Here is a 54042-nt window from a genome sequence, read left to right as displayed (position 1 = left end):
TATTTTTTGTGCGGATACGCACACTCCTGCGCTTTCATCTCGGTAATTGAATTGCCGAGGATTCCCGCTTATTATCCTAAAATAAAGCGATTATAAGCTATCCTTTTTCCTGTGTTTGTTTTAAAGTTTTCATCTATACACTTTTTTATCTTTTCCTGTTCTTTTTCTTTATCCATAACCGTTAAATTTTCAAGCAAATCAGCTTCCCATTGTATTTGAAAATCTAGTCCATCAATTTTAGATGGAGTATGATGGTTGCCTATTATAAAGCATATTCTATCAATATTTTTGTTATAGCCTACCTTTTTTAATATTTCTTTCGCTACTTCTGGTCCTTCCTTTTCTTGATAGGCACCATCAATAGAACCGTATTTTTTTTGTGCTTCAACCGCACCAATATCATGTAGTATAGCAATAATACTGATGAATTCTTTTTCTTCCTCTCCGATATTTTCTCCTTTCATTATATCTTCTGCATTTTTCAAAACTTTGAGAGTATGCTCTATGCCAAAAGGAATTTCTTTGAATACTTCTTTCATCTCTATAATAATTTTTTCTTTAAACATAAATTACCTCCATTTATACCTTATAGGAGTTTTAGTTCTATCTATCCACTTTTTTGTTCGCCGATACAATCAGCATCATGGGACGGCGCATTTCATCCCGCATCCCCGGAATATCCATCATGTTTTCCGGCGGCTGCGGCTCCACAATATGATTTATTATAAAACCATTTGAAAGCAGTGTATTTAGATATGTGGTCAGTGTTCTATGAAATTTTGTAACCTTTTCTCCCAAAAACACAGCTGTTCGTTTGCCCTCATAATAATAATTATCCACCGGAAAATGCAGTATTTCTCCTTTTTCGTTATAATACCAGTCTTGTGTTCCATAGGCAGTAAAAACAGGATGTTCAACCGTAAAAACTAGCTTACCACCAGACTTCAGTATTCTATATATCTTTTTTACTAAAATCTCATAATCTGCTACATAGTGAAACGCAAGTGAACTTAATATTACATCAAAACTCTCCTCTGGGAATTCCACATCTTCTATAGCACAGCATTTATATTCAACCTGTGGAAAATGTGTTTTTTCTTTGGCTACCTCGAGCATTTTATGAGAAATATCAACACCTACAACAGAAGACGCTCCGTGTTCCATCGCATAAATACAGTGCCATCCATAGCCGCATCCTAAATCAAGCACACGCTTATCTTTAAAATCCGGCAGCAGCTTTCTCAATGTTTCCCATTCTCCTGCACCGGCTAGTCCCTGCTGTGAGCGACTCATTTGACTGTATTTTTGAAAAAATATATCATCATCATATTTGTTTTCTTTTCCATATTCTACATAATTCAACATCTTTCACCTCGCTGTAAACTTCCGATTTTTCGTTCTCTGCAACTTCCCAATAAACGGGAATTTTCATTGCTTTCATCCATTAATGGATAATCAAAGCATATGATTGATTTCTCTGCCATTTTATCGTCAATTCAATTTTTCAGCAGAGTAACCGAAAACAATCCACTTCTATTGCAGTAAAAATAGATCTTTTTTACTCCGTTAATCTTAAAACGTGCCTGTGCATCTCCTTCCGGATACAGCTTTACCATCTGCATCCTGTCAGAAGAAACTGCTGCAATAAAAGAAATGTAATGATCTTTGGTCATCTCATGCCTTATCTGCACATAATATTCATCCTCTACATGTTCTATAAAAATCTTATGGTTTTCGTCTGTTTCTTCAGCTTCTTCCGGTTGCAGTAATACTCCATGACAGTGAATCACAGATTCTCCCATACCATGAATTACATTTCCACAAACCGGACACACATAAAATTGGGAACGCAACATATTTGCAGATATATTGGAATTATAAACTGTATTCCCAGAAATCAGCTCAGCAACAGACACCGAAAGGGCATTGGCAATCGGATCTAATAATGTAATATCCGGATATCCTTTTCCTGTCTCCCATTTAGAGATTGTCTTATCACTAACCCCTAATTTGTCTGCTAACTGTAATTGTGTGACATTGTTTTTTTCACGCAGTTCTTTAATCACTGCTCCAGTTACGTATTGATTCATTTTCTTACTACCTCCATAGCCACATTCTAAATCACAGTTTTTATTTCCGCTATCTACGAAAAGTAGAGTTTCCTTTTATACTTCTTCATAATAAACTATCTCCTACACAAATTCCTATTTCTCAGTTTCAAAAACTTTTGTTTATTTCGTTCTTAAGTTCATCTTTATTCTCGTATGTTCTCACTATCGGAATCGTACTCTGTCTGTTCTACATAATCTGCGGAACAGTCTCGTTTGTACGGATAAAAAAATAAACTGAGCCACGGCTGTTCCAACATGAAATCAGCCGTGGCCTTATTTATATCATTTCACTCTTTTTTGAAATAGAACAACACCACAGCAACAACTCAAATCGACTTAAAATTCCAGACTATTCGCATTCAGCAAGAAATACTTCATTCCCATGATGACAAAACCTTCATCATTTCTCCAAGGCTTTTTGCTGCCATTTACTATGACGATCTTCTTGAAAGAGTCCGGGATATTACGCAGAGAATTGAACTCCTGCGTCTGTTTTTCTTCCGAAGTCATGTCATATGCAACCTGGATATAGTATCTCTGGTTTCCTTGATTCACCACAAAGTCAACCTCCAACTGCTTGCGAACACGTTTGCCCTCTTTATCCTTACCGAAGATATCCACGACACCCACATCAACATTGTAGCCACGGATCAGCAGCTCGTTATAAACAATGTTCTCCATGATATGAGTAGGCTCCTGCTGTCTGAAATTCAGACGTGCATTTCTCAGTCCCAGATCAGTAAAGTAGTATTTCAGATTTGCACCGATATACTTTCTGCCCTTAATATCGTATCGGCTTGCCTTGGAAATCAAAAAGGCATCTGTCAAATGGTCGATATGCTTGGAGATGGTTTTATTAGCATAAGTCATCTGGTGCTCGCTGGCAAAGGTATTGGCAATCTTTGAAGGGTTGGTCGGTGCGCCGATTGCAGATGCAAGCACATCAACCAGAATCCCAATCTCATCCACGTTCTGAATCTTATTTCTTTCAATAACATCCTTCAGATAGACATTTGCAAAGATGTTCTTCAGATAGTCCGCTTTCTGTCGTTCGCTCTGGAAACTTACGATCTGCGGCAATCCTCCGTAGATCATGTAGTCATCCCAGGCATCATCATAATCGCCGTCATAGACAGAATAAAACTCTGCAAAGGAGAGAGGGTAGATTCTAATCTCATCACCTCTGCCACGGAATTCGGTCACAATGTCGCTGGACAGGAACTTGGAATTACTTCCGGTGACATACACATCAATATTGCTCATGCGGAGCAGGCTGTTCAGCACTTCCTCAAATCGTGGCATGAACTGCACTTCATCTAAAAGGAGATAATACTTCCCGTCGTCTTTCATGGTATCCTTGATGTACTTGAAGCATACCTTGGGATCTCTTAATTCTTCGTTCTCAATACCATCCAATGCAATTTCAATAATATGATCAACATCAACGCCGTTCTCCAGTAAGTATCTCTTAAAGATGGTAAACAGCAAAAAGGATTTGCCACATCTACGAATACCGGTAATCACCTTTATCATTCCATTATCTTTTCGCTCGATCAGCTGCTGTAGGTAAGCGTCTCTTTTAATCTCCACCGTTACATTCCCCATTTCCGTGCATCTGCACACTTTTTAGTAATAAGATTCTATCACAGAACGACCTGAGTTTCAATAAGTATTCCCATTTTATGTGCATCTACACACTTTTATGTAATGTTGATAAATATATTTTCAGATTTTTTGATTGCAGTGTCTATAATCGACTACTCCAATCGTTATTATAGGTAAACAACAAAAAGAAGATGGTTCCGATGTTTCATTAAATATGTTCGTTAGTCTTTTACGCAAAGGATTCTATCTCCTCTGCGCCCTAATGCTTTTCGGATTCAGTTCAACAAACTCGAATCTGTCTATTTCATCCTATCTATCATATTCTTTATTTTCAGTTCTATCTGATTAATTACTTTAATAAAATCCACATCATCTTTTCCTGTAGGGTCATCTAGTCCCCAGTTATCATCAAAAGGTCTGCCGATAAAAGGACATCCAACATTACATCCCATTGAAATTGCGATGTCTACGTCTGGGATATCTGTAATTAACTTGCTGTATTGACCATTTGTTTCCATATCAATTCCATAGAGTTTTTTCATTATGCGAACAGCATCCTGATTGATTTGTGGCTTTGTTTCTGTCCCGGCAGAATAGCTTTCAAACACATCAGATGCTAGATGTTTTCCAAGTGCCTCGGCAATCTGACTTCTACAGGAATTGTGAACACAGATAAATGCTACCTTTTTTCTTCCATCTATCATTTCTTAAACCATCCTCTTGTACTATTGGCCACCTTTACAAGCGCAAGCATAACAGGAACTTCTGTTAATACACCTACCGTTGTTGCAAGTGCAGCCGGACTCGTTGTACCAAATAATGCAATAGCTACGGCTACAGCTAACTCAAAGAAGTTTGATGCCCCTATCATTCCTGCCGGTGCTGCTATGTCATGTGACATTCCAAATATCTTTGACGCTGAATAAGCAATAAAGAAAATAAGAACAGTCTGAACCGTGAGCGGCACTGCTATCAACACTATGTGCAAAGGATTTGATAAGATAACTTCTGTTTGTGATGCAAATATTAAAACCAAAGTAAGAAGCAAGCCAACTGTAGTTGCGTTATCAAACTTATGAACAAAAGTGTTTTCAAAATACCCTATTCCTTTATTTTTAACTACAACTATTCTTGTTAATACACCCCCAACAAGCGGAATCACCACAAACAGAATCACACTGAAAAACAATGTTCCATAGGGGACTGATACATTTGATACTCCAAGCAAAAACTTTACAATTGGCACAAATGCAATCAGTATGATTAAATCGTTCGTTGCTACCTGTACACAGTATAAGCAGGATTTCCTTTTGTAAGAGTACTCCATACAAATACCATTGCTGTACATGGTGCTGCTCCAAGAAGCACTGCTCCTGCAAGATACTGAGTAGCAAGTTCTGGTGCAATAAATCCTTTAAATACTGTAAACAAGAACAATGATGCAATTCCATACATGGTAAATGGTTTTATTAGCCAATTTGTAATCCATGTAATGAAAAGCCCTTTGGGATTCTTTCCCACTTGTTTAATACTCTGAAAATCCACTTTTAGCATCATTGGATAAATCATAATCCAGATAAGTATTGCAATCGGAATAGAAATTCCAGATATTTCAAGATTACCGAGTGCGTTAGGTATGGCCGGTAATAACTTACCAATGATTACTCCGACTACCATACATATAAATACCCAGATTGTAAGATACTTTTGGAAAAAATTAATTCCTTCACTCTTTTTCTTTGCCATTAAAATCCCAACTTTCCAAGCAGCTTAATTACTTCAGTGCTGTTTAATACTTTCCCCATTGAAGCAACTGTTTCATTCACAACAATGGCAGGCATACTCATAACACCGTAAGCCATAACCTTTTCCATATCTGTGATATATTCTACTTTAATTCCTAACCCTAATTCTTCAATGGCCTTTTTAACATTTTCATACTGATCATGACAGCTTTTACACCCAGCACCAAGCACCTTAATGCTTGTAAGCTTATTATCTCCACCACAACAGTTATCTACCTGTTGACCGCCACAGCAACATGATGATGCTTCATAAGTAGCTACTTCTCCATTGCAAGCACAAGCTGGCTCTATCTTAACTTCTTCTTTTTTCTTTCCTAATCCAAATAATGACATAATCTTTTCCTCCTGTTAAATAAGCAAATATTGAAATGCATTAAATGCATAACCAACAATAATAATTCCTACGGTACAGATTCCAATGAACAAACCTAAGAGTTTTGGTTTGATTGCCTTTTTCAGCATAATCATGGATGGAAGAGACAGTGTGGTTACTCCCATCATAAATGACAACACAACGCCCAATCTTGCACCTTTAGCAAGCAGTGCTTATACATCAACAACTCATTCTGCCATGCACGTACATCTGCCACCGTAATCTCACTAAGAATCTTTTTCTCAAAATACGGTCTGATCTTCAAGTCAATGATGTAACGCTTTGTATACATGGTGTGTTCCCGAAGTCTGACATCCATATCCTTATAGTAGATTTCCAGAAAGTTCCCGAATTCGATATCCACACCCTGGCTCTGTTGCTGAAGGAAGTCTCGCTCCCACTCTTTTGCTTCACCCTTGGTTCGGAATCCTCGTTTTTGTTTTCTCTTTTGGTTGCCCTGCCAATCTTTATAATAGACCTGGACTTTCCAGTTCTTTCCTTCTTTGTAAACACCCATTGCTAATCCTCAACCTTCATTCCGTAAATTTTTTCTGCCAAAAATTTGGTAGAGATTTTTCCAGCTACTACAATATAGCCTTTTGCTTTCAACTCCTTGTTGTACTCTCGCATCAAATTGTAGGCATACGCTTTAGAAACACCAAGAATTGCACACACATCATCCACATCCATATACATTTTTTCCTGCACTATACTCATATCGCTTTATCCTCCTTCAAATATTGCTCAACATGTTCCAGACCATAGATCTTGTCCTCTACATAACGGGTTGGCACCCGTCCGAGAATAACATAATAGTTCTTGCTTTCCAGATCGGCATTCATTCTTTCCACCACCCGGTAAGCAAACGAAACTGATAATCCAAAGAGTTCTGCAATGTCTTCTACTGATAAATACATTTTTCTCTTACGCATGAAACCATTCCTTTCCCTCTTCCTGTGGAATCTCACAAGTATCTTCTACTCCGTAGAAACGCTTCACAAAATACTTTGTCGGAACTTTTCCTCTAAGCGTCAAATATCCCTGTTCTTCCAGCTCCTTATTCAGATTGCCAATGATCTCATAAGCCGATGTCTGTTTTACCTCCAGAAGTTCACATATATCGGCTGCCTTTAAAAATAATTTGTTCTGCATAATCAGTACCTCCTGTATTTTGAATATTTATCTCTTCATATACTCTGTACTGGCAGATGTAAAATCGAACATCATTTTCCGAAATTTAGCAAATTATTTTAATTTTACAGTTTCCATATGTGTTATCGCTGAACCATGGAGTTAATATCATTGAAAAAGGGTATAAAAAAACAGTCTGCCCTGACGGAAAATATTTCCATCAAAACAAACTGTTCTTCATATTCACACTAATTATATTTTCTGAGCATAGTTACTTTTGCGAAAATCTCAGATAACTCCGGAAAGAAAACAAAGAAAAAAAATATTTTTTAACTCCATTTGCACTCCACCGGAACATCCAGACAGCCCGCAAAACCTTTATTTATGGGCTTTTTCGCAATTTAGTCCGCTACTCGAACTCCTTTGCGGACTGCATTTCATGACACGCAAAGGCTGTTATTAGAGGCTTATAGTTCGAACATATGTTCTGATTCTGTGCTTTTCGCACCGCTTATGAAGAAATAAACTCCAAAATAACTCCATTTTACTCTTTATTATTTTGTTGTTCTTCTCTTGCGTACAGGAGATCCAATGCCTGACATACAACACCACTCATGCTCTGATAGTGTCTTTCTGCATACTCAACAAGTCTCTGTTTTTGCTCTGGAGTCACCCGTACTCGTATGTTTTCTTCTTTGCCATCTTTTGGTGTTTTTCTAGCCAAACATATCACTTCCCTTCCACAAGTACAGTTTACTACTAATTACTACAAAATGTCAATCTATTTTTGTTATTTATCTATATATTCTCTTGGACTAATCTTAGACTAATTTACTTCTCACTCCTGTAGATCTTTATCAACAATCTCCCAGTAACCATTCTTTGGAGATCCATGTCTTATAAGAATACCATACTCTTTTAACTTCTTAATATTGTTCTCAATATTTCGACTGGCAACCCCGATTTTTTCAGCTAACTTAACCGCTGATAATTGATGATCTTCTGAAAGCAACTTTATAATCTTTTGCTGTGTATCGTTGAGATCTGTTCTCCACTCTGCCTCCGATGCTTCTCCGATGCTTCTCCGATGCTTCTCCGATGCTTCTCCGATGCTTTCTTTTTCATTTGTCATCGGAAATGAATTACGGAACACCTCTACCCGAAACATATTATCAAATTCCTGAAATCTCGGTCTCGGAAGTCCATACTCTTCTGCAGCATTCAGGATTCTTTTTATTCCGCTTCCCCATGCTTCTACGAGTCCCATCTGACTGAATATATTGGCAATACCTTTATTCCGGATCTTAGAATGACCATTCATGACTTCCTCATAAGTCAATCCGTTATATAATCCGCCTGGAGAAGTCACCTCCAACCTGTCATCATAAACTGCGACCTGAATACAGGATTCATCCAATAGGTTACGGTGACAATGGGCGTTAATGATCATTTCCCTGATTGCTTCCGGTGGTAGCTCATACTTCTCTTTTCGCACCAATCCATCAATCGTTGCTCCGAGTCGAATATTTCTCAATACAAAGTCTACAGCTTCTTCGATTTGTGTATAGATTGGTCCTGTAAATTCTCTCTTATCCAGAAACACTGCACGATCTGTTCCCTTGAATACCGCACATTGTGTTTTGGCGAATGAAAAATAATCTGATGTCAGCAATGCATAGGCATTCGTTGCCAGAAGCTGTCCCTCGCTCTGCTTCAAGATTTTCCAGTTTATCAGCTGCTCTTTCTTTACAGAATGCTCTGCCATTCCTGCCTTCTTCCGGAACTTTTCGATATCCTGACAAAGTTTCTCTGTTGCTTCCTCTGAAACAGGATAACCCACACAAGTAAGCTCATCCCATGAGATTCTGGCTCCTTCCATTTCCAGCTCTTTTATCTTCTCCGGAAATGCCTGCCTTGATGTACCTGCAACACGGATATAAGTACCATTATCTTTTCCCTTTGATTTCAGATAATACGGTCTGTTCTTTCCAGCTTCTACTGATACAACAATGACCGTTTTCCCGTCTACTGTCTGCGGCTCAATATCAGGAATAATCTGTGGCACACAGGAATCAGAAACTGCATTGGCAATTCCGTCCATCAGCTGAAACAACACATCATTTTCCACACCAACAATCTGGTGTGTTTTATCATCTACTCCAACAATCAGCTTGCCGCCTTGTGTATTGGCAAAAGCTACAATCGTCTTCATGTATTTTTCACTTTTATCGGGTAAGGATACCTTGTACTCAATATTTTTCGACTCCCCGGAAAACATAGTTTCTTCTACCATTCTTTCACTCCTAATCTATACTCGCACCACCGGTACAAGTAATTCTATTTCCAGAGTAAATATCTCTGGATCATTAACACTATTATACGTTCTATTCTTCTTTTCTAGCAAGCAAGAAAACAAAACAGTTCATTTTTTCTTACCATTTTCTTCTGTTCTTTTTTTATTCCAGATAAAGTCTCGTTATCTCATCCATGAAAATAGTTTTGTCCTCATTGGTCATAGTTCCACTGGCAAATAAAGCAGCTGCCTGTTCAAGAATCTGCCTTGCCTGTTTAGCACCAGAATATTCACTTGGCTCATCATTACCCAAGCACACGGTTTCATTATCATTCATAAGATAAGAAACCTGACACTGAAATGCATCTGCCAGTTTTTGATATAAACTACTCTGCTTTGGATATCGTCCATCAATTTCCCAAGCTCGAATTGTTCTATAAGAAACGCCGACCATAGCACCCAGCTTTTGTTGAGTCATTTTTTTCTCTTTTCGCAACTTTCTAATTTTATCACCAAATGTTGTCATAAGTATACATCTTTCTCCTATGAGTTTTGTACGTGCTTTTTTAATCACAATAAAAGTATATCATTATGCAAACGAAAAGAGAACCCGACATCTCAAGCAAATTTGATGATGCAGGTTCCCTCTTTATAGATCAATACCTTTTATTTTTTCATCTTATGATCTGATGGCAGTCTCACTTCTTAATGACAACTGTGGCTTCCACATCCATGCTCGCCACATGTATGTCCTTCCCCGTGGTTGTGCTCGTGATGAGAACATTTCACATCCGGATTATACTCAAGTGTTTCATTGATAAAAGCTTCTACTGCTTCATCCGCATATCCGGAAACTCCGCCAAAAAGCTTAATGCCTGCTGCCGCTAATGCGGTCTGGGCACCTCCTCCGATTCCGCCGCAGATCAAGACATCGGCATTTAAGGCATTAAGAACTCCTGCCAACGCACCATGTCCGCTTCCATTCGTATCTACTACTTCTGAATGTACTACTTTTCCTTCCTCTACATCGTAAATCTTAAATGTCTCTGTGTGTCCAAAGTGCTGGAAAATCTGTCCATTTTCATATGTTACTGCTATTCTCATGATACCTTCTCCTTTTTCTGCTGCATATTTTTTGTAAATTTCCTGTTTGTAACATCCTCCAAAGCTGCAGTCGCTACTCTGACCGTCACAAATTCTGAAATCCCCGCCCTCGATTCTAAGCGGATGCCCATCAATGAGTGCATCTGCTATTTTCTTCCTAGCAATCTCGTAAATCCGTTGAACTGTTGTTCTTGCAATCTGCATAGATACTGCACACTGCTCCTGACTATAACCTTTCTTGTCCAAAAGACGGATTGTCTCGTACTCATCTACCGTCAGAACAATGGGTGTTTTTTTGTCAGTATCGTCTGCCGGAAGAAATTCTAAAACATTGGGGAAATGACAGACTTTTCTGCATTTTACTGGTCTCGGCATAAACTGCTCCTTTCTCGCTTTTCTTATATAATAGTCCTATAAAAGGCATATGTCAATAATGTTTTTGACATATGTCTTTTATAAATCGCCTTATAGTATTACTTCTTTTCATTATTTTTTAATTTACAGATACCCTGCGTCATTGTTCCCATTGGACAAAATGTACACCAGGTTCGTGGCTTATATAACACCATTACGATCAACCCTAACAACAAAGATGTAAGCATCAAACTATAAAGTCCAAAACTAAACTGTGCCACCCAATCAGCTACTGTTCCGGCAGTGTATGTCCATCCCCACGGAACACGGAAGGTCCAGAATAATTTGATGATTTCACGCAAGGATGATGCTCCGGCACCAACTAAATATGTCTGAAATACCATATTTCCAAACATTGTAAGGAAAAATATCAAAAAGCCGTATCGGAACCATTTTGAACTCATCCATCGTGGGGTTGGTTTATTTCTTGAGCATTTTAAATCTCCACCAAGCTTACTAAAAAGCTGGCCACGTCCACACAAATGATTACAGAAAAATTTATTTCCACCGAATATTGCTATTCCTAACGGCAACAGGAAATCAATCATCCCAAACCAAGCGAACAAAATACTAAAAAAACCGAGAGCAAAATAAAGGATTGCCCATATCCATAAATAATCATACCAATGTTTCTTTTTCTTCACATCGCTGTCCTCTCTTTCATTTCAATACAACCTGCCGGACAGGACTTTGCACATTTTCCACATCCTACACACACTGTTTCTTCTACCACAGCATAACATCCATGGTAAACCTTGGCCGCTGCCAGCGGACAAGTATTTTCACATACTCCGCAGGCAACACATCTTTTTTTATCGACACTTGCCACTCTTTTTGCCAATGCTTTGTTCCCCTTTCAAATTTTGTATCTCTATTGTACCTGAAAAAGGTAAATCCTTCTGTGATATTATTACATAAGAATTTACCTTGAACGCTAATCATTACAATGACATATTTTTATTATACATTACCTTTATATTTATATATGATGTTTAGAATTTCCTCAGTTGTTCGAATAATTTCTTTTTGTTTTTCTTTCATTGTTATAGATTTGCTTTCTTCTTCAGCTAACGAAGAGTAAAGGTGAATGGTATTAGCATGATTCCATATCTCATCGTAAATTTTCTCGATTTCATCAGCACTCCGAAATGCCTGGTCTGTTTGCATTTGCAAGTGTTCTCGTTGCTCTTCCAGATGATTCATCCGTTCTTGTAACTGATCCCTTTCTTTCTGCAATCGATCATGTTGTGCTTGCAGTTGATCTATTTGTATTTTAATTTCGCTCATCTTTTCTTTCTGTCTCCGCATAAGCATCATCAAATATACAACTACAACTACAAATACAAATAATAGTATTATGTACAGCATAAACTTCTCCTCACGACACATATATTTCGACGGTTTTCCGCAAATCAACTATTGATAATGGCATAGAAAGAACAGTTAGTTTTCCTGAATTCTTTTTAATTTCAACAGCATCAGGATTGCCTGTGATTAAAATTACAGGTGTTGTCCTGTCCGCACGCCATGGCTGATTCGGTTGGCTCGTCATATCTTCGGTAACAATCCAAAGATCCGGCTTATGTCTGCCTAATCTTGTTTTAGCACTTTCCGGTGTGTAAAACAGCATGATCTGATCTGAAATAAATTGCAATGTTTCTTTTAATCCTTTTGCATAACGTTCACTGCCACAGACCAGTGCAATAATAGAAGCAGCTTTCTTTTTTTGTGTTACCTGAATAAAATCCAAAACTGGTGTATTATAGAGACTAAAGTCTTTTTCCAAATGAACTTTATCATAATAATTCTTTGCTGCCTTGCACATCCTCAGACAAAACTGTTCTATGTCTATACGAATATCGTTTCCGTTCTCCTGTATGTTCATACTTTCCAACTGACAAACTGACATTCCACAGTTTAGTCCAAGATGAAAGCGTATATTATTTTCATCATTCAAAAATCCTTTATTTTGATGAAGATATTCACATCGAAGCTGCCAACAGCGTTCTCCGCAAATATATGGCTTTTCATCGGATTGAGATAGTTTAAAGTAGTCCCCTGCATATTCATCAAACCAGCGAATATACTGGGTTCCCACATCACGGGTCGGATTCTTTTGCCGATCCAGCATAACCCGGCCATCTCGATAATGTTTAACAATTTCCGGGAAAGCAATACCTCCGCAAATATCTGGCAAAGTCAATGCCAATGCCAGTGCAGACTGCCATCGTCTATCTACAATATTCAGTTCTACTTCTTCAATTCGGTCCAAAAATGTAAAACTGACATCTCCCTGCATTATTTATCCCTCCCTCATATTCACAACAGTCATGTACTATAGTCAGTATATTTTTATTTATGGCATATGTCAATTATGTAATTGACGCATCTAAAAAAAGTAAGTATACTATGTTCGTAAAGGAGATAACTGTTATGAGCTTCGAAAATTATTTTCCACTATGGAATGACTTAAATACAGCACAGAAAAAAGTAATTTCAGACAATTTGATTACACGGGATGTAAAAAAAGGAACGATCATTCACAACGGAAACCTGGATTGTACTGGATTATTACTGGTTAAATCCGGGCAGCTTCGAACTTACATACTTTCAGATGAAGGACGAGAAATTACACTTTACCGCCTGTTCGATATGGATATGTGTCTTTTATCCGCCTCATGTATCATGCAGTCCATTCAATTTGAAGTAACCATTGAAGCAGAAAAAGATACTGATCTTTGGATCATCCCTGCTGAAATCTATAAGGACATCATGAAGGAATCGGCTCCCGTCGCAAACTATACCAATGAATTAATGGCTAGCCGTTTTTCTGATGTCATGTGGCTGATTGAACAGATCATGTGGAAGAGTTTGGATAAGCGTGTTGCTTCATTTCTTTTAGAAGAGACCTCTATCGAAGGAACAAATGAACTGAAAATCACTCACGAAACTATCGCAAACCATCTTGGTTCCCACAGGGAAGTGATCACTCGAATGCTTCGATACTTTCAGGGCGAGGGTCTCGTCAAACTCTCACGCGGCAAAATCACCATCCTTGATTCGAAAAGACTGGAAACACTACAAAGATCATAAAACTGTTTTTCTATGACATCTAAAGAATCCTCCATTTATCAGAATTGTGAAAGTCATTCTAATAAATGGGGGATCTTTTTACGCTACAAGTAAATTATAAAATTATTGTGATTATTTTTTAATAATCCATACCACATGCATATGCCCTTTCAATCAGCGCACGGTCATTAACCACTGCATCATAGAAGCGGAATCCACCGGAGAAGTTGTATGTTTCATAACCGTTTCCTTCCAGAATACGGCTGGCAATGTAGCTGCGCAGACCACTTTGGCATATCAAGTAAACAGGCTTTCCCTTCTCAATTTCATTGATACGTTCCCTTAGTTCATCTACAGGAATATTTCTGAATCCATCCATATGCCCCCTGTTAAACTCACCTACAGTTCTCACATCCAGCAATACAACACTTTTATCTTTAGAAATCTTATCCATATCTTCCAGATGCCATTGTTTTAAGGTACCTTTTGCTATATTGTCTATCATGAATCCTGCCATATTTACAGGATCCTTGGCAGAGGAATACGGCGGTGCATATGCAAGATCCAGATCTTTCAGCTGGGTTGCCTTCAGCCCTGCATGAATTGCTGTTGCCAGCACATCAATACGTTTATCAACTCCTTCATATCCAATAATCTGAGCACCAAGCAAACGATAAGTCTCTTTTTCAAAAACCACCTTCATGGTCATCACTTTTCCACCAGGATAGTAACCGGCATGACTCATAGGAGAAAGAATTACTGTATCTACATCTAATCCTGACTTTTTGGCATTGGTTTCATTGATACCTGTAGTGGCTGCTGTCATATCAAATACTTTGATAACGGAGCTTCCCTGACTGCCCAGGTAACGGCTGTCACCACCACAAATATTATCAGCGATGATCCTGCCCTGCTTGTTGGCTGGTCCGGCCAAAGAGATCAGCGCATCATCACCCGTAACATAATGTTTTACCTGAACTGCATCACCTGCTGCATAAATATCCGGTACAGAAGTTTCCATTCTGTCATTCACTACGATACTTCCCTTGATGCCAAGTTCCAGACCAGCTTCTTTTGCTAATGCTGTGTCTGGTGTAACTCCGATTGCCAGCACCACCATATCAGCCTGAAGGGATGGATTATCTTTTAATAGAACCTCTACTCCATTGTCCTTTTCTTTAAATCCTTCTACTGTATAGCCCAGTACCAGTTTTATCCCATGCTTTCTCATTTCATTATGGATCATGGATGCCATATCCGGGTCAAATGGGTTCATCAGCTGCTTAGGCCGCTGGACAATTGTAACATCCATGCCAAGCTCCCTCAAATTTTCTGCCAGTTCCAGACCAATAAAACCGCCACCTGCCAATACAGCCGATTTTGGATGATTCTTATTTATATATTCCTTTATCCGAAAAGTGTCTTCTACAGTACGAAGTGTAAAAAGTTTATCCATACCTACTCCGGGAAGTCTCGGCTGTGTTGGCTTTGCACCTGGAGAGAGGATCAGCTTATCATAGTTTTCTTCAAATATCTCACCATTCTCTAAATTTTTCACTGAAACCGTTTTTCGTTCCGTATGTATGGAGATAACTTCATGATGAATTTTCATGTTAATACGGAATCGTTTAAAAAAACTCTCTGGTGTCTGTAGTGTAAGTTCTTCCGGGTCTGTGATCACGTCTCCGATATAATATGGAAGCCCACAATTCGCATAGGATATGTATCCGGATCTTTCAAACACAATAATTTCTGCATGTTCATCCAATCTTCGTATTCTTGCTGCAGCTGTAGCTCCTCCGGCTACACCGCCTACGATTATTACCTTCATCTTATTTTTCCACCTTTCCTGAATAAGCAGCAATGCCACCAATATTATTTACTTTAGAATATCCCATTCGTTGCAACATCCCAGTTGCTTGACGACTTCGGGCTCCGGAATAACAGTATACAAACAGCGGTATTTCTGTATTCTTCACTACCGAAACAACATTGTTAAGTTGTTGCAATGGCACATTTTTACTTTCTGGTATATGCCCTTCCTGATATTCCTGCGGCGTACGAACATCCAGCAGAACTGCACCAGCAGTCTTTTTATATTCCTCTATCCCTTGATTAATATTCGCCTGTTTTAAAAAATCAAAAAATCCCATTAACGCACCTCCTTAAAGCATCTCTAAGATTGCCTTCTTAGGTCTTGCCCCTGAAACTTTTGTTACAATCTTCCCATTCTTCATAACCACCAAAGTTGGAATACTCATAATACCAAATTTACTTGCCAGTTCTGGCTGCTCATCCACATTGATCTTTCCAACTTTGATATCAGGGCGTTCACTTGCTATCTCCTCTATGATAGGAGCCACCATACGACAAGGAGCACACCAAGGAGCCCAAAAGTCTAAAAGAACGGTTTTCTCGGAATCCATTATTTCATTCTGAAAATTATTTTTATTGATATTAATAGCAGACATTTTACAGTCCTCCTTGTTTTTTCTTTTGTGGCTTTATTATAATCTGAAATTCATTTGTTTTCTGTGATATCATCACATTATTATCATGATTAATTTTTAACTAATTTATTTTTTCATCTTATGATCTGATGGCAGTCTCACTTCTCCGGTCCTTTTCTTCATAATAGAATTCTGTGTTTCCATCTGTGTTGGAATATAATCGCTTTCCTGCAGAAATGCACCAGCCGCCTCAGCATATGATTCATATCCAGCTGCTTTCATCCTCTTTAACATTTTTGCCAAAGCACTTTTCTTGTCTCTACTTACCTGACGTGTGCTGATGCCCAGTTCCTCTGCTGTTTCCTTAACCTGTTTTCCCATGATAAAATAATCGCTCACGATTTTCTTTTCTTTCTCTGTCAGATCACTGAAGAGTTCTTTGAAGAAGATCTCAGTTGTGATATCCGATGCAATATCACGTCCACTATCTGCGATAAAGTCTGTCGCACAACCGTTCTCTGATTCTAATCCACAAAATAATACTGTATTATTTCTCTGATGCTGCTGATCGAACATATAATGTTCCTTATTATAAGAAATATTAAGAACTTCCAGCTCCTCTGCAGTAATATTAGCGTATTTCACCTTCTGGTATCTGTCGTAAAATGTGTATTTTCTTTTTTCCATGATTGTTCCTCCGATTTGTCGTTTTTGTTGATTTGTGACAAATCGAAAATCATGGATATCTGGCATAATGCCTGCCTCTTCCCTGCATCTTGATATGCTCTTCCTTTCCGGCATCTACCTGTTAAAAAGGAAGCTTTTTCAAATCTGCAACCTGTTTTTGGGTATAAAAAAAGGCCATGCCCTTCCGGGCACAGCCTGACGCCTTATAATTTGAGAAAAGAAAAACCTCCGCAAACATTACGTCTGCGAAGGTCTATTTCTCTCAGCATATCAATTCTAACATGCACGTATTTTCATTGTAATACCATTCACATGCCAGTTTACTGTCAGTTCACTGCCACTTTACTTCCACTTTTCTTCCAGTTTATTTCCTCCATCTTATTCTGTATCTTTTCCGGTCGTGTAAATGCCCAGAGCATTGTTGCATACAACCGGATTGCTTTCTTACGGTTTCGATAGTAAGTGGTGCTTGGCATATCATCCAGCATCAGCATCACATCTTCATTGGTATTTCCTGCTTCAAAATATCTATATTTCAAAAGCCGATAATACAGCTGTCCATTCTTTGGATAATCCCTCAAAGCTATCAGGGAATCTCTCATTATTTCCAGCAAACAGAGATTCATATCATTATTCAGAAGCTTTTCCTGAATTCTGCGTTTCTCTGCAGTCGCATCGAAATCTACCAGATCATATAACATTTCCTTCAGATGCTTCCCTTCTTCTGCATACATTTCATAATCTATATCCACAAGATTCTTCTCAATACGGAACATTACCTTGGTATACTGACTCAGCAATAATTCCGTATTCTTATAAGCATCCTCTGCCACTTCTTCCATATTGATAAACATATCCTGTATTCTCTGCATAATTGTCCTCCTTCCCGACCGCTTCCGCAGCCAGACCAATCATTGTATTGTTTGTTCCATTCACAGTCTGTCACTGTCCTAACATCTCTTCATGCAGATTCCGCAGAAATATCCGCTGTGGGATAGCTTCTATTTCTGGCTGACCGGCAACTGTATGATCTATTGAAAGCAATCGGTTCTCACGGGAAAGGATGTATCCCCGACTGCTGATGTTCTCATCGAATATCTATCTCTCCAAAGGGGGCCCTGATTCAGGGCTCCCTTTGGAGCACGTTACAATATTTTGTATTACAACTATTTTGTTCGTTTAAACATTGTAGCTTTATTGTATCTTGATTTCTTAACATTACCGTTTGCAATATAAACTCTTTCCACATTTTCAAATGGTTTTTTGCCAATAGACTGACCAAACAATCTACCAAGCTTTGCCCGATTAACATTAGGCTTCCCCTCTTTTGTCATCGGAATATTGCGAAATGTTTCAGATGCATCATATAACTCGAATTCATCATTGATATTTAATGTTGAAATATATTCTTCTATTTCTTTAAAAACAATATCTTTAAGTGCAATATAATCTAGTGTTTCGCTATTCTTTGTTTTATAATTTTTTTTCAATATTCTAATAATAATTTCTGATACATTAACACCTGCTTTTTTAGCATCATTTAACAACACCTCTTCCAGTTCCTTTGGAATGTAAACCTGACATCTCATATTATCTACCTCATTTTAAAGCTCACATCATCACTACCACATTTCCAATGATACCAAAAGTAAAGCTAGTGTCAATACTACTTTTTAAATCTATTTACGTTCCATAAACCATCTGTAATTTTCTTCATAAGTCAGATGACAGATTTTCCCGCCCACCTGACAGGTATAACGATATCCGGTTCCACCAGCTTTTCGACTGGCACAACGCTCCGGTTTTGAAACCTTATCAATCGCATACTTACGTCCATCTTCCCAGACAAACGCTGTAGGGATCAATTCTCCTTCCCGGCTAAATACCGCCAGGACATCTACATACACTTTAGCTGTCATTACAAAACACCTGCTCTCTCCTATCCATGAAAATATGCTTGTGGATGAACCGTATGTTCCTTAGCATTCAGCTGTGCCAGTATCTTATCCTGATACATAAATGCTCTCTGAATACTCTGATAGCCAAACCTTCCACGGATCTCATCTACCACCTGGTCCATCTTTTTGATTTTTTCTCTTTTTGTTTCATCCATAAATAAATCAAGCTGATAAGGCATCTCTTCTGATACCAGATCACATCCTCGAACACCAAGACTACGAATCGGATGTTCCCAGTTATAATTTTTCTGAAATAACTCAAATGCAGTTCTGGCAATTTCTTCTGTAAGATTACTTGCCCTGTCCAGCTTGCACTGTCTCGTGAAATGATACAGACCATTATCCCGAATCGAGATTTCTACTGTCCTGCATTGAAAACCATTTTCACGCAGCCTGGCTCCTACACTCTCTGAAAGAGCCATCAAAATAATCTTGACATCCAATTCACTAACAAGATCTCTTGGCGTTGTTGTGCTGTTCCCGATAGACTTGATTGGTGCTTTATATCCTTCTACCGAAACTGGAGTTTCATCCCATCCATTTGCAAAGGTATGAAGTACCAATCCCATCTTTCCAAGATATGTTTCTAATATAGAAGATTCTGCTCCTGCCAAATCTCCAATCGTACAAATGCCAAGTTTCTTCATCGTCCGTTCAGTACTTCGTCCGACCATAAGTAAATCTCCTACTGGAAGTTTCCATGCAATATCCTTGTAATTGTCTTTGGAAAACTCTGTAATGGCATCTGGCTTTTTATAATCAGAACCGAGCTTTGCAAATATCTTATTCCAGGAAACACCAATACTTACGGTAACACCTAGTTCATATTTAATCCGACTGCTGATCTCTTTTGCAATCTTCATTCCGTCTCCCTTGACAGAAGTGCTGGCAGTTACATCCAGCCAGCTTTCATCAATCCCAAATGGTTCTCTCTGATCTGTGTATTCACTGTAAATCTCCTGTGCCATTCTGGAAAACCTCAAATAAAGATCCATGCGAGGCGGTACAAAAATTATTTCCGGGCAAACCTGCCTTGCCTGCCACAATGCCATACCTGTTTTTACTCCGGCTCGCTTTGCAATATAATTCGCAGTCAGCACAATTCCATGTCTTGCTTCCGGATCGCCCCCAACTGCCATCGGCTTTCCGGCAAGTTCCGGATGATGCAACATCTCGACACTTGCGTAAAAGCAATTCATATCTGAATGAAGAATTGTCCTGCTCATAACATTCACCTACCAGTCTAAAAATCGTAATAAAACTTCTTTGCTTCATATTGACTTTGTGAAGTTTTTGAATTATAATTTCTACTAACTTCACGAACATTTGTTTGTATTTTATACGTGATAATGAACTCTGTCAATAGTTTTTATAAAGTTGATGAAGTTACGATTTCAAAAACTTGGAAAGGATCCCACTATGAATTTTTCAGACAAGATTAAATTTCAACGAGAACAGAATCATCTGACGCAGAAAGAACTTGCAGAACTGGTCGGCGTATCACAGCGTGCAATCGCAGCTTATGAAAGTTCCGGCACCATCGCACGAATCTCTACTATGAGAAAGCTCGCTCATGCATTAAATGTCTCTTATGATTATTTAAAACATGACGAGATTACAGATCCTTCTTATGGAATTGAAAAAATGGATTATATTGATGAAGTCAATGGACAGCTTGGTGAAAAAGGAGCCAAGGACATCAATGAGATTCTCGAAGCCAACCGTGCTCTTTTCGCTGGTGGCGAACTTGACGAAGAAGCAAAAGATGCTTTCTATCAAGCTGTAACCAAAGCATATCTTTCCTGTAAGATGGAAGCTAAAAAGACATTTGGACGGAAAAAGAAAAACACTGAAACGGAAAGTGATTCATAGGTGTCCGTATTTTCGTACAGCACTTTTGCTACTCTATACTTGTAGCAAACTATCTTATGAAATATCGAGGTGTTTTTATGAGTTCAAAATGTATAAGAGACACTGTTAATAAAGTAAAAACAAAATATCAGGAAAGTGATCCGTACCGCCTTGCAGCCGCTATGCATATTATTGTTAAGAAGCTTCCGCTTGGAACTGATCCAAACTGTTGTAAAGGCTTCTGTATGCGGGAATGTCGAAAGACCTGCATCGTCATTAACAGCGATCTGCCGGAAATCATACAGCAGATTATCCTGATCCACGAGATTGGGCACGCACTCCTTCATCAGAAAACCCTTCAGATCAAGTGTTTTCATGATTTTGAATTATTCGATGGAGTATCACAATGTGAATATGAAGCGAATTGCTTTGCCGCTGATTATCTTCTGGAGGATGAAGATGTCCTGGAGATGCTTAACGCTGATATGTCATTTTTCCAGGCTGCAGCTGAACTGAAAGTTCCACCGGAACTTCTTGATTTCAAATTCCGAATGATGAAACGTAGCGGTGTTCAGATTGTAGATTCTCCGATTACTTCCAACAGTGACTTTTTAAAAGATATCCCTACTTCGGGAATAATAGAAAATTACTAAATATGCTATTTTTGAAAAAGGAGATTTTTGAAAATGATCAACTTAAATAAACATAGAATAGACTTTGGAAAAGGGGATGTAGGCATTGGTGTCATCGGTAACACTACAGATTCCGCACAACTGGCATTTTATAATCAGAGTGCACGTCCCATCCATATACTCAAGAATCCAGATCAGAATCCTGGGTTCGAACCCATGGAATTTAAAGAAGAACCTTTTATCATGAGCTTCTCCAATCCTGAAAGCATTGATGCAGTTATTTCAATTTTACAACGTGCCAAATATATTAATTTCACTTCCAAAAACGAACCGCAAAAAACAGAATAGATGAATGATGTATCTTATAAAGAATGGCTGTCTTTTCTCCAATGAGCAGGCAGCCATTTCTCATGTAATTCTTTAATACAAGTCTCCCACATATCCATCTGCTTCCAGATGCATATAGCACTCGTCCACCTTCTCTGATTCCAGAATCCGCAAAACGTGTTCCATACCTGTAGCAAGTTCTTTTGTTTTTAACTCTTCCAGCGGAATCCAATAAACTCTTCCTTCCTCAGAACTCTTTAATTCTCCGGTAAACTTATCCGCTTTATACAAGGTAATAACATAGTGCACTCCGCTCTTATGCCAATGATATAATCCTCCAAGCTTCGGTGCTTCAACCGTAAGTCCTGTTTCTTCCCAGACTTCCCGAATCATAGATTTCTGAAAAATCTCATTTGCTTCTACGTGACCGCCTGGAAAAGTTGTACCGGTATAGCTATCATTTACTTTATCCAGAGCCAGTACATTCCCTTTATGATCCTGAATCATACACATATTCATAAAACAGACCTTCTCAATCTGACTCTCTTCTTTTTCATTCAGAGATTTTCTGACACGTTTGTTGATATCCGATCGTTTGGATTTATAATGCTTGAAGACCTCTCCATACGGAATCCAGATTTCTGCATCTTCAATTTTTTCATAAACAGAATCCACCACTTCTTCCAGATGTTTGTCACTCGGAAAAGTACATTTTTTCATATAATAATCTCTGGTTGCCTGAAACATCCATTCCGCAATCTTTTCTTTCTGCTTCATTTTTAACTGGGAATACTTCTTATTCGTTTGCAGTAATCTCCCATCTATCATCTTATGGTTTTTCCGTGACATCGGTTTGACCTCTTTTCTTCTTTTTCATTCAGATTTTACTATACCACAGAATCATGCTTGCGTCATACTTCTGAGCTTCGATGTCCTCTTTTTCTTCTCTCAGTACCTTATTTATAGAGGGTTCTTTTTTAAGACTCTCTTCCGGCGGCTGTGCCACCGGTAAATAGCAAGGACAGGAAGTGTATATACACTTCCGGAAAACCAGCAATTTAGGGAACCCTGCCCTAAATTAAAAACACAGAAGTCACTACTTCGAAGAACCAAAGAAAGGAGAATCTGCCTATGGCAAAGAGAAAAAGAAATATACAGATTTTGTTTTGTGTTTCCCCAGAAGAAAAAAAGCTTATTCGTAGAAAGATGATTGAATCAAAGACAAAAAATATGGGAGCTTATCTTCGTAAAATGGCAATCGACGGTTACATCGTCAACACCGATACCACTCCACTGAAGAAACAGTATGAGGAAATGCATAAGATCGGTGTGAATATTAATCAGATTGCCAAAAAAGTAAACAGCACCGGTGATCTGTATCCGGAAGAAAAGCAAGAATTAAAAGAGATGGTGAAAGAATTATGGCGTATCTTAAGATCTTCCCAATTAAAGTAACAGACAAGAAAGCTCTGGACTACATCACGAATCCAGATAAAACAGATGAAAAACTGTTAGTTTCCAGTTTTGGCTGTTCCCCGGAAACTGCAGATCTTGAATTTTCTATGACAAGAGAAATGGCAAAAAAGAATGGAATGGACAAAGGTGATAACCTGGCATTTCATCTGATCCAGTCATTTAAACCTGGAGAAGTTGATGCCGAAACTGCCCATCGCTTAGGGCAACAATTTGCAAACGAAGTACTGAAAGGAAAATATGAATATGTGATAAGCACCCATGTTGATAAAAATCATATCCATAACCACATCATCTTTAATGCAGCAAGTTTTGTTGATCATCACAAGTATGTTTCCAATAAGCGGAGCTACCATAAAATCTGCCGGATCAGTAATCGTATCTGCCATGAAAATGGACTTGCCACCAGTATGCCAACCGGAGAAAAAGGCAAAAGTTATAAGGAGAACATGGAATATCATCGTGGCACCAGCTGGAAAGCCAAGCTACGTGTTGCAGTTGATAAAGCAATCTGGACTTCCATCAACTATGAGGAATTTTTACAAAAAATGCAGTTAGCCGGATATGAAGTCCGACAGGGAAAACACCTGTCCTTCTGTGCACCGGAACAGAAAAACTTCACTTATATGAAATCTCTTGGAAGCTATTATTCAGAAGAAAATGTCCGCATCCGTTTGGCAAAAAACCGTAACAAAATAAAAGCTCCAAGGCATCTGTCCAGAGAAGCTCGCCTGTATATCAATATCTCCACTTATGTTACGACCGGCAATCGAGAAGGATTTGAACGATGGGCAAAACTAAATAACCTGAAAGAAGCGGCACGCACCTTCAACTATCTTTCCGAAAATAACCTGCTGAATTATGAAGATTTCCAACAGCATGTTTCTGATGTTGATGCTTCTGTTAAAGCGGCTGATCAAAGAATAACGCAAATCAACAGTGAGCTGAGCACACAGAAAATCATTCAAAAACACTGTGATTCTTACCGTCTCTGCCGAAAAGTGATTGAAGATTGCAAATCTGCTAAAAATCCAAAAGCATACCGAACCAAACATCAAGCAGAATACCAACTGCACGATTCACTAAAAAAAGAGCTTCAGGATCTCGGTGTTACCAAAATCCCAAGCTCTAATAAAATCCAGAAGAGGATAGAAAATCTTGAATCTGAACAAGCTGCTACTGTCCGGGAAAAACAAGAATTGCAGAAAAAGCAGAAGACACTGAATATCATTAGACAGAATTTCACAGCACTACTTAATGCTCCGGAGATGCAAATTCCCATATCAGAAAAAGAGCTAACTCTCTAAAAAGAAGGAGGTACCTACTTTAACGGTGCCTCTTGCTTTTCGTCTAATCTATTTATATCTTCCTCTTTATGCAATTTCCCATATTACAGTTGCCGTATCAATAACATTAATATCGTCTGCCTCAATATCTATATCATATGCTCCCGGTGCACTCATTTCACATTCCGTACACTCCATTAATCTCATTTCATTCAATGGCTTTGTTACAAAATCTATCTCTCCCCAAGAATAATCAATTGCCTGTATTTCACCCAATTTCACATTTGCTGCTGTTGTAAGCACCTGTGCCTTTTGAATGGAATCCTCGATTGCTTTATGTAACAGCTCATTTTTACATTTTTCTACATCTGCCACTGTATACTCAATAGAAAACTCTGGCCTTAATGAGCTATGAGCCAAAGCGTAAAGGACTTGCCCTAATCTTTTATTATCAGCTGCAAACTCTATTTTCATATGGTGATTATACTTATAACCTTTAAATCTTCGCTTCCAGCTCTTATCTCTGTCCTGATAGCTTTCATATTCTGTATCGACATTAAAATATACTGTTTTAAGGTCTTTTCTCTGAAAACCAAGTTTCTCAAACAAATCCTTGAGAAGCTCTGTATCTTCTGTTGACCTTCGGAGAGTATCTTCATATTCTTTGCAAAGTTCTTCCTTGTTGACATATAACCGGATTTTATCCGGCTTTACTGCTATTTTCCCTTTTCCTGTAACTTTAATTGTTCTCATCATCTTTGCTCTTCCTTTCATTCTCATTATATTCATACCCATTGATTAAAAGCTCTATCATCTTCTTTGTCATCTGAATATACTTACCAAACGGATTAATCACAATTCCATTCACCTGTTCCCAATTAAGTGCCAGACGAAGTATTGATTCAATAGACTGATTCATCTGCACATTTCCAGCAGAACCCTTATGCATCTCTTCAGAAGATGTAAATACTCCAATCCATTCTTTTTCATCAGAATCTTTTACAGTCTCTATTTTAAGTCTTACATCATGGTCAAGCGAAATCGTGTCACCAGCCTTTACTTTACTTATCTGTTCTTCCGACATAAAAGGATTTTCCGTGATATATGGAACAATAACTTCTCCTGCCTGCTGCATTCTTGTTACCATAACTTCCATAAATAACAGCATTCCATTTTTATCCTGCTGAATATAATACTGGTCGATTGCTGCCTCAATCATCTGATTTGCCTGTGTCTCATCCACTTCATCTGAATAAGTATCCACGCTCCTGCCAAGTACATGATCAAATTCATCAAGAACATCCGTCATCAGTCCCTTATCAATCCGGCTTTTACACTCTGCAATCAGCACAGCTGGGATCCCATAAAATGCTTCTGCAATACTTCCTGTAATAGCACCAAGCGTATCCGTATCTCCACCAAGTGATACTGCATTCCGTATGGCATCCTCAAAATCTTTGGATTCCAGAAATGCGATGATTGCCTCTGGTACTGTTTCCTGACAGCTTTCAACATGATGGTAGTAGGTTCGGATATTATCCAATGTTCTACTCAGATCATAATGAAATTCCCTCTCGATATAAGTTTTGATTTCTTCTTTTGAAGATCCATTCCTTGCCATATATATTGCACTTGCAGTTGACTCTGCACCCTTTATACCTTCTGGATGATTATGTGTCACATTCGCTGTAGCTCTAGCTACCTCTCTGGTTCTTTCCATCGAATCATAAAGCCAGCCTACTGCTGACACTCTCATGGCTGAACCATTTCCATAGCTTCCGTATGGCTTCGGATTATTTTCTTTAAGCCAATGTCTGAAGCTTCCACCATAGCCTGCATGTGGATATCTTTTTCCCCAATCCTGCATATTGGATGCTACCGCATCTTCAATTTTCTTTACTGCTGCTTCCGGTCCGACTGCCAGGAGAGCTTCTCCAACTGCTATTGTCATAACAGAATCATCTGTAAAGCCACAGCCTTCACTAAACAAATCAAAATTCTTTGTTTTATCACCTCTGTCAAACTCAAACGGACTTCCTATAATATCTCCTAAAATTGCTCCGTACATATATGCCTCCAATTCCCGGATTACTCCGGCACCTCTCTTTCTCTGTTACAATATGAGTATAATTAAAAGGCATGCGTCATAGACAGGCTTTGTCTTTTGATAGGTGGAAACATTCTTGATAAGCACCGCCATTTCCGCAAGCCGCTTTTCGGCGTTCTTCAATGCGTCTGCCGCCTGTCCGCTTTCCGCTGCCATTTCCTCAATCCGGCTGACTAAATCCGCGTACTGCTCAATCTTATGTTCCGTCAAGAAATTCATTGTTTTAGCTGCCTGTTTCAGATTGTGGATTTTCGCCCACTGTTCATAGCCCTTACTCTGCGCTGCCTTGATACTGTTCTCAATGTCGATAAGCAGCGACACGCCGCGCTGCTCTCTGGGAGCTTTCGCCACCTTTGTCCGTCTGCCCGCTATCCGTTCCCTTACGGCTTCCTCTGTATAGTCTGCGCCGAGGGTTTTAAGGCGGGTGAAGCGTTCCTGTCCGGGGGCGCGGCATGATACATATTTCCCCGGCTTTATCTCATAGCCCGCCGCCTGTAACCGCGTTAGCAATTCCTCAAAACTGGAAACTTGGGGGATAAGCGCGTCAACAGTGGTTTTCAGCTTGCCTTTCCAACTTGTACCCGTCTTTTCTGCCTGGTACTCCGCATAGCTCTTTCCCTTGCTGCCCTTGCCGGGGACGACAACGGACAAGCCATTTTCCCGGCACAGCTTGTCGCTCATGTTCCGTATGCCGTAATAGCTCCTTTTGTTGGAATTGTATTTATGGTGGTCTACAAAGTTCACCGCGCAAAAAATGATATGGTTATGGACGTGTCCTTTGTCAATGTGCGTCGTGAGTACATACTCATGCTGCCCCTTTGTTACCGCGTCGGCAAGCTGCTTTCCGATTTCATGGGCTTTCTGATAATCGACTTCCCCCGGCTCAAAGGACTGTATCAGATGAAAGGCTAAATTGTTCCCCTTTTGGAGTGCTTGCGACAGGGTATATTCAAACTCAATATCTGCCGTTTCATAGGAGCAACCGAAAGAGGACACAAGCATTTTCCCGTCCGTCTTGTCCGGGTTTTCGATATAGTCAAGGGCTTTGCTTAGAGTGCTTTTAATAGGCTTAATCTTTGTAACCGCCATATCTCCGCAAGCACCCCCTTTATTTCCTCTATGTCCTCTTGGTATGCGTTCCCCGTCGCGTTTACGCGGCGTGCTATCTGGTTGACGTTGACACCGATTTTCTGTATCTCTGCGGTCATAGCCTTTATATCGGCGTGGTCTATCTGAATGATATACCCGTCAATGGCAATCTTCCGCAGATACGCCGCCATGTTCCGGGTGGGTACGAGCTTCATTTTTTCCAGTATTAAATCCCGTTCCGCTTCCGTCACTCTGAATTTGATTTGCACTGTCCTTTTGCGTCCGTCCATGTGTTCGCTCCTTTCCTTTCCGTTCCGAGGGTTTGGGACACTTCCCAACAAGCAATTTTCAACCGACGCGCCGCAGCGCGGGAGGGCGAAAATACGGAAGTGGTACCCGCTTCCTATGCTTGCTACGAATGTTTTTATCCTTTAGGCTCTTATCACCTACTACGGAGAAAAAGCGATTTTGCCAAACTTACGCAAAAGAAAAACGCTGCAACCTCAAAAAAGATTACAACGCTTTCTAAATCCTGTTCAGTTTTAAGTCGGACATTCCTATTCGCCCTCTTTTTCGACTTCGGAAATCTCCTTTGCCGTTGCGGTTACAATCCGTATGCCTGTATCGCTCATACCGTCAAGAAGCGCGTCAAGCTGCCGCCGCTGCGTGTTCTTCTCCGGCGGCGTTTCTAAAAGGAATTGGTCTACGGATATATGGTAACGCTGTATCAGCTCAAAGAATATCTGTAAACTTGGGTGCTGCCCCTTGTTCTCAATGTTCGCAAGGTAGCGCGGCGAGATAAACATTTCGTCGCCTACTTTCTTGCGGCTCTCCTTGCATCCCTCACGCGCTGCCTTTATCGCTGCCCCAAAAGCCTTAAAGTCGTATCGTGGTACTGGTCTTTTTGCCATAGTTATTCACCCTATTACATTTTACTGTTCCCCTTTCTTCTTGGATATGTCTACGTAGTTCTATCAGTTAGCCAAAATAATTCATATATATATATGTTGACAACAAGCTGCTTTTGTATATAATATTATATAAAAGGGGGTGAATGTTTATGTTACATAGCATGCGTATTCGATAAGCATTGAAATCAAAAAAGATTTTTCCCATTTTCAATATGGGCTTTTTTGTCATGCTTATTTTGCGTATGCTATACAACAAAACTAACGACGTATAGACATAGTATAAAAACTATGCCTTAATTTTGTTGTAGTATTATATGTATAAATGCAGGTCAATGCTCATGTTGAGAATTGACCTGCATTTTTTTGCGCAAAAGGAGAAATATTATGCTTGAAAAATATTGGATAAAATGTCCAATTTGTAACGGAAAGACGAGGGTTCAAGTATTTTATAATACGGTATTAAGAAATTTTCCTCTTTTCTGCCCTAAATGTAAATTAACGCATATCGTTGATGTTGAAAAACTAGAAATCATAATCAAAAACTCTGAAAAACAAACTTTTTAATTTTGAAAAGGAAGGATATTTAAATGAAACACTTACCTAAAAGTACACCTACGGAAATATTGAATGACCCATACGGATTTACTTACAAAGAAATGTCGGAAGTAATTGGAGAGGATAAAGCAAGAGCCTTATATACGGAATTGTATAAACAGCCATTTCACAAAGAAAATCTATCAATATCAACAAAAAAAGTCTATAAAAGTAGCGATACTGAAAAGTATGTTTATGAATTGAAAGATAACAGGTATATTGAAACGGTTTTTATTAAACGGCGAGATGGTGGGACTGTTTGCGTAAGTACGCAAGTTGGTTGTTCTGTTGGCTGTATTTTTTGTGAGTCCGGACGCAATGGTTTTGTTCGTAATCTAACACCGTCTGAAATTGTGCAGCAGGTTGTATTGATACGTCAAAAAGTAAATCGTATCGTTTTTATGGGAATGGGAGAACCTTTATTCAATTACGACAACTTGATTGCAGCAATCCATATTCTTCGAGATAGAAATGGACTTAACTTTCCAACCGACGGCATTACCGTATCAACAGTTGGTCCAGTTAATCAATTAAAAAAATTGCGCGAAGAACATCTAAAAATTCAGTTGACAATATCTTTACATGCAGCAACACAGGCTGCGAGAAACTGTATCATTCCTCATATGCACATGTACGCTATTGAAGATGTTGTTAAGCAAGCATTGTCCTATTCTCAAAGGCATAATCGAAAAGTGGTATTTGCGTATTTGCTTTTACCAGGTATAAATGACCGTTCCTCAGATATAAGGCAACTTGCAAAATGGTTTAAGGGCAAAAATGTTATGATTAACGTGCTGCAATACAACCCGACGAGTAATTCAAAAATTAGAGCACCACAAAAACAAGAAATGGTTGCGTTCAAACATCAATTAGAGCAAACAGGACTTGAAGTTACCATGAGAGTTTCTCATGGTAGAGAGATTAAAGCAGCTTGTGGACAGTTAGCTAATACATATAATAAAGCCAAAAAACAACAGAAATAATTTAATTAAAAGAGCCAGACGCACAGACGCAGAGCCGATAATATGCAGTTTGAAATACTGCTGTTATCGGCTCTTTTTTGATTTTAATTTGTGCCCCTAATAACCATATTGGAGCAAAATCAGAACTGTTGCTTGTCGTTCTTTGATTTCCGCAGCAGCTTTGAAAAATCAAAGCCGCCGTTTCTTTTTATCTTCTAATGAAATGACGCGGTATCACTGTTGAAATCGGCGGCTAAAGGAGGTAGCCGCCATGAAGCAAAAAGCATATCGACAAAATCCGACAGTTATTGACTTATCAAAAAAAGCCCGCCCACCACCGGGGGAAACTACGCTTATATATATGAACTGTCTAATCATCTGGATACTGCTTACAATGCCTATGCGCCCGTCCGGGCTTTTCGGACGGGCGCATTTTGTACGTTCAAAAAATTTTTGAAGAAATTTCAAAAAATCTTCGGCGTTTTTGAAAAACGCCGTATTGCCCCGCGAAAAGGGGGGAAGCACCACCAACTTTCCAACGAGAAAGGAGGTGAGAATGTGGAACCTAATAGCAGGGAGTTTTAGAAGTCTGTGTATTGCTCCCTCACGACTTCAAGCAGACAGCCTTGAATGGGGATAAACAGCTTGTCCATATAGGTCTGGTCGGATTCCCTGCAACGGCAGAACTCCGTGTAGGATAATTCCACATAGCCGCCACTTTCTCTGATATATACCTTTCTTGGTGCATATTTCACCATAAATACCTCCCATCTGAATTTTTGAAATGTAAAAAATCCAGATGGAGAGGCGGAGAACGACACCGCATATCAGAAACAGCCCTACGGCACTTTCCAACAAAAATCGACAAAAGAAAAACCGCAAAGGCTCTGTGACCTTTACGGTTATAGGAAATAGTAATTCTATTGTATGGAGATTGTACTTCTACTTTCAAGGTGAGAAGTACCGTTGCACTGGCAGAAATTTTTTTAACTGGTTTCCTGCCGTTCTCTGATATGCTATGTATTGATAAATTTTGCTTCGTATGAGCAGATAGATAACTGCCCGAAAAAAGGACATAAAAAAATCCCTCCAAATTTAAAAACAAATTCAGAGGGTAATTTAGGGTATAACAAAATAACCCACCCGAATATCGTTTTTTTTATTTGGTGAGTTTGTTCTTTCAAATACGAAACAAAAAGAGCCGATGATTCGTGAATTGTTCCACAATTTCATCGGCTCTGCGTCTTAAGCGTCTGGCTCTTTGATGACAGTTATCTTCAAGTTGTCAACTTTAATCAATCTTTCTTGTCTGCATTTTGGACAATAAAGGGGATAATTCTCCAAAACAGTGTCCTTCCTAATTTTATTACGGGTTTTGCTCCCACAAACAGGACACAATATCCATTCGCATTTCATCATAATTAGTCTCTAATCCTTTCAAATCTCATTTTATATGACTTTTGCAAGCTGTTAAGCTAACTTGTGGAACATATGCCGAACCTTATCTATACGGCTATTCGGGCGGCGGGGTTGGCAAATAAATTTACCAATAGCTGGCTGGTATCCTTTTAACTCTGTCAAGCAGACTCCCTGCCCATTTGTGAAATAAGTTAAATCGTTCCTGTATTCTTGAATACATCTAGCAGGGATTTCTCCTTTCAGAATGACCTCGTCATTCTTTATCTGAGTACTTACAATATCTGCACAATACCTTGGAGCATCATGATACGCCCGTGAGAGATATTCCTGCGGTGCATAAATTTCAAAGTGGAGATATGGCTCTAATAGTTCTGTCCCTGCTTTTTTTAAAGCCTGCTCCAATACGATAGGGGAAAGCAGCCGAAAGTCTGCGGGGGTACTTACAGGACTATAATACAATCCATATTCAAAACAGATTTTACAGTCTGTCACTTTCCATCCATACAGCCCCTGCTCGCAGCCATAAAGAACCCCCTCCATAACCGCATTTTGGAACGATTGATTTAAATATCCAAGTGAAACTCTGCTTTCATACTGCACTCCGCTTCCAATAGGGAGCGGCTCTATGGACAACCCGACAGAAGCCCAGAAAGGATTTGGCGGGACTTCTATGTGGATGGTATATTCTGCTTTTCTAAGCGGTCTTTCCATATATATAACAGTAGGCTCTTTTATTTCTGCCTCCACATGATATTTTTCCTCAAGGATGGCACAAATGACTTCCATCTGCACATTCCCCAAAAAAGAAAGTATAATCTCATGCGTTGTAGTATCCACATAATATTTTAAAAGAGGGTCTGTATCAGCAATCTCTGCGAGGGCATTTAACAGGGCTTCCCTTTGCTCCGGCTTTTGCGGCTCTACCGTTGTCCGAAGTAATGGCATGGGATTATCAATCCATGTTTTGTGAGGCAGGAGTTTTTCATTTCCCAGAATGTCGTTCAGTTTCAAAGTATCATCAGCTAAAATAACAATTTCTCCCGGACAGGCATGGTCAGCCGGGACGATTTCACCATTTGACGGAATACACATCTCTGTGATTTTTATTTTCTCTTTTTCAGATATTCTAATAACATCCCTCAAATGCAATGTTCCGCTATATATACGCACATAAACAAAACGCCGCCTTTTCTCTGAATATTCAATCTTAAAAACCTGCCCGCATAGTTCAGATTGACCTTCAGGCGTTGATGAATAAAATTTACTGGCAATTACTTCTATAAGCTGCCGAATCCCCAGATTGTTTTTAGCGCTTCCGTGATAAACGGGAAATAACGTTCCGTTTTGGAATCTCCTGTTTTCTTCCTGTTCCAGTTCTGACATTTTAAACGGTTTCCCTGACATATATTTCTCTAATAGTTCATCGTTTCCCATAATTACCGCATCCCACTGTTCCATATCGTCATTGTCCGTTACATTTATATGGGGATGCTGCCCAACCTTTTGCTTCACTATAATTTCCGAAGAAAGCTTTGCTTTCATTTCCCGATATACCATTGGCAAATCAATCCCCTCTTGGTCAATTTTATTGATGAAAAAAATTGTCGGAATCTTCATTATCTGTAGTGCATGAAACAGTATACGGGTCTGTGCCTGTATGCCATCCTTTGCAGAAACTAATAATACTGCTCCGTCTAATACGGATAAAGAACGGTATACTTCCGCCAAAAAATCCATATGGCCTGGCGTATCTATAATGTTGACTTTTACATCCTCCCACTGAAAAGATGTCACTGCTGTCTGGATAGTGATTCCCCTTTGACGCTCCAAATTCATTGTATCTGTCCTTGTTGTGCCTTCATCTACGCTCCCTAGTTCTGCAATTGCACCACTGGTATACAATAAACTTTCCGTTAATGTTGTCTTTCCTGCGTCAACGTGAGCCAGAATGCCTAAGTTAATTATTTTCATGTGATTTTCCTCCTATCAACACCCAAAAAAGGGCATAAAAATACCCAGTGATAAATACTCCTATCACTGGGTAAATAACTCCAATAGCCCCAAAACACTTATATGTTTTCGGGCATATAAAATTACATGATAAAAGTATTCTTAAACTGGGTACAAAAAACTAAGCCCCATATTAAAAGTGAAACGGGACTGCTACTTTTTGTTCCCACTATCAAATTGACAGTTTATTTAAGAATACCTTGCCGCATATTTATTAACTCCTTGTATAATACTGAATCTAATTATATTCCTTAACCCTTTATTTGTCAAGCTGACAAACTAAAGCAGAAAAAGCGGCAGGATTTCCCCCTGCCACTAATCATCTGTTTATGCAAAAATAATTTCCTTTTCCACAATCTCCCTCGCACAAGCCCTTATGTTATTGAGGCATCCTGTCCATTCTAAGGCGTTTTCTGCCTTTAGCTGTTCCGTTATGCCCTGTGCCTGTTTCATACCCTCTATGAGCCTTTCAAAGCGTTCCTGTGCCTGTCTGTTGATGTCGGCAAGGTAGGCGTTTAGCCTGCCGCTTGTAAGAAGATTGGTGTATGTAACTTTACGGTACTGTTTTAGATAATCTAAATGCCGTTGCCCCCAGATGCCTATTGCCTGTTCTTCTTCGGCGGGTACAGTTAAGCACGGTATCAAATAATCCCCTTGCCTTTCGTATTTGCCGCCCAGTTCCTCAAATAATGATTTTGCCATTGTCTGTTACCTCCACATTCTTTTTTATTTTGAATGTCCGCAAAATCCGTCCTACATCTATGGGATTACTTGGAAGATTCCAGTGCATAATCACACGACAATAATTATGAAAATCCAATCCTTCCTGTCCGATTGATGTTGTGGCGAGCACAAATGGACGCATTGGTGAGTTAAAGGCATTTCTGATATTTTCTTTACGCATGACTACCTTGGAATTATCTCCTGCATCCTTTGTAAATCCAACTGCATAACTCGACCTTATTCGACATCCATCACTCTTCCTGTCAGCTCCGTTAATACGTTTTTTGAAATCAGGATAAGTATCAGCGATATAGGTGGCTGTATGTATCTTCAATGAATCCATCATCATGTCATGCACAATCTGATACTGATTTCCATCCGACTGAAAACCTGCTGTTTCTTTCAGCATATGGATATATTCATCAATCATTGCCTGAAAACAGCCATCTTTACAGTATTTAAGTACATTCTGCCAATGGGAATTATCATCCCTGCATCTGCCATAAGCAAGATCAATGATAGCTGTTGACTCCGGCAAATTGAAATTATTGACAAATACCTTTGCAAGCGATGTTGCTCTGGCTGTGCTTCTTCCATTAGAACGATAAATGCATATTGCTGGCGAACCCAGTACCATATTTACCAATGTTTCCAGAAGATCCTCCGGCTTTCTTCCAAGATGAATCTCCTCCGGGGCATCCAAATAACTTCTTAGCTTATCAATATGAGCAATAAAGCCCTTATTTCTCTTATCCTTTGAACTGCTTCTGACCTCAGATGTTGTATCCTCTTCGTCTGTATTCATTTCCCACACAATATCCTCTATCCAATGCTTTGCATAGATGACTCCATCCATGAGCATCGGTGCAAGATAATACCACCTGGCATCTTCCTTATTGTTACCCGAATCACCATACTTTTCTTCGATTATCGCAAGCTTCTCTTTCAGTTTCAGCCGTACAGATTTCTCTATTACTTCTAATGATTCATGATTATTCAATGACTCAATCGGTAAATACATATCAGAAAGTGTCTTTGAAGGATAAAGCAGTGCAAACAGACTCATGCCTCTTACTTCTCCATTTGAAACATTAAACCTGAGCCTTGCCACCGGGTATCGTCTCGAACCTTCCGCAAAATACCCCGTATTCTTCTTATCCTGATTCTTTATCTGATGTACCAGTTTTCCAACTGTAAGTCTTTCCGCCTCATAGGAAACAAGCGCACCTATCATTCGTGGAACCATCTCCCATGCAGAAAATACAAGTATTTTTGAAAAGCCTTTGCTGTTTTTATATGCTCCCTGCATCTCATAATATGGCAGTGATGGAGGAATCCACAGATATTTTTCTGCACCGCCGGTAAATGCTTTTTCTTTCAGTGCCTCAAGCCTTGCATTGGTTTTCGGCAGTTCATCATATTTATTGATTTTATTGCGATTCAGCCACAAGAGACATTGTTCTCTTTCACTTCCAAATTCATCTGGATGTTTTATATAATATTTTTCAATCTGCTCTTTAATCTTATATTTCTTCATAAAGGACATAAGATACGGACAGCTCTTTGCATAATCTACCGGTAAAGAATGATTTGAATCCGTTTTTGACAACAATCGTGACATCTGTATATAGGAGTTTATGTCATTTTCATCTATTTGCAAATGATGCTTCACGCTGCTGTCATCCGTATAATCACCGGAATCCATGACAGATATACGCTCTGTCCTGCTGACTCCCTGATACATGGCATTTTCTGCCAGCTCCTTCATACGGATAATTGCACTGTCCCCTGCCTTCAACTCACTTAGAGCATGGGAATAATTCTTCCACACTTCCTTAAATTTAATGTCTTTGACTTCATCATCAAAAAGAAAGTTCATAACCTGAAAAAACTCTGCATAATGCTCATCAAGCTGATTTTCATCTATCTCTTCAAGGGTAGAATACAATTTATATGGTGTAGCCGACAACAGAAGTACCCTTGTATCATGTCCACTAAGGAAACTGTGTGCAAGAATACCAAGCTCACTGTCATCGGATGACAAAAGAAACTTAAATCTCTGAAACTCATCCATGATTACCAGATCCGGCTCAAGCATAGATACACTGATTCTCGCAAACATCACACGAAGCTTATCTTTTTTTGCTCTTTTATATTTCTTGGATATGCAATATAGGAATTATTCATAATTCCCATTGTTACAAATCCCATTGTAGTCTCATGAGTTTGCGATTTTATTGATTCTGTAAGTGCCTGCAAATAATAATATGAAAACATCTTGTCCATATCCGAAACCAATTTAGTTTTCCAAATGTGATAATGATAAATCACCTTTTCTTCATTCCAAATATATGGTCCATATGACATTGACCAAGCATAAATCAAATCTCCCTTTTCACAATACTTATCAGGCTCCAATTCTAAACTTGACGAATACCAAACTGGATTTGAAAATAAATTGCCCACCCTCAAAATTCTATAAGTTCCATCTTCTTCGAATTCATTATCCTTAAATGCACGTCCATTTATAAGTGTAAATCTATATTTCTGTTTACAACAATTCCAATCTTTTGGTATCTCTCCAATCCATTCTACTCCGCTATCTCTCATCTCTCTCATAGGTCAAATACCTCCTCAAGACTTCCAGATAATTCTATCTCTAAATCCATAATCTCTGTCATGATTTCTGCAGATGGTCTTGGTGCTTCATACTTGTAGAAATATCTTGTAAACGGAATCTCATATCCCACCTTTGATTTTTTCTCATCAATCCATGCATCTGGTGCAAATGGCAATACTTCCCTCTCAAAATATTCTTTGATATCCTCTTTCAAAGGTACATTTTCTGTATCTCGAAGATTTTTATCGGGCTGTTTTTTACCTTTTTTTAGAACAAGATTTCCCTCGTCATCACGGAGCGGTCTTTCTACTGTTATCTTTGTATAACCAAAATCCTCGTTATCGTAAATCTGGCTGATTTCACTCGCTTTAAAATCACCATATATCTTTGTAATCTCAGCGATATCCTCCTCAGATATATCATTTCGCTTATTTCCCAATGCTTTTCTTCTCTTCACAAACATCTCATTGGCATTGATAAGCTGTACTTTCCCCTCTCTGACTGTACCTGCCTTTTTATTTGACAATACCCAGATATAGGTTGCAATTCCTGTGTTGTAGAAAATATCATTCGGTAAAGCAATGATTGCCTCAAGCAAATCATTTTCAAGGATATGTCTTCTGATTTCAGAAGGTCCGCTTCCTGCATCTCCTGTAAAGAGTGGTGAACCATTATGAATGATTGCAATTCTACTTCCACCCTTATCAATATCTTTCATTTTTGATATTGCTGTCATAAGGAAAAGCATCTGTCCATCGCTTGCAGCCGGAAGTCCTGCTCCAAATCTTCCTCCAAAGCCAAGCTTAGCCTCTTCCTCTACTTTTGCCTTTTCATTCTTCCATTCACGTCCAAACGGCGGATTTGAAAGGATATAGTCAAAGGTACTGCCTGCAAACTGGTCATCCGATAATGTGTTTCCGTCCTTGATATAATCAGCATTGTTACCCTTAATCAGCATATCAGCCTTACAGATTGCAAATGTCTGGTCATTGATTTCCTGACCGAACGATACAAGCTCTGTAGATGCATTCAGACTATGTAAATATTCCTCTGCTACAGAAAGCATACCTCCGGTTCCACAGGCAGGATCATAAATTGTCTTTGCCACATTATTGCCAGAAAGGATGTCATTATCATCATAGAAGAGAATATTAACCATAAGTTGGATAACTTCTCTTGGAGTGTAATGCTGTCCTGCATCTTCATTATGAGACTCAGAGAATCTTCTTATAATTTCTTCAAAAATATATCCCATTTCAAGGTTAGAGATTTCATTCGGATGAAGATTTCCTCTGTCTGTTGTATATTCCTTTAAAACAATATACAGAATCCCCTTATTTGCCATCGTTGTGATGTGTCCATCAAACTTAAATTTTTCCAGAATATCCCGCACATTTGCTGAAAATTTATTCAGATACTCTCTAAAATTCTCCTCAATGTGGTCAGGATCATCCATAAGTCTTTCAAATGTATATTTACTTGTATTGTAAAAATCCTTTTTTGAAGCCTTACGAAGTAAAATATCTTTCATTGGAAGATTCTTTACTTCATCGTATTTCTGTAATACCGCATCCTTCGTATCTGAGAGAATACAGTCAAAACGTCTGATTACTGTAAGTGGTAATATAACATCTCCATATTCATGTGGTTTATATACACCGGTAAGCTTATCTGCTATTGCCCATATTAGGTCTGCTTTCTGATCTATTTTTGCACTTCTCGTAGCCATTTACATTTTCCTCCATAAGGTAATTTACTTTTCTTTGTTATCTGGTACATAGTCAATCAAATCTCCAAAGTTACAATCCAACTCTTTGCAGATTTTTTCCAAAACAGATAGTTTCACCGACTCGCAGTTTGTCATCTTTGCTATTGTACTGGAGCTAAGACCAGTCTTGGCACACAAATCTCCTTTTTTCATTCCGTGGTCAATTAACTGTTTCCATAATCCATTATAACTAATTGCCATCCTCTTTTCCTCCGTTTAATGTGCAATCAATATCAAAATTATTTTATCACACAAAAAACTCCTTGTACAATTCGCATTTACAAATATCACATATCTTTTTTCAAATATTGAATATCTTTTTTAATTTATTCACAAACCTTTTGAATTTATCTGCTACAGATACTCTTTTCCTAATTGGTGTGGTTAGAAGAAAAACATCTCCAATCTGCTTTCATTATAACGTTCAATCCATATTTACGCATTAAAAAAGGATGCAGGGATTGACTCCCTACATCCTTCATTAGAATTATAATATTATACTTATCTCACACCCCGATCAGCCCCTCTCTCCGGCTTATCTTTTCCCTGCTTTTCTTGAATAATCCTCTTATTAATCTCAAGCCGTTCATGAATGGATAATTTCTTATCTTTTCCAACTACCGCCTGCTTCTGTTGTACCTGTTTCCTATCTGCTTTTCCTGCATCCTTGACCACTGCATTCGCTTCGGTACTTGTTCCCCGCTCATCTGCTCTTCCTTCATTTCTTTCCGTTATCTGCTGTTCTCGTCTCTCTTTCACACCTTTTTCTTCCAGATTGCAAAAGCTCTGCAGATACGGAAGCACATGATTCTGCATGTCTGTCAGATCTTCCATATATTTTTGGAACTCTTCACTTCCTTTACCTTTCTGGTAATTGATCCAATACTCATCTGTAAGCTTCATTTCATTATCATACTTCAACTGACTCACAATACCGCCATGTCCATTTCCAATATCTATTGACTTCTTGAAATGATGCAGCATCTGTTCACCTTTTTCCGCATAATATACAGTCACATATATCTTTGTGATTTTTGTAGGTTCCTCTGTCTTCGAATCACGTTTTGCATACCATTCTTTATCCATTTCTGCTGTTTTTGCATCCAGCTCGGATAACTTCTGACATCTTGGATTCATGAGAGCACTTTCTTCACAATAGTTTACATACACCATTGGTTCCAGATTCTTTGGAAACTCCGGCTCATAGACTTTCAGTCTTTCAATCAATACACCTGCACGCACAGACTGGTCACATTCTTCGTCTACAATATCCTTCAGATAAGAAATATAAGAATGTGTATTGCCACTCTGCAAATCCAACATCACCTCTTGTACCGTATTTTCTCCCGTCTCCACATTATCTCGATACTCATACGGATCAAAAGCTTCTGCAATCTCATCCAATGCCTCTGCCAACTGTTCTGTGGTCATCTTCTCTGGATACATTGCTTCCCGAACATCCCGCATTGGTACATACTTATAGTCCGGCAATGCATCATGAATTTTCTCAATCCCTTCCCGTATCAGTGCAAGTTCTCCATAAAATCGAACATCGTCCATCAGATTTCCAAGTACTGTATTTCCTTTTACGATTGCAAATTCAGCATCATCATAGTAACTGTCTTCCGGATCACGATAGATAATCCCCATACTGCATACTCGATAGGCATTCTCAGGATTCTCCCTATATTTTTCATAAACCGCAGCAATCTGATTAACATCGGTACTTTTTTCATAAGCTCCCATATCATGGAACTCATCACATTCTGCGGCAAAGTATTCCAGATACGGTTCTTTCTTCGGTGGCATATTATTGAGGACATTATCAATCATGTTATAATTTGCCTCTTCCAGTTCTTCTACCTTTGCCAATGGCTTATATTCGCCCTGGCTTTTCTGAATCTCTGCCATTACAACCTCATCCATTTCTTCTACCTTTTTCATCAACTGATCATAATCCCCACGGATGCGTTCTCCAGTCCATCCTTCGTCTTCCAAAAGTTCCTCTGCCGCTTCTTCAATAGAAATTTCACCATTTTCATAGACGCCACCATCCATCAGGCGGAAATCTTCATCGTAAAAGGAATAATCATATCCTCCTTCTGTTCTCTGAATAGCAAAGTAACGTTCTCCTACCTCATATGCCAGTTCACTAAGAACCTGTTCTTCCAGATTCAGGAAAGAATCTAGCTGTTCAAAACTGATACTGTCTACAAAATGAGCGGTTACCTTTCCCCCCTCATTCAGAACTACGATATCACTGACAGACAGGGAATGTCCTCGAAAGTCTTCTGGTCTGTCGATGTTGAATCGTTCAAATATATCATCTAGCGACATATTTCCAAATAATTCTCCCACATAGACCAGTTCATAGTCTTCTTTTTTAATCTGCATCCCGTGACTTTCAATGAAGCTCATATTCATAAACGCATAGTTTTCACCTGGCAAACCATCTCTTATTTGATAAATACCGAATGTTCGTCTTGTCCCTAATAGCAGATTTGCCTCTTTCAAAGACTGAATCTGCGGATATTTCTGCATCTCCCATTCCAAATTGCGGAATCGTTCCAGTTCTTCTGTAGACATCTGATAATGCTCCGGACCTCGTTCAATCTCCATTCGCTCTGTAACATAGATTGGTGATGAAAAATTGGTAATCAGATAGATATCTGCTCCGGCATCATATAATTTCAGAGCTTCTTCCTGTCCAATCACATTCATCGGCTCCTGAAATGCTCCAAAATCTTCATCTGCATAATCCAGATCCTGATCCCTTATCCGTTCCCACATCTGTGATTCCATGCCAAACAGCCCTTCATGTGCCTGTATCATTTCTTTACTTGCATACTCTCCCTTGCTGCCATCACTACCCAGGCAATAGATTTTAGAACCCATTCTGTGATAATCCAGGGCTGCTGCTTTTCTAAGCGGCACCATATCCTCTGCTGTATATCCATAATCCCGAAGTTCCAGCTTGCCTATGGTTGGATCTGGTAAGTCCTGAATATCCATTTGGGCATCATCCAGAAGTTCCTCTACTCTATCTTCATCTGACCGATTGACTGCATCTGCCAGATTTCTTACCAGCGTCCTTACTTTCTCTTCTTCGCCAACCAGATTTGCATATTCAAAAATCTGTTCTTTTACGTCCGCTGGAATTGCTATTCCCATGTGTTCTGCACGGTCTATTTGTTCCTGTGTATATTCCTGCATTTTCTGCGTTTCTATTCCTGTTATCATGTTTCTCGCCATATAAGTTCCTCCTGTATTCCCAAAAGTGGCATAACCGGCAGAACATTCTTTCTACCAAATTATGCCATCTTTCCTGTTTTCTTATTCCAGACCGAAGTCCCTTTTTCTATCTTCCCTGCCATTCTCGCTTTCCCGCTGGCTTTTTTCTTTATAAATCTGCAATTTCTCATGGATAGAACCACGTGCCGGTCGTTCTTCTTTCTCTTTCGATTCTGACTGCTCTGCTTCTGTGTCTTCCCGTTCATCCATATTAAGAAGGGCATTTAGTTCTGACAGTCGCTCCAGTTTCTGGTTCAGTTCCTCTTCTTTTGTGAATGGCTTTCCAACTTCCTCTTTGGCATTTGTAAGCTGCTCCTGTACCGTTTCCAATCGTTGCTCCGCTTCTGCCAGTTTCTCCGGATAGCTTTCCAGAAGATTATTGATACGGGTGATATTTCCCAGGGCATCTGCTCCCAAATGAACTTTCGATACCGATTCATGCTTCACAGACAGGATAAACTCCTTACTCCAGCTGTCGAACTGGATTCTCATGTTGAATCCCTGATAGTTTCCGATATCCATTGCTGCATCGACTGCTTTCATGTCCTTGCAGACTGCCAGTAGTGCCGCTCCTGCTTCTTTCTTTTCTGTAAATACTTTGCCGCTGATCTCCATGGAAAACTGTTCTGGATCTGTGATTTTATGCTCCTGATAATGGGCAATATCCGCTTTGTAGCTATCAATAGTCTCGGTCAATTTTGCAATCTGCTGTGGAAAATTTCTTGCAATATCATCTTCCAGACGGTACTGGTTATTCATGTGATTGGCTTTTAAAAGTTTCAGTTTTGCCACATCCACGTCCAGTGCCATCTTTTCTTTTACTGCCGGATTTCCAGTTGCCAGTGCCTTAACCTCTGCATAGGACAGTGCCGCTTCGTCCACATCTTCGCAGCTTCTGACCGGTGCTTTGCTCGTCATAATCTGGGAGATGAACTTCTGTTTATTTTCGATCAACTGCCACATGTAGCTGTCGAAGGTGGATTCTGTCACATACCGAAAGATATGAACCTTTTTATTGTGATTTCCCTGCCGGATGATACGTCCTTCCCTCTGCTCCAGATCAGACGGTTTCCAGCCAATATCCAGATGATGCAGAGCAATCAGACGATCCTGCACGTTGGTACCGGCACCCATCTTTGCTGTTGAACCAATCAAAAAACGAACCTGCCCAGATTTTACTTTTCCAAACAGCTCCGTCTTCTTTGCTTCGGTATTTGCATCATGAATGAATGCAATTTCTTTTTCCGGTACACCTTTCGCCATCAGCTTCTGTTTCAAGTCATCGTAAACATTGAAACTGCCATCGCCTTTCGGTGTGCTCAAGTCACAAAAAATGATCTGCGCCGATTTCTGTACAACTGTATCTTTCCAGATTTCATAGCTTTTTTCTGCACAGACCGACACTTTACTGCCCGGATCGTCTGGCAATAGTTCATTGACCAATCGCTGATCCAGTGCCAGTTTTCTTCCGTCATTGGTAATTTTCAGCATATTGTCTACACTAGCATCTACGCCACCGTTTCTTACCACTTCCGCACGCTCTCCTAGGCTTGCTACGATTTCTTTCTGCTGTTCTGTTGGTTTCAATACTACAGTTTCGTATTCCGCTTCCGGTACTGGAAGATTCAACTGATCCGAAGTCTTGATATCTGCAATCTCCTTGAACATATTCATCAGTTCCGGGATATTATAGAATCTGGCGAATCTGGATTTTGCTCGGTATCCGGTTCCTTCCGGTGCAAGTTCAATGCTGGTCACAACCTCTCCAAACGTGGATGCCCAGGAATCAAATAATCCCAAGCCCATATTCTGTAATTTGCTGTTCTGCAGATATCTCTGCATGACATAAAGTTCCGTCATGCTGTTGCTGATCGGTGTGCCCGTTGCAAAGGTAATGCCTTTTCCACCGGTAATCTCATCCAGATACTGACATTTATTAAACATATCTGCTGATTTCTGTGCTTCGTTCTGGGCAATTCCGGCTACATTTCTCATTTTTGTATAAAGGAACGCATTTTTATAACTGTGTGCCTCGTCTACATACAGATGATCCACTCCCAGTTCTTCAAAGGTAACTACATTATCCTTTTTCTCTTTCTGATTCAGCTTCTCCAGTCTTGTCATCAGCGTTTTTCTGGTCTTTTCAATCTGCTTTACCGTATAGCGGCCGCCATCCTGCTCATATCTTGCACTCTGGATTGCGATTTCCAGATCGTCAATCTGCTTCCGCAGCATGGCTTCCTGCCTCTCATCAGAGATTGGGATACGCTCAAACTGGGAATGACCGATGATAATCGCATCATAGTTTCCCATAGCGATTCTGGCACAGAACTTTTTCCGGTTCGCCGGTTCAAAATCTTTCTTGGTTGCCACCAGGATATTGGCTCCCGGATATAACTGCAGGAACTCGGCTCCCCACTGCTCTGTCAGATGGTTCGGCACGACAAATAGATTCTTTTGTGATAATCCCAGACGTTTGCTCTCCATTGCAGCCGCTACCATCTCGTAGGTCTTCCCAGCTCCTACTACATGAGCCAGAAGCACATTATCCCCGTAAAGCTGATGTGCGACAGCATTTTTCTGATGTGGGCGAAGTTCAATTTCCGGGTTCATTCCTGGGAAAGTCAGATGACTGCCATCGTATTCACGGGGACGGATACTGTTAAACCGTTCATTATAAACTCTTACCAGTCTTTCACGTCTCTGTTGATCTTTGAAAATCCAATCCTTAAATGCTGCTTTCATGGCATCCTGTTTCTGTGATGCCAGCATAGTTTCTTTTTTATTGAGGACACGAATCTCATCCCCATTTTCATTGACACTCTTATCATAGATACGAACATCTTTCAGATTCAGTGTATCTTCCAGAATCCGGTAAGCATTTGCCCTCTCGGTTCCATACGTTGCATAGGCAAACGCATTTCTTGGACTGTCTGCATTTTTCCCGGTAATCCGCCACTCACCATTCACCTCAGAATATTTTACCTGTATCTCCTTCTGTGCAAGATACCACGGAGTATGAAGCAGTTCCCTCATAAAGTCCTGATAATCCGATGGTTCAATCCAGGTTGCTCCAATCCTTACTTCGATTTCAGATGCTTCCAGTTCTCTTGGCTGAACTGCTTCCAATGCACGGACATTCGGTGTGAATTCCGGGTGATTCTCTGCAAAGGTTCTTGCTGTGTTTAACTTCTCCCTGACATTTCCAGATAAATACTCATCTCCACTCTCCCACTGGTCTGTCAGTGGGTTCTTAAATATAACTCCAACCAGTTCCTCCGTGATTTTTTCTTCTGTCTTTCCTGTCAGCTGTGCCATATAGGACAGATCCACCTTTGCTCTTTCATTCAATGATAATGCTAAGGCTTCTGTCGCAGTTTCCACACTGGTTACCGCCACTGCCTTTTTGATGGTTCGTTTCGTAAACATGTCTGCTTTTCGCTTCAATGTTCCATCTTCGTTCAGGTCTTCCAGAGAACACAACAGACAATAAGAAGCGTCATCAGAAAACGCCCGCTTGTTTGCATTACTTCCGATGACTCCATACTTTGCTGTGTAAGCATCATATACTTGATTCAATTTCTCCTGCTGTTTGTGAATTTCTTCATCTGTTACGGATTCTTCCATCTGCATGGCAATCAGTTCACGCACCGTGTCTCGGATCTCCACCATACCTTTTACACGTTCTGCAGTAGCGGCAGGCATCTTTACCTGATTCATCAGAGAGTTAACACGGTAATATACCTGATCATCTACAACCGCATAACTGTAATTACGAACATTCGGATCTGCCGGGATACTCTCTGGTACATCATCCAGTTCTGCATCCACATCAACTGCAGGTGCCATATTTCCATGAATATTCCTGACAGCTTCTGCAAGCTGGACTTCAAGATCAGCACCTTCTATCGGCATACAGGTTGTTTCCATACCATACGGACCGGATACCTCTTTCATCTCACCCAGAATCATTTCCGGATGGTCTGCAAAATACTGATTGACCGTAATTCCATTGGCATCACTTCCAAGATTCACCCACTCCGGCATCTCTTTTGTCATGCTGTCACGCTTCTGGAAGAATAAAATATCTGCACTGACTTCCGTTCCTGCATTTGCTTTGAATGCTGTGTTCGGCAGGCGGATGGCTCCAAGGAGATCGGCACGTTCTGCCAGATACTTTCGGACTTCCGGTGATGCTTTATCCATGGTTCCTTTTGTTGTGATCAAAGCTGCCACACCACCCGGACGCAACTGGTCGATTGTCTTTGCCAGAAAATAATCGTGAATCATAAAATTATAGCGGTCATATTGCCTGTCATTCACTTTATAAGCTCCAAATGGCACATTTCCGATTGCCACATCGAAGAAATCATTCGGATAATCTGTCTTCTCAAAACCTTTAATCTGGATATTGGCATCTGGGTAAAGCAGTTTTGCAATTCTACCGCTGATACTGTCCAGTTCCACACCATAGAGTTTTGACTGGTTCAGCTTCTCAGGAAGCATTCCAAAGAAGTTACCAACACCCATGGATGGCTCCAGGATATTTCCTTTTGTAAATCCCAGATTTTCCAACGCCTGATACATACTTTCAATCACGATTGGCTGTGTGTAATGGGCATTTAAGGTAGAAGCTCTGGCTGCTGCATATTCTTCCGGTGTAAGGACTGTCTTTAATTCCAGATATTCCGTCTCCCATGCGGATTTTGTTTCATCGAAAGCATCAGCAAGACCTCCCCAGCCTACATATCGGGATAAAATCTCCTGTTCGTCTGGTGTGGCATTGCGGTTTTCTTCCTCGCATTTCTTTAAAAGCTGGATTGCCATGATATTAGCACGGAACTTTTCCTTTGGTGTTCCCTGTCCCAGTTCATCATCTGTGATATGGAAGTTTGTTGCTGGAATATCAGACTGTTCTGGTGTTATATCTTCCTTTTTTTCTGCATCTTCTACTGCTTCCGGTTGTGTCTCAACTTCCGACGGTTCCTGATTTTCCTCTCGTATTTCCTGCTGATCAGAGCCTTCCTGCTCCACTTCCAAAGCCTGCTGAGCTCCTTCCAGATCCGCCTGTCTCTGTGCTTCCTGCCGTTCTTCATACTTTTCCAGTTCTTCCGGTGATAAGAAATCATCGGTGCGAATCAGCTGACGGACACGTTCTGCAACCTTATTCCACTTTAATAGAACTTCTACATCTGGACTGCCAATCTTCCCTTTCGCAAGTTTTAATCCTTTCGCATCATGGGAAGCATCGGATTCATACGCTCCCGGTATCCCAGGTGCTGCTCCACCTGTACCATACTCATTTTTCAGAAACTCAGCTGCATCCTTTATATCGTGATGTTCCATGAAATACTCATAGATCCGATTCCGTCCTCCGGCAGTGATCCCGCCTCTTCTAAGGACTGCATCTATCTCATCCTGTGTGATAAAGGAAAGGGCCGGACGTTCGACCGTAAATTTCTGGTCTACCCAGGAACGCTCCCTCTGGAGATCCTGAAAACGCTGGAAATATTCCGGATTATGCTGAATCTCCCACCTGCGATAATCTTCTGGATTCTCATCCATATCTTTCTGCAGCCATTCAAAGCGATGGGCAATTGCATCTGCTTCCGCTGAATCTGTCCAAGCTTCCCGCACGACATCCTGCCAATCCGAATATGATTGCTGCTCCTCCCGGTTTCTGCTGGTATCCCGAAAATGGAGTGCAAGAAGATTGGTCATTTCTTCCTGCTCCTGTTCAATGGCGTTATTGGAAATCAGATTATCCACGTAACTTCTATCCTCATACATATCCCGGATTCTGTCCGCCGCTTCTTCCCACGTAACCATGCGATCAAAGTTTCTTCTGGCGGAATCTCCCCGTCGGATACGGATACCATCATTGTCATACCAGATACTGATTTTCTGTCCATCTATGGTAAATCCTTTTCCACCTGTTTCATATTCCTCCTTCAGGAAGTTCTGCATTTCTTCATTATCCAGACCTTCAATCAGTCTTGCCGTAATATGAAACAGTGTATTTTTCTGTCCACTTCCCGTGCGGAGAATATCATCTACTACTTCATCAGAAATAAGAAAAGCGGCTGGCTGTTCTAATGCAGCTGCCGCTTTCCTTATTTCTCCTAACTGTTCCTCTTCTGTCGGGAACAGACTTAATTGTAAATAATCTCCTGAATTACCAGTTCCTCTGCCTGTGCTTTGATCTGGTTCATGTGTCTGGTCCATGCCATCCCGTCTGCCATTTTGTCCGGTGCCGGGTTTTTCTCCAGAAGTTCTGACATCAGGTTGTCTACTCTCTGCCTTGCCTGGCTGTCGATTTCCATCAGATGACTGTCCAGACGGTTCTGTAAGGTCAGAATGTTGAATCTGGCTACTTTGTGGTTTCTCAGATACTCTTTCCTCATCAATCCGTACTTCCCGATCGTTCCTCTCGTCTCCTCCAGACTGATATCCGGAATCTGGTACTCTCCATTCTGGCTGTAAGTGATCTCTCTCATGCTCTGTTTCCTCCTTATTTTCTCCTCTATCTTCTGTGTTCCTTGTTTTACTTTCACGAATTAACGTGTTAAATTCATTATAAGCTACTTCTTTTTCTTTTGCAACCGTTTTCAGATCTTTTTCCAAGTCATTCAACACATATCGTCCAATCTGCATCAATACCGGTCTGCTGATCTCATTCACAGAACTTCCAAGGTGTCCAATAACCTTTAACTGGTTAAAATCTGTAATATGACGAAAATCCTCTGCATCAAGATATTCCTGCACATCCAGTCCGCATCGGTTCAGTAACACATACCAGACACTGTTTGTCATCAGTTCCCGGAACTCCACTTTCTGATTCTGTTCATCCAGATCTTCCAGAAAAGTGCCGGCTACATCCATTTGCAGTTCGTCGAAAGCATCCGGCAACCAGGCCTGCACACTTTCTTCTGCCGCCTGGTGAAGAACCTCTGCTAATCCTCCCTCTGTTGCTTCCAGTGCCAGCCGCTCCTGCAGATAATCTGCCACCAGTTGTTCTCCTTCTGGATTAAGATTCCATAACTGCGGATCTCTGCCCAGATTTTTTACCTTATAAGTATCCTGCACATCAAAAACATATCGGAGTTTCGTTTTTGGTCCGGATGTGTTATCTATCAGGGCAATTCCTTTAGACCCCTTTTTAATCCATCGGTACATCTTCTGGTTCCAGATTTCCATGGATGCCACGGCTGTTGCTCCCGGACGCTGTGCATAGATCAAGAGCTGTTCCGGAAAAGTGTACCGGTACAGCCTGGATGCAGTATTTAGAAACCGCATCCATTCCTGCGGATTGGCAGCAACATCCTTTGCCACTTCCTCCGTCAGAAGTTCCATTGCATATAATTTATTTGCCATCTGTTACTCCCTTTCTTCTTCCCACTTTTCTTCTACAACATCGGCAATCCGTTCCATTGCCCTTGTCATAGAAGGAAAATTACTACTGTTACTTGCTTTTCCAATCTGATCAATAAGAAATTCCGGCATATCTGCAAGTGCTCCGGCAATCATAGCCTTTACCCGGATATCCTCCAGCATAAGAAGCTCTTTTACACCAAATTCTTCACCAAATACATCCTGATATCTCCGTAAGTCATCCAAAAGATATTCCGGTTTTAAATCTCTATCCATTTCCTTTCTTTTATCATCACCATATAAACACCAGTCCATATTCTTTTCTCCTCCATCTTCATAAAATTAGGGACTGCTCACACAGTCCCCTCAAAATCATCGTTATTTCTCGTTATAATACTGAGGCAAGGTCTTTCGCCCTATTCTTTGGGATTGTATCTGTCCCTTTTGCTTTGATCTCCGCCTTGGCTTTCTCCAGTTTTCCATGGATTCCACCTTTTGCTTCTGTTCTCCCAGTTGCTTTTTCTGCTGCTTTTTCTTTCTCCAGACGTGCTTCCCTGCGTTCGGCATTTTCCATAACTGCTGTCTTTCCATCACAGAACTGAACCTTATCCGAAAGCTGTTCCTGCCTCTCTACCTGCGTCTCATTGACTTCCTGTACCATGGCATTTAATTCCGGTACTTCAAACATTCCGTTATCAGGAAGAATCAGCACCTCATGAATTGAAGAGGGAAGAACAAAATAATCACTTCCCAGGCATTCACCGATCTGCTTACGAATATCTTCCTGCAGTAACAGTGATGCACCATTCATTTTTTGTGCATTTGAAAGACAGAACATTGGATTTTCCATTGCTTCAACATTCAGTTTTTCATTCAAAAGATTTTCTGCTTCTTCACCAAAAATCATGGATTTTATCATTTCATTCATGTCCATCAAAACAACACCACGATTTCTGTCTGCCGCCACTGCATCTGCCTGGATTTGTTCTGCTGTCACACCCCATTCATTCATAAGATTGACAGTAACCGGAATACTACCAATTCCTCCCTCGTTTTCTTCCACATTCACTGCGTAATATGCTGCAAAATCTCCATGTTCGGTAACAACTTTATCAGCCAGGCGTTCTTCATTCCATTCCCGGTCACAGATTCTCACCTGTAATTTGTCCTTCATTTTTTCATAATCCAAAATATCCGGAAGACCCATATTGATAAATGCCGCTTTGTCCTGCACTTCAATACGCATATCTGCCACATCACCCACACAGGAATCCAGATTTTTTCCATTGACATATTCCATATAAAGAGAATCCAGATATACCATCGGCACAGCTCTTTGATCACCCTGTGGAATTGAAATGCCAGTCAACCTTAATCCATTATTTTTTGCAACTTCTTCAATACGGATTTCTCCATTCTGATATGAATCCGGCAAATAGTCTTTTACATTATCTTTGACATATTCATAAAATTCTTTTCTGTTCATCATACGCTTTTACCCCTTTCTGATCATGTGATGGTTCATTCTTTTCCTGCTGACCATCTGCTCGGCTTTTTTCTGATAAGCCATCATTCTTTTTAAAGTTCTCTCCTGGTTCTTTCTTGCTTCCTGTCTCTTTTCCATTGTTTTCATCATATTTTTCTGTCCCTTTCTGTGAATTTTTGTATTTTAAAGGGAGCCCTGATTCAGGGCCCCCTTTACTGAGGATTACTGTTTTCTGATTTTCTTTCTGCTGATATAAAGTCCTGCCATGCCTCCGGTAGAGATAAGCAGAAGCAGAATCGGCAGCCAGATATTTGTGTTATCTCCTGTCTTCGGTGCATCTGATACCTTCGTCTCTTCATGGGACTGCGGCACATCTGGTGTGCTTGGTGTTTCCGGAACTTCCGGTTTCTCATTTGTCAGATTGAAAGTAACTTCTACAACCGGCGTACTGTCGTCTGCGTAGGCAAATGTCACTTCATGCTTGGTCTGATCCAGTGTGTATCCATCCAGTGTTTTTGTCTCCACCAGATAATACTTGATTGCTGTATCATATTTGCCGTTCTTGAATGCGGCAATCTCATACAGCTTACTCTCGGCATGACCGGCAGCATCTGTTTTTAAGGTTTCCAGGACCTTTCCTTTGCTGTCACGGAATTCAAATTCTACTCCTTTCAGCGGTTCCCCAGATGATTTATCTGTCTTATTGAGAATGACTTTTCCCTTGGCAGTATCATCTTTCATAACCACTTTCTGGATTTCTCCAGTATCCTTCACCTCAAATGTCACATCCGATGTCAAAAGATATCCTTTTGGTGCCTGTTCCTCTCGTAAGGTGTATCTACCAATTGGCAGTTTTTCAATATAGTGTGCCTCCTCTGTGGAAGTCCAGCTCTCTACTACCTGATCGTCCTTATCAAGAATCGTTAGTTTTGCACCAGGAATCTCTGTATCTCCTGTGATATCTGTCTTGCTGATCTGAACCTTGGTCACATCATCTTTCATCTCATGCTTCTGAATCTCAGCTGTATTCTCAACCGTAAAGGTAATGCTCTCTGCAGTAACATATCCGTCTGCCGGTTTTGTTTCCGTCATGGTATACTCATTACCTACAACAAGTTCTTTGATCACATGAGATTCTTCTGTAGAAGTCCATTCATCCACAACATTTCCATCTGCATCCGTCACTTTCAGGTGTGCACCTGGAAGTTCTTTGCCTGTGGTCAGGTCTGTTTTTGTCAGTTCCACTGTGGTCGGCTGATTTTCAAACGTAAAATCATAGCTTACTTCTGCCTGATCTTCTCCGGCATATTCAAAGGTAAACTCCTGCACTTCTTCCGTTGTCACAAATCCGTCCGGTGCACTGTTCTCTTTTACATAATATTTTCCATCTACTGGAAGATCTGCCGCAAAAGTGATCTGTCCTTTCTCATCGGTTGCTTTCTGCTCGATGAGGGAATCTTTCTCAAGCAACACATCTCCGTTTACATTTTTGATATCTTCACTGGTATAAAGGCCGAAGACGCCGCCTGCAAGAACACGGTCTGTATCTTTTTCTTTCTTCAGAACAGTAACCTTTACTTTCTGACGGGTATTCTGCCATTTTTCATCATAAGTGATTACCGGTGTGTCCTGATCACGGTAGGAAAGATCAACATATCTCGGTTCTCCATCCAATACATAGCCATGGGCAGTTTTAACTTCTTTCACATAGTATTTGCCTGCCGGGAGATTATCCATCTGTGCAATACCATTGGAATCTGTAGTAATAGTTCCTACTTTTTCATCTGCTTTGTAATAATCTTTGCTGACACCATCTGCCGCTTTGATATCTTCCGCAGCAAATACATCGAAAGTCACATCTGTAAGGCTTCCGGTTACATATTCGAAGAGATGCTCCACAGTGCCTTTTACATTGTCCAGAAGTGTCACTTTATCCAAAAATTCTCCATTTTTGTTGATGATTAAAAGTCCTGTCGGCACTTCATCTTTCATCTCTACCTTCTGAATCTCTGCGGTATCTTCCAGTGTGAACTTCACATCCGTTGCTTTCAGATATCCATACGGTGCGATTTCTTCACGAAGGGTATATTCCTCCCCAACGGTCAGTCGTTTAATCACATGTGGCTGGTCTTTTACAGAAGTCCACTGATCTACGACATTCCCCTCTCTATCAAGAACGGTGAGTTTTGCTCCATCCAGTTCCACACCTGTTGTCACATCTGATTTTGTAATTTCAACCGTTGTCGGCTGATTCTTCTTCACTGTTTTCAGTTTTACTGTCTTCACGTCCTGTCCCTGATAAGAAGCATCCAGATTCAGAACTTCATCGGAAGAAACGAATCCTGCCGGTGCCTTTAACTCTTTTACATAATACTGTCCGAGTGGCAGATCCAGCGTACAGGAAGCAATTCCATCTTTATCAGAAGTCATTTCCTGTAACAGGGTATCAGCGTTGACAATGACTTTGCCTTCTGCTTTGATATCATCTTTGTTATAAATGCCAAAGACTGCACCTTCTACCGTTGCTCCGTTTTCTGCATCCTGTTTTTCTACCTGGATTGCAACTTTCTGTCTGTCATCACCAACAGTCACTTCCTGTTCGATCACAGGTGTATCCTGATCTGCATAGACAAATGCTACATCCGATCTGTCATGGTTCAGAACAAATCCTTCCGGTGCTGTTTTTTCTACCACATAGTAAGAACCAAGCGGCAGGTTATCTGCAACTGCTTTTCCGTCTTCCCCGGTCGTTACCGTTGTTACCAGAGCATCTTTTGCATAAATCAGCTGTCTGTTTCCATTTTCATCTTTCTGATAATCCGGTGTGTAGATATTTTCCGCTGCATAGACGTTAAACTCTGCACCTTTCAGATATTTTTCTTCATAAACAAAATCCTTTTTGAATCCACTCAGCATCTCACCTTTTTTATAGATCGTCAGCTTTCCTTTTACCGGATGATTCTCGTAATCAACTGTGATAATGGCATCGCCGCTTTCTGAATCCATCTGATAAGCAGTGTTTGCATCAACAGCAATCTCCATATAATTCTTGTTGATTGTGTACCCTTCCGGTGCGTTGACTTCCTCAATCCGGTAATGTCCGATCTTCAGATTCTTCG

General features: G+C 40.0%; 53 protein-coding genes and 4 pseudogenes. 9 read left to right on the top strand and 48 right to left on the bottom strand.

Annotated features, from left to right (window positions below):
- Positions 1 to 71 precede the first annotated feature (71 nt).
- The 20 genes and pseudogenes from WMO75_RS08015 to WMO75_RS07920 all read right to left on the bottom strand — a co-directional run bounded on the left by WMO75_RS08015 (position 72) and on the right by WMO75_RS07920 (position 13135).
- Positions 72 to 566: an HD domain-containing protein gene (locus WMO75_RS08015; protein WP_227223027.1), complete on the bottom strand. Its 495-nt coding sequence runs from the start codon at positions 564 to 566 to the stop codon at positions 72 to 74.
- A 37-nt stretch (positions 567 to 603) separates the two neighbouring features.
- Positions 604 to 1365 carry a class I SAM-dependent methyltransferase gene (locus tag WMO75_RS08010; RefSeq protein ID WP_227223028.1) on the bottom strand — a complete coding sequence of 254 codons (762 nt, stop codon included), beginning with the start codon at positions 1363 to 1365 and terminating at the stop codon, positions 604 to 606.
- Between the two features lie 131 nt (positions 1366 to 1496).
- Complete coding sequence (locus tag WMO75_RS08005) at positions 1497 to 2090, bottom strand: helix-turn-helix domain-containing protein (RefSeq protein WP_227223029.1); 594 nt, start codon at positions 2088 to 2090, stop codon at positions 1497 to 1499.
- Between the two features lie 357 nt (positions 2091 to 2447).
- Positions 2448 to 3701, bottom strand: a complete 1254-nt coding sequence (locus WMO75_RS08000; RefSeq protein WP_227223030.1) for an ATP-binding protein — start codon at positions 3699 to 3701, stop codon at positions 2448 to 2450.
- A gap of 314 nt (positions 3702 to 4015) precedes the next feature.
- Positions 4016 to 4420: an arsenate reductase ArsC gene (locus WMO75_RS07995; RefSeq protein WP_118489323.1), complete on the bottom strand. Its 405-nt coding sequence runs from the start codon at positions 4418 to 4420 to the stop codon at positions 4016 to 4018.
- Positions 4417 to 5270 (bottom strand): annotated as a pseudogene (arsB, locus tag WMO75_RS07990) (ACR3 family arsenite efflux transporter). Before arsB ends, WMO75_RS07995 begins: the two are co-directional and overlap by 4 nt.
- Positions 5271 to 5461: 191 nt before the next feature.
- Positions 5462 to 5854, bottom strand: coding sequence for a thioredoxin family protein (locus WMO75_RS07985; RefSeq protein WP_227223031.1), 393 nt, complete (start codon positions 5852 to 5854; stop codon positions 5462 to 5464).
- 15 nt (positions 5855 to 5869) lie between these two features.
- Positions 5870 to 6067, bottom strand: a pseudogene (locus WMO75_RS07980) (permease); the annotation flags it as partial.
- A complete protein-coding gene (locus WMO75_RS07975; RefSeq protein ID WP_227223032.1) occupies positions 6019 to 6411 on the bottom strand; it encodes a tyrosine-type recombinase/integrase in 393 nt (130 codons plus the stop codon). The pseudogene WMO75_RS07980 and the gene WMO75_RS07975, both read right to left, overlap by 49 nt.
- 2 nt (positions 6412 to 6413) lie before the next feature.
- A complete protein-coding gene (locus tag WMO75_RS07970) occupies positions 6414 to 6611 on the bottom strand; it encodes a MerR family transcriptional regulator (RefSeq protein ID WP_009244013.1) in 198 nt (65 codons plus the stop codon).
- Positions 6608 to 6826 carry a hypothetical protein gene (locus WMO75_RS07965; protein ID WP_008705328.1) on the bottom strand — a complete coding sequence of 73 codons (219 nt, stop codon included), beginning with the start codon at positions 6824 to 6826 and terminating at the stop codon, positions 6608 to 6610. Before WMO75_RS07965 ends, WMO75_RS07970 begins: the two co-directional genes overlap by 4 nt.
- Positions 6819 to 7046, bottom strand: coding sequence for a hypothetical protein (locus WMO75_RS07960; RefSeq protein WP_008705329.1), 228 nt, complete (start codon positions 7044 to 7046; stop codon positions 6819 to 6821). Before WMO75_RS07960 ends, WMO75_RS07965 begins: the two co-directional genes overlap by 8 nt.
- Positions 7047 to 7569: 523 nt before the next feature.
- Positions 7570 to 7749: a hypothetical protein gene (locus WMO75_RS07955; protein ID WP_028086473.1), complete on the bottom strand. Its 180-nt coding sequence runs from the start codon at positions 7747 to 7749 to the stop codon at positions 7570 to 7572.
- 114 nt (positions 7750 to 7863) lie between these two features.
- Entirely contained in the window at positions 7864 to 9318 is a 1455-nt protein-coding gene (locus WMO75_RS07950) for an AlbA family DNA-binding domain-containing protein (protein WP_055257534.1), read from the bottom strand.
- A 163-nt stretch (positions 9319 to 9481) separates the two neighbouring features.
- Positions 9482 to 9844 carry a helix-turn-helix domain-containing protein gene (locus tag WMO75_RS07945; RefSeq protein ID WP_055257532.1) on the bottom strand — a complete coding sequence of 121 codons (363 nt, stop codon included), beginning with the start codon at positions 9842 to 9844 and terminating at the stop codon, positions 9482 to 9484.
- Between the two features lie 179 nt (positions 9845 to 10023).
- Positions 10024 to 10797, bottom strand: coding sequence for a NifB/NifX family molybdenum-iron cluster-binding protein (locus tag WMO75_RS07940; RefSeq protein ID WP_055257530.1), 774 nt, complete (start codon positions 10795 to 10797; stop codon positions 10024 to 10026).
- A 98-nt stretch (positions 10798 to 10895) separates the two neighbouring features.
- Complete coding sequence (locus tag WMO75_RS07935; RefSeq protein WP_055257528.1) at positions 10896 to 11480, bottom strand: 4Fe-4S binding protein; 585 nt, start codon at positions 11478 to 11480, stop codon at positions 10896 to 10898.
- Positions 11477 to 11677: a 4Fe-4S binding protein gene (locus WMO75_RS07930; RefSeq protein ID WP_028086469.1), complete on the bottom strand. Its 201-nt coding sequence runs from the start codon at positions 11675 to 11677 to the stop codon at positions 11477 to 11479. The genes WMO75_RS07935 and WMO75_RS07930 overlap by 4 nt, the downstream gene beginning before the upstream one ends.
- Before the next feature lie 119 nt (positions 11678 to 11796).
- Positions 11797 to 12123 (bottom strand): hypothetical protein, encoded by a 327-nt coding sequence (locus WMO75_RS07925; protein WP_222891074.1) that lies wholly within the window; start codon positions 12121 to 12123, stop codon positions 11797 to 11799.
- Positions 12124 to 12214: 91 nt separating this feature from the next.
- Positions 12215 to 13135 carry a response regulator gene (locus WMO75_RS07920; RefSeq protein WP_114001565.1) on the bottom strand — a complete coding sequence of 307 codons (921 nt, stop codon included), beginning with the start codon at positions 13133 to 13135 and terminating at the stop codon, positions 12215 to 12217.
- 110 nt (positions 13136 to 13245) lie between these two features.
- On the opposite strand from WMO75_RS07920, the gene WMO75_RS07915 reads away from it, so the two are divergent.
- Positions 13246 to 13929, top strand: coding sequence for a Crp/Fnr family transcriptional regulator (locus WMO75_RS07915; protein WP_114001566.1), 684 nt, complete (start codon positions 13246 to 13248; stop codon positions 13927 to 13929).
- Positions 13930 to 14047: 118 nt separating this feature from the next.
- On the opposite strand, the gene WMO75_RS07910 is transcribed toward WMO75_RS07915, so the two are convergent.
- From WMO75_RS07910 to dinB, 8 genes are all read right to left on the bottom strand, one after another.
- Complete coding sequence (locus tag WMO75_RS07910; RefSeq protein ID WP_114001567.1) at positions 14048 to 15739, bottom strand: FAD-dependent oxidoreductase; 1692 nt, start codon at positions 15737 to 15739, stop codon at positions 14048 to 14050.
- A 1-nt stretch (position 15740) separates the two neighbouring features.
- Positions 15741 to 16061 (bottom strand): rhodanese-like domain-containing protein, encoded by a 321-nt coding sequence (locus WMO75_RS07905; protein WP_028086465.1) that lies wholly within the window; start codon positions 16059 to 16061, stop codon positions 15741 to 15743.
- A 12-nt stretch (positions 16062 to 16073) separates the two neighbouring features.
- Entirely contained in the window at positions 16074 to 16379 is a 306-nt protein-coding gene (trxA, locus tag WMO75_RS07900; RefSeq protein ID WP_028086464.1) for a thioredoxin, read from the bottom strand.
- A 105-nt stretch (positions 16380 to 16484) separates the two neighbouring features.
- Entirely contained in the window at positions 16485 to 17045 is a 561-nt protein-coding gene (locus tag WMO75_RS07895) for a sigma factor-like helix-turn-helix DNA-binding protein (RefSeq protein WP_171030321.1), read from the bottom strand.
- Between the two features lie 326 nt (positions 17046 to 17371).
- Positions 17372 to 17917 (bottom strand): hypothetical protein, encoded by a 546-nt coding sequence (locus WMO75_RS07890; RefSeq protein ID WP_026650125.1) that lies wholly within the window; start codon positions 17915 to 17917, stop codon positions 17372 to 17374.
- Between the two features lie 294 nt (positions 17918 to 18211).
- Positions 18212 to 18634, bottom strand: coding sequence for a hypothetical protein (locus WMO75_RS07885; protein ID WP_095906916.1), 423 nt, complete (start codon positions 18632 to 18634; stop codon positions 18212 to 18214).
- A 90-nt stretch (positions 18635 to 18724) separates the two neighbouring features.
- Entirely contained in the window at positions 18725 to 18964 is a 240-nt protein-coding gene (locus WMO75_RS07880) for a hypothetical protein (RefSeq protein ID WP_095906917.1), read from the bottom strand.
- 20 nt (positions 18965 to 18984) lie between these two features.
- The gene (dinB, locus tag WMO75_RS07875; protein WP_095906918.1) at positions 18985 to 20229 is read right to left on the bottom strand and encodes a DNA polymerase IV; all 1245 of its coding nucleotides are present in this window, start codon (positions 20227 to 20229) and stop codon (positions 18985 to 18987) included.
- A 193-nt stretch (positions 20230 to 20422) separates the two neighbouring features.
- Between dinB and WMO75_RS07870 the strand changes: the two genes are divergently transcribed.
- The 3 genes from WMO75_RS07870 (at position 20423) to WMO75_RS07860 (ending at position 21834) form a co-directional block, all read left to right on the top strand.
- Positions 20423 to 20875, top strand: coding sequence for a helix-turn-helix domain-containing protein (locus WMO75_RS07870; RefSeq protein ID WP_095906919.1), 453 nt, complete (start codon positions 20423 to 20425; stop codon positions 20873 to 20875).
- 77 nt (positions 20876 to 20952) lie between these two features.
- Positions 20953 to 21507 (top strand): ImmA/IrrE family metallo-endopeptidase, encoded by a 555-nt coding sequence (locus WMO75_RS07865; protein ID WP_055182584.1) that lies wholly within the window; start codon positions 20953 to 20955, stop codon positions 21505 to 21507.
- A gap of 33 nt (positions 21508 to 21540) precedes the next feature.
- Positions 21541 to 21834 (top strand): hypothetical protein, encoded by a 294-nt coding sequence (locus tag WMO75_RS07860; RefSeq protein WP_026650130.1) that lies wholly within the window; start codon positions 21541 to 21543, stop codon positions 21832 to 21834.
- A 72-nt stretch (positions 21835 to 21906) separates the two neighbouring features.
- On the opposite strand, the gene WMO75_RS07855 is transcribed toward WMO75_RS07860, so the two are convergent.
- Positions 21907 to 22662 (bottom strand): 8-oxo-dGTP diphosphatase, encoded by a 756-nt coding sequence (locus WMO75_RS07855; RefSeq protein ID WP_049946956.1) that lies wholly within the window; start codon positions 22660 to 22662, stop codon positions 21907 to 21909.
- A gap of 282 nt (positions 22663 to 22944) precedes the next feature.
- Between WMO75_RS07855 and WMO75_RS07850 the strand changes: the two genes are divergently transcribed.
- Entirely contained in the window at positions 22945 to 23268 is a 324-nt protein-coding gene (locus WMO75_RS07850) for a MobC family plasmid mobilization relaxosome protein (RefSeq protein WP_026650133.1), read from the top strand.
- On the top strand, positions 23235 to 24593 hold the full coding sequence (locus WMO75_RS07845) for a relaxase/mobilization nuclease domain-containing protein (RefSeq protein ID WP_114001569.1): 1359 nt from the start codon (positions 23235 to 23237) through the stop codon (positions 24591 to 24593). The genes WMO75_RS07850 and WMO75_RS07845 overlap by 34 nt, the downstream gene beginning before the upstream one ends.
- Before the next feature lie 66 nt (positions 24594 to 24659).
- Here the strand turns inward: WMO75_RS07845 and WMO75_RS07840 are convergent, their stop codons facing one another.
- The 5 genes and pseudogenes from WMO75_RS07840 to WMO75_RS07820 form a co-directional block, all read right to left on the bottom strand.
- On the bottom strand, positions 24660 to 25328 hold the full coding sequence (locus tag WMO75_RS07840; RefSeq protein WP_114001570.1) for an SIMPL domain-containing protein: 669 nt from the start codon (positions 25326 to 25328) through the stop codon (positions 24660 to 24662).
- On the bottom strand, positions 25312 to 26640 hold the full coding sequence (locus tag WMO75_RS07835; RefSeq protein WP_114001571.1) for an ADP-ribosylglycohydrolase family protein: 1329 nt from the start codon (positions 26638 to 26640) through the stop codon (positions 25312 to 25314). The genes WMO75_RS07840 and WMO75_RS07835 overlap by 17 nt, the downstream gene beginning before the upstream one ends.
- A gap of 72 nt (positions 26641 to 26712) precedes the next feature.
- A pseudogene (locus tag WMO75_RS07830) lies at positions 26713 to 27768 on the bottom strand (relaxase/mobilization nuclease domain-containing protein); the annotation flags it as partial.
- Positions 27729 to 28058: a plasmid mobilization protein gene (locus WMO75_RS07825; RefSeq protein ID WP_002569185.1), complete on the bottom strand. Its 330-nt coding sequence runs from the start codon at positions 28056 to 28058 to the stop codon at positions 27729 to 27731. The pseudogene WMO75_RS07830 and the gene WMO75_RS07825, both read right to left, overlap by 40 nt.
- Positions 28059 to 28325: 267 nt before the next feature.
- A complete protein-coding gene (locus WMO75_RS07820) occupies positions 28326 to 28679 on the bottom strand; it encodes a helix-turn-helix transcriptional regulator (protein WP_002569186.1) in 354 nt (117 codons plus the stop codon).
- Positions 28680 to 29063: 384 nt separating this feature from the next.
- Here WMO75_RS07820 and WMO75_RS07815 point away from each other — a divergent pair, with 384 nt between their 5' ends.
- The 3 genes from WMO75_RS07815 (at position 29064) to WMO75_RS07805 (ending at position 30692) form a co-directional block, all read left to right on the top strand.
- On the top strand, positions 29064 to 29243 hold the full coding sequence (locus WMO75_RS07815) for a cysteine-rich KTR domain-containing protein (RefSeq protein ID WP_002588768.1): 180 nt from the start codon (positions 29064 to 29066) through the stop codon (positions 29241 to 29243).
- 23 nt (positions 29244 to 29266) lie between these two features.
- Positions 29267 to 30256: a 23S rRNA (adenine(2503)-C(2))-methyltransferase RlmN gene (gene rlmN / locus WMO75_RS07810; protein ID WP_002569187.1), complete on the top strand. Its 990-nt coding sequence runs from the start codon at positions 29267 to 29269 to the stop codon at positions 30254 to 30256.
- A 250-nt stretch (positions 30257 to 30506) separates the two neighbouring features.
- Entirely contained in the window at positions 30507 to 30692 is a 186-nt protein-coding gene (locus WMO75_RS07805) for a hypothetical protein (protein ID WP_009243795.1), read from the top strand.
- 127 nt (positions 30693 to 30819) lie between these two features.
- Here WMO75_RS07805 and WMO75_RS07800 read toward each other — a convergent pair.
- The 14 genes and pseudogenes from WMO75_RS07800 to WMO75_RS07735 form a co-directional block, all read right to left on the bottom strand.
- Positions 30820 to 30990: pseudogene (locus WMO75_RS07800) on the bottom strand (sigma-70 family RNA polymerase sigma factor); the annotation flags it as partial.
- A gap of 490 nt (positions 30991 to 31480) precedes the next feature.
- A complete protein-coding gene (locus WMO75_RS07795) occupies positions 31481 to 31651 on the bottom strand; it encodes a cysteine-rich KTR domain-containing protein (protein ID WP_004614788.1) in 171 nt (56 codons plus the stop codon).
- Between the two features lie 54 nt (positions 31652 to 31705).
- Positions 31706 to 33625 carry a tetracycline resistance ribosomal protection protein Tet(O) gene (tet(O), locus tag WMO75_RS07790; RefSeq protein WP_109317840.1) on the bottom strand — a complete coding sequence of 640 codons (1920 nt, stop codon included), beginning with the start codon at positions 33623 to 33625 and terminating at the stop codon, positions 31706 to 31708.
- Positions 33626 to 33991: 366 nt separating this feature from the next.
- Positions 33992 to 34366, bottom strand: coding sequence for a TnpV protein (locus WMO75_RS07785; protein ID WP_001129922.1), 375 nt, complete (start codon positions 34364 to 34366; stop codon positions 33992 to 33994).
- A complete protein-coding gene (locus tag WMO75_RS07780) occupies positions 34347 to 36509 on the bottom strand; it encodes a hypothetical protein (RefSeq protein ID WP_405595498.1) in 2163 nt (720 codons plus the stop codon). The genes WMO75_RS07785 and WMO75_RS07780 overlap by 20 nt, the downstream gene beginning before the upstream one ends.
- The gene (locus WMO75_RS07775) at positions 36509 to 37006 is read right to left on the bottom strand and encodes a restriction endonuclease subunit S (protein ID WP_114002933.1); all 498 of its coding nucleotides are present in this window, start codon (positions 37004 to 37006) and stop codon (positions 36509 to 36511) included. Before WMO75_RS07775 ends, WMO75_RS07780 begins: the two co-directional genes overlap by 1 nt.
- Positions 37003 to 38736, bottom strand: coding sequence for a type I restriction-modification system subunit M (locus WMO75_RS07770; RefSeq protein ID WP_114002932.1), 1734 nt, complete (start codon positions 38734 to 38736; stop codon positions 37003 to 37005). The genes WMO75_RS07775 and WMO75_RS07770 overlap by 4 nt, the downstream gene beginning before the upstream one ends.
- Positions 38737 to 38760: 24 nt before the next feature.
- The gene (locus WMO75_RS07765; protein ID WP_028086451.1) at positions 38761 to 38976 is read right to left on the bottom strand and encodes a helix-turn-helix domain-containing protein; all 216 of its coding nucleotides are present in this window, start codon (positions 38974 to 38976) and stop codon (positions 38761 to 38763) included.
- A 300-nt stretch (positions 38977 to 39276) separates the two neighbouring features.
- The gene (locus WMO75_RS07760; protein ID WP_114002931.1) at positions 39277 to 42027 is read right to left on the bottom strand and encodes a YodL domain-containing protein; all 2751 of its coding nucleotides are present in this window, start codon (positions 42025 to 42027) and stop codon (positions 39277 to 39279) included.
- Positions 42028 to 42108: 81 nt separating this feature from the next.
- Positions 42109 to 49440: a helicase-like domain-containing protein gene (locus WMO75_RS20105; protein ID WP_118440695.1), complete on the bottom strand. Its 7332-nt coding sequence runs from the start codon at positions 49438 to 49440 to the stop codon at positions 42109 to 42111.
- A gap of 3 nt (positions 49441 to 49443) precedes the next feature.
- Positions 49444 to 49752 carry a hypothetical protein gene (locus WMO75_RS07750; RefSeq protein ID WP_026648905.1) on the bottom strand — a complete coding sequence of 103 codons (309 nt, stop codon included), beginning with the start codon at positions 49750 to 49752 and terminating at the stop codon, positions 49444 to 49446.
- 73 nt (positions 49753 to 49825) lie between these two features.
- The gene (locus tag WMO75_RS07745; RefSeq protein WP_026648906.1) at positions 49826 to 50926 is read right to left on the bottom strand and encodes a DUF5688 family protein; all 1101 of its coding nucleotides are present in this window, start codon (positions 50924 to 50926) and stop codon (positions 49826 to 49828) included.
- Between the two features lie 6 nt (positions 50927 to 50932).
- On the bottom strand, positions 50933 to 51073 hold the full coding sequence (locus WMO75_RS07740) for a hypothetical protein (protein ID WP_164651566.1): 141 nt from the start codon (positions 51071 to 51073) through the stop codon (positions 50933 to 50935).
- Between the two features lie 72 nt (positions 51074 to 51145).
- Positions 51146 to 54042, bottom strand: a 2897-nt coding sequence (locus WMO75_RS07735) for a SpaA isopeptide-forming pilin-related protein (protein ID WP_349077897.1), incomplete at its 5' end; no start/stop codon positions are given.

Origin of the sequence: Blautia intestinihominis (genome assembly GCF_040096655.1) — a bacterium.
Taxonomy (GTDB): domain Bacteria; phylum Bacillota; class Clostridia; order Lachnospirales; family Lachnospiraceae; genus Blautia_A; species Blautia_A intestinihominis.
The sequence above is the reverse complement of the archived record's forward strand: the minus strand, read 5'-3'. Positions and strand labels throughout refer to the sequence as shown.

Excerpts from the sequence above, each read along its gene's own strand:
- WMO75_RS08015 (WP_227223027.1), bottom strand. The coding sequence starts at position 566 with ATGTTTAAAGAAAAAATTATTATAGAGATGAAAGAAGTATTCAAAGAA.
- WMO75_RS08010 (WP_227223028.1), bottom strand. The coding sequence starts at position 1,365 with ATGTTGAATTATGTAGAATATGGAAAAGAAAACAAATATGATGATGAT.
- WMO75_RS08005 (WP_227223029.1), bottom strand. The coding sequence starts at position 2,090 with ATGAATCAATACGTAACTGGAGCAGTGATTAAAGAACTGCGTGAAAAA.
- WMO75_RS07995 (WP_118489323.1), bottom strand. The coding sequence starts at position 4,420 with ATGATAGATGGAAGAAAAAAGGTAGCATTTATCTGTGTTCACAATTCC.
- WMO75_RS07985 (WP_227223031.1), bottom strand. The coding sequence starts at position 5,854 with ATGTCATTATTTGGATTAGGAAAGAAAAAAGAAGAAGTTAAGATAGAG.
- WMO75_RS07975 (WP_227223032.1), bottom strand. The coding sequence starts at position 6,411 with ATGGGTGTTTACAAAGAAGGAAAGAACTGGAAAGTCCAGGTCTATTAT.
- WMO75_RS07970 (WP_009244013.1), bottom strand. The coding sequence starts at position 6,611 with ATGAGTATAGTGCAGGAAAAAATGTATATGGATGTGGATGATGTGTGT.
- WMO75_RS07965 (WP_008705328.1), bottom strand. The coding sequence starts at position 6,826 with ATGCGTAAGAGAAAAATGTATTTATCAGTAGAAGACATTGCAGAACTC.
- WMO75_RS07960 (WP_008705329.1), bottom strand. The coding sequence starts at position 7,046 with ATGCAGAACAAATTATTTTTAAAGGCAGCCGATATATGTGAACTTCTG.
- WMO75_RS07950 (WP_055257534.1), bottom strand. The coding sequence starts at position 9,318 with ATGGTAGAAGAAACTATGTTTTCCGGGGAGTCGAAAAATATTGAGTAC.
- WMO75_RS07945 (WP_055257532.1), bottom strand. The coding sequence starts at position 9,844 with ATGACAACATTTGGTGATAAAATTAGAAAGTTGCGAAAAGAGAAAAAA.
- WMO75_RS07940 (WP_055257530.1), bottom strand. The coding sequence starts at position 10,797 with ATGCCGAGACCAGTAAAATGCAGAAAAGTCTGTCATTTCCCCAATGTT.
- WMO75_RS07925 (WP_222891074.1), bottom strand. The coding sequence starts at position 12,123 with ATGAGCGAAATTAAAATACAAATAGATCAACTGCAAGCACAACATGAT.
- WMO75_RS07920 (WP_114001565.1), bottom strand. The coding sequence starts at position 13,135 with ATGCAGGGAGATGTCAGTTTTACATTTTTGGACCGAATTGAAGAAGTA.
- WMO75_RS07915 (WP_114001566.1), top strand. The coding sequence starts at position 13,246 with ATGTTCGTAAAGGAGATAACTGTTATGAGCTTCGAAAATTATTTTCCA.
- WMO75_RS07910 (WP_114001567.1), bottom strand. The coding sequence starts at position 15,739 with ATGAAGGTAATAATCGTAGGCGGTGTAGCCGGAGGAGCTACAGCTGCA.
- WMO75_RS07905 (WP_028086465.1), bottom strand. The coding sequence starts at position 16,061 with ATGGGATTTTTTGATTTTTTAAAACAGGCGAATATTAATCAAGGGATA.
- trxA (WP_028086464.1), bottom strand. The coding sequence starts at position 16,379 with ATGTCTGCTATTAATATCAATAAAAATAATTTTCAGAATGAAATAATG.
- WMO75_RS07895 (WP_171030321.1), bottom strand. The coding sequence starts at position 17,045 with ATGGAAAAAAGAAAATACACATTTTACGACAGATACCAGAAGGTGAAA.
- WMO75_RS07890 (WP_026650125.1), bottom strand. The coding sequence starts at position 17,917 with ATGCAGAGAATACAGGATATGTTTATCAATATGGAAGAAGTGGCAGAG.
- WMO75_RS07885 (WP_095906916.1), bottom strand. The coding sequence starts at position 18,634 with ATGAGATGTCAGGTTTACATTCCAAAGGAACTGGAAGAGGTGTTGTTA.
- WMO75_RS07880 (WP_095906917.1), bottom strand. The coding sequence starts at position 18,964 with ATGACAGCTAAAGTGTATGTAGATGTCCTGGCGGTATTTAGCCGGGAA.
- dinB (WP_095906918.1), bottom strand. The coding sequence starts at position 20,229 with ATGAGCAGGACAATTCTTCATTCAGATATGAATTGCTTTTACGCAAGT.
- WMO75_RS07870 (WP_095906919.1), top strand. The coding sequence starts at position 20,423 with ATGAATTTTTCAGACAAGATTAAATTTCAACGAGAACAGAATCATCTG.
- WMO75_RS07865 (WP_055182584.1), top strand. The coding sequence starts at position 20,953 with ATGAGTTCAAAATGTATAAGAGACACTGTTAATAAAGTAAAAACAAAA.
- WMO75_RS07860 (WP_026650130.1), top strand. The coding sequence starts at position 21,541 with ATGATCAACTTAAATAAACATAGAATAGACTTTGGAAAAGGGGATGTA.
- WMO75_RS07855 (WP_049946956.1), bottom strand. The coding sequence starts at position 22,662 with ATGTCACGGAAAAACCATAAGATGATAGATGGGAGATTACTGCAAACG.
- WMO75_RS07850 (WP_026650133.1), top strand. The coding sequence starts at position 22,945 with ATGGCAAAGAGAAAAAGAAATATACAGATTTTGTTTTGTGTTTCCCCA.
- WMO75_RS07845 (WP_114001569.1), top strand. The coding sequence starts at position 23,235 with ATGGCGTATCTTAAGATCTTCCCAATTAAAGTAACAGACAAGAAAGCT.
- WMO75_RS07840 (WP_114001570.1), bottom strand. The coding sequence starts at position 25,328 with ATGATGAGAACAATTAAAGTTACAGGAAAAGGGAAAATAGCAGTAAAG.
- WMO75_RS07835 (WP_114001571.1), bottom strand. The coding sequence starts at position 26,640 with ATGTACGGAGCAATTTTAGGAGATATTATAGGAAGTCCGTTTGAGTTT.
- WMO75_RS07825 (WP_002569185.1), bottom strand. The coding sequence starts at position 28,058 with ATGGACGGACGCAAAAGGACAGTGCAAATCAAATTCAGAGTGACGGAA.
- WMO75_RS07820 (WP_002569186.1), bottom strand. The coding sequence starts at position 28,679 with ATGGCAAAAAGACCAGTACCACGATACGACTTTAAGGCTTTTGGGGCA.
- WMO75_RS07815 (WP_002588768.1), top strand. The coding sequence starts at position 29,064 with ATGCTTGAAAAATATTGGATAAAATGTCCAATTTGTAACGGAAAGACG.
- rlmN (WP_002569187.1), top strand. The coding sequence starts at position 29,267 with ATGAAACACTTACCTAAAAGTACACCTACGGAAATATTGAATGACCCA.
- WMO75_RS07805 (WP_009243795.1), top strand. The coding sequence starts at position 30,507 with ATGAAGCAAAAAGCATATCGACAAAATCCGACAGTTATTGACTTATCA.
- WMO75_RS07795 (WP_004614788.1), bottom strand. The coding sequence starts at position 31,651 with ATGAAATGCGAATGGATATTGTGTCCTGTTTGTGGGAGCAAAACCCGT.
- WMO75_RS07785 (WP_001129922.1), bottom strand. The coding sequence starts at position 34,366 with ATGGCAAAATCATTATTTGAGGAACTGGGCGGCAAATACGAAAGGCAA.
- WMO75_RS07780 (WP_405595498.1), bottom strand. The coding sequence starts at position 36,509 with ATGTTTGCGAGAATCAGTGTATCTATGCTTGAGCCGGATCTGGTAATC.
- WMO75_RS07775 (WP_114002933.1), bottom strand. The coding sequence starts at position 37,006 with ATGAGAGAGATGAGAGATAGCGGAGTAGAATGGATTGGAGAGATACCA.
- WMO75_RS07770 (WP_114002932.1), bottom strand. The coding sequence starts at position 38,736 with ATGGCTACGAGAAGTGCAAAAATAGATCAGAAAGCAGACCTAATATGG.
- WMO75_RS07765 (WP_028086451.1), bottom strand. The coding sequence starts at position 38,976 with ATGGCAATTAGTTATAATGGATTATGGAAACAGTTAATTGACCACGGA.
- WMO75_RS07760 (WP_114002931.1), bottom strand. The coding sequence starts at position 42,027 with ATGGCGAGAAACATGATAACAGGAATAGAAACGCAGAAAATGCAGGAA.
- WMO75_RS20105 (WP_118440695.1), bottom strand. The coding sequence starts at position 49,440 with ATGGCAAATAAATTATATGCAATGGAACTTCTGACGGAGGAAGTGGCA.
- WMO75_RS07750 (WP_026648905.1), bottom strand. The coding sequence starts at position 49,752 with ATGGACTGGTGTTTATATGGTGATGATAAAAGAAAGGAAATGGATAGA.
- WMO75_RS07745 (WP_026648906.1), bottom strand. The coding sequence starts at position 50,926 with ATGATGAACAGAAAAGAATTTTATGAATATGTCAAAGATAATGTAAAA.
- WMO75_RS07740 (WP_164651566.1), bottom strand. The coding sequence starts at position 51,073 with ATGATGAAAACAATGGAAAAGAGACAGGAAGCAAGAAAGAACCAGGAG.